At 66.6% G+C, this 56701-nt stretch carries 53 protein-coding genes (2 of these 53 running past the window's edge); 24 read left to right on the top strand and 29 right to left on the bottom strand.

Annotated elements, in window-relative coordinates; genetic code table 11:
• The 6 genes from ACWPWT_RS11985 to ACWPWT_RS11960 all read right to left on the bottom strand — a co-directional run.
• On the bottom strand, positions 1-747 hold the 5' portion of the coding sequence (locus ACWPWT_RS11985) for a nucleotidyltransferase family protein (protein ID WP_454279789.1). The gene continues 9 nt to the left of window position 1, outside the view; 747 of the gene's 756 nt are visible here — the first part of the coding sequence; the start codon lies at positions 745-747; the stop codon falls past the left edge of the window.
• Positions 744-1727, bottom strand: a complete 984-nt coding sequence (locus ACWPWT_RS11980) for an aminoglycoside phosphotransferase family protein (RefSeq protein ID WP_454279929.1) — start codon at positions 1725-1727, stop codon at positions 744-746. Before ACWPWT_RS11980 ends, ACWPWT_RS11985 begins: the two co-directional genes overlap by 4 nt.
• Positions 1724-2170 (bottom strand): tRNA (adenosine(37)-N6)-threonylcarbamoyltransferase complex ATPase subunit type 1 TsaE, encoded by a 447-nt coding sequence (gene tsaE / locus ACWPWT_RS11975; RefSeq protein ID WP_454279788.1) that lies wholly within the window; start codon positions 2168-2170, stop codon positions 1724-1726. Before tsaE ends, ACWPWT_RS11980 begins: the two co-directional genes overlap by 4 nt.
• Complete coding sequence (locus ACWPWT_RS11970; protein WP_261268090.1) at positions 2167-4557, bottom strand: sensor histidine kinase; 2391 nt, start codon at positions 4555-4557, stop codon at positions 2167-2169. The genes tsaE and ACWPWT_RS11970 overlap by 4 nt, the downstream gene beginning before the upstream one ends.
• 162 nt (positions 4558-4719) lie before the next feature.
• A complete protein-coding gene (gene ahcY / locus ACWPWT_RS11965; RefSeq protein ID WP_454279787.1) occupies positions 4720-6138 on the bottom strand; it encodes an adenosylhomocysteinase in 1419 nt (472 codons plus the stop codon).
• A gap of 127 nt (positions 6139-6265) precedes the next feature.
• The gene (locus ACWPWT_RS11960) at positions 6266-6865 is read right to left on the bottom strand and encodes a YqgE/AlgH family protein (protein ID WP_454279786.1); all 600 of its coding nucleotides are present in this window, start codon (positions 6863-6865) and stop codon (positions 6266-6268) included.
• An 86-nt stretch (positions 6866-6951) separates the two neighbouring features.
• Here ACWPWT_RS11960 and ACWPWT_RS11955 point away from each other — a divergent pair, with 86 nt between their 5' ends.
• The 4 genes from ACWPWT_RS11955 to ACWPWT_RS11940 all read left to right on the top strand — a co-directional run bounded on the left by ACWPWT_RS11955 (position 6952) and on the right by ACWPWT_RS11940 (position 9803).
• A complete protein-coding gene (locus ACWPWT_RS11955; RefSeq protein ID WP_454279928.1) occupies positions 6952-7431 on the top strand; it encodes a redoxin family protein in 480 nt (159 codons plus the stop codon).
• Between the two features lie 100 nt (positions 7432-7531).
• The gene (locus ACWPWT_RS11950) at positions 7532-7750 is read left to right on the top strand and encodes a hypothetical protein (protein WP_261268094.1); all 219 of its coding nucleotides are present in this window, start codon (positions 7532-7534) and stop codon (positions 7748-7750) included.
• Between the two features lie 101 nt (positions 7751-7851).
• On the top strand, positions 7852-9288 hold the full coding sequence (locus ACWPWT_RS11945; protein WP_454279785.1) for an AMP nucleosidase: 1437 nt from the start codon (positions 7852-7854) through the stop codon (positions 9286-9288).
• 59 nt (positions 9289-9347) lie between these two features.
• Positions 9348-9803 (top strand): hypothetical protein, encoded by a 456-nt coding sequence (locus ACWPWT_RS11940; RefSeq protein WP_454279784.1) that lies wholly within the window; start codon positions 9348-9350, stop codon positions 9801-9803.
• A gap of 114 nt (positions 9804-9917) precedes the next feature.
• On the opposite strand, the gene ACWPWT_RS11935 is transcribed toward ACWPWT_RS11940, so the two are convergent.
• The 3 genes from ACWPWT_RS11935 to ACWPWT_RS11925 form a co-directional block, all read right to left on the bottom strand.
• On the bottom strand, positions 9918-11756 hold the full coding sequence (locus ACWPWT_RS11935) for a M2 family metallopeptidase (protein WP_454279783.1): 1839 nt from the start codon (positions 11754-11756) through the stop codon (positions 9918-9920).
• A 76-nt stretch (positions 11757-11832) separates the two neighbouring features.
• A complete protein-coding gene (locus ACWPWT_RS11930) occupies positions 11833-12594 on the bottom strand; it encodes an alpha/beta fold hydrolase (protein WP_454279782.1) in 762 nt (253 codons plus the stop codon).
• 252 nt (positions 12595-12846) lie between these two features.
• Positions 12847-13554: a DUF4019 domain-containing protein gene (locus ACWPWT_RS11925; RefSeq protein WP_454279927.1), complete on the bottom strand. Its 708-nt coding sequence runs from the start codon at positions 13552-13554 to the stop codon at positions 12847-12849.
• A 264-nt stretch (positions 13555-13818) separates the two neighbouring features.
• Between ACWPWT_RS11925 and ACWPWT_RS11920 the strand changes: the two genes are divergently transcribed.
• Together ACWPWT_RS11920 and ACWPWT_RS11915 are read left to right on the top strand one after the other, a co-directional pair.
• Entirely contained in the window at positions 13819-14352 is a 534-nt protein-coding gene (locus ACWPWT_RS11920; protein WP_454279781.1) for a hypothetical protein, read from the top strand.
• A 98-nt stretch (positions 14353-14450) separates the two neighbouring features.
• Positions 14451-15095, top strand: coding sequence for a YitT family protein (locus tag ACWPWT_RS11915; RefSeq protein WP_261268101.1), 645 nt, complete (start codon positions 14451-14453; stop codon positions 15093-15095).
• 134 nt (positions 15096-15229) lie between these two features.
• Here the strand turns inward: ACWPWT_RS11915 and ACWPWT_RS11910 are convergent, their stop codons facing one another.
• The 4 genes from ACWPWT_RS11910 to ACWPWT_RS11895 form a co-directional block, all read right to left on the bottom strand.
• A complete protein-coding gene (locus tag ACWPWT_RS11910; protein WP_454279780.1) occupies positions 15230-16255 on the bottom strand; it encodes an aspartate-semialdehyde dehydrogenase in 1026 nt (341 codons plus the stop codon).
• 144 nt (positions 16256-16399) lie between these two features.
• Positions 16400-16684 (bottom strand): GIY-YIG nuclease family protein, encoded by a 285-nt coding sequence (locus ACWPWT_RS11905; RefSeq protein WP_454279779.1) that lies wholly within the window; start codon positions 16682-16684, stop codon positions 16400-16402.
• Positions 16685-16750: 66 nt separating this feature from the next.
• Complete coding sequence (locus ACWPWT_RS11900; RefSeq protein WP_454279778.1) at positions 16751-17467, bottom strand: MgtC/SapB family protein; 717 nt, start codon at positions 17465-17467, stop codon at positions 16751-16753.
• A 140-nt stretch (positions 17468-17607) separates the two neighbouring features.
• Complete coding sequence (locus tag ACWPWT_RS11895) at positions 17608-19863, bottom strand: DPP IV N-terminal domain-containing protein (protein ID WP_454279777.1); 2256 nt, start codon at positions 19861-19863, stop codon at positions 17608-17610.
• A 205-nt stretch (positions 19864-20068) separates the two neighbouring features.
• Between ACWPWT_RS11895 and ACWPWT_RS11890 the strand changes: the two genes are divergently transcribed.
• From ACWPWT_RS11890 to ACWPWT_RS11880, 3 genes are all read left to right on the top strand, one after another.
• Entirely contained in the window at positions 20069-20767 is a 699-nt protein-coding gene (locus tag ACWPWT_RS11890; protein ID WP_454279776.1) for a DUF6975 family protein, read from the top strand.
• A gap of 130 nt (positions 20768-20897) precedes the next feature.
• Entirely contained in the window at positions 20898-21431 is a 534-nt protein-coding gene (locus ACWPWT_RS11885; RefSeq protein ID WP_261268106.1) for a CHAP domain-containing protein, read from the top strand.
• A 62-nt stretch (positions 21432-21493) separates the two neighbouring features.
• Entirely contained in the window at positions 21494-21733 is a 240-nt protein-coding gene (locus ACWPWT_RS11880) for a hypothetical protein (RefSeq protein WP_454279775.1), read from the top strand.
• Positions 21734-21784: 51 nt separating this feature from the next.
• Here ACWPWT_RS11880 and ACWPWT_RS11875 read toward each other — a convergent pair whose 3' ends face one another.
• Positions 21785-22879 carry an anhydro-N-acetylmuramic acid kinase gene (locus ACWPWT_RS11875; protein WP_454279774.1) on the bottom strand — a complete coding sequence of 365 codons (1095 nt, stop codon included), beginning with the start codon at positions 22877-22879 and terminating at the stop codon, positions 21785-21787.
• 133 nt (positions 22880-23012) lie between these two features.
• Between ACWPWT_RS11875 and rimO the strand changes: the two genes are divergently transcribed.
• The 3 genes from rimO (at position 23013) to ACWPWT_RS11860 (ending at position 27337) form a co-directional block, all read left to right on the top strand.
• Positions 23013-24365, top strand: a complete 1353-nt coding sequence (gene rimO / locus ACWPWT_RS11870) for a 30S ribosomal protein S12 methylthiotransferase RimO (RefSeq protein ID WP_454279773.1) — start codon at positions 23013-23015, stop codon at positions 24363-24365.
• A 195-nt stretch (positions 24366-24560) separates the two neighbouring features.
• Complete coding sequence (locus ACWPWT_RS11865) at positions 24561-25961, top strand: serine hydrolase domain-containing protein (RefSeq protein WP_454279772.1); 1401 nt, start codon at positions 24561-24563, stop codon at positions 25959-25961.
• Positions 25958-27337 (top strand): leucyl aminopeptidase family protein, encoded by a 1380-nt coding sequence (locus tag ACWPWT_RS11860; protein WP_454279771.1) that lies wholly within the window; start codon positions 25958-25960, stop codon positions 27335-27337. Before ACWPWT_RS11865 ends, ACWPWT_RS11860 begins: the two co-directional genes overlap by 4 nt.
• A 115-nt stretch (positions 27338-27452) precedes the next feature.
• Here the strand turns inward: ACWPWT_RS11860 and tpiA are convergent, their stop codons facing one another.
• Entirely contained in the window at positions 27453-28199 is a 747-nt protein-coding gene (tpiA, locus tag ACWPWT_RS11855) for a triose-phosphate isomerase (protein WP_454279770.1), read from the bottom strand.
• Between the two features lie 134 nt (positions 28200-28333).
• On the opposite strand from tpiA, the gene ACWPWT_RS11850 reads away from it, so the two are divergent.
• Both ACWPWT_RS11850 and trpE read left to right on the top strand, forming a co-directional pair.
• Entirely contained in the window at positions 28334-30280 is a 1947-nt protein-coding gene (locus tag ACWPWT_RS11850) for a SurA N-terminal domain-containing protein (protein ID WP_454279769.1), read from the top strand.
• Positions 30267-31784, top strand: coding sequence for an anthranilate synthase component I (gene trpE / locus ACWPWT_RS11845; RefSeq protein WP_454279768.1), 1518 nt, complete (start codon positions 30267-30269; stop codon positions 31782-31784). The genes ACWPWT_RS11850 and trpE overlap by 14 nt, the downstream gene beginning before the upstream one ends.
• Positions 31785-31907: 123 nt before the next feature.
• Here the strand turns inward: trpE and ACWPWT_RS11840 are convergent, their stop codons facing one another.
• Positions 31908-32342 carry a hypothetical protein gene (locus ACWPWT_RS11840; protein WP_454279767.1) on the bottom strand — a complete coding sequence of 145 codons (435 nt, stop codon included), beginning with the start codon at positions 32340-32342 and terminating at the stop codon, positions 31908-31910.
• Positions 32343-32524: 182 nt separating this feature from the next.
• Between ACWPWT_RS11840 and ACWPWT_RS11835 the strand changes: the two genes are divergently transcribed.
• From ACWPWT_RS11835 to lexA, 6 genes are read left to right on the top strand one after another with little or no spacing between them, the layout of a single operon-like run.
• Positions 32525-33139 carry an anthranilate synthase component II gene (locus ACWPWT_RS11835; protein WP_261268116.1) on the top strand — a complete coding sequence of 205 codons (615 nt, stop codon included), beginning with the start codon at positions 32525-32527 and terminating at the stop codon, positions 33137-33139.
• The gene (trpD, locus tag ACWPWT_RS11830) at positions 33136-34131 is read left to right on the top strand and encodes an anthranilate phosphoribosyltransferase (RefSeq protein WP_454279766.1); all 996 of its coding nucleotides are present in this window, start codon (positions 33136-33138) and stop codon (positions 34129-34131) included. Before ACWPWT_RS11835 ends, trpD begins: the two co-directional genes overlap by 4 nt.
• On the top strand, positions 34128-34904 hold the full coding sequence (trpC, locus tag ACWPWT_RS11825) for an indole-3-glycerol phosphate synthase TrpC (protein WP_454279765.1): 777 nt from the start codon (positions 34128-34130) through the stop codon (positions 34902-34904). The genes trpD and trpC overlap by 4 nt, the downstream gene beginning before the upstream one ends.
• Positions 34901-35368, top strand: a complete 468-nt coding sequence (moaC, locus tag ACWPWT_RS11820; RefSeq protein WP_454279764.1) for a cyclic pyranopterin monophosphate synthase MoaC — start codon at positions 34901-34903, stop codon at positions 35366-35368. Before trpC ends, moaC begins: the two co-directional genes overlap by 4 nt.
• Positions 35369-35414: 46 nt before the next feature.
• On the top strand, positions 35415-36620 hold the full coding sequence (locus ACWPWT_RS11815) for a molybdopterin molybdotransferase MoeA (protein WP_454279763.1): 1206 nt from the start codon (positions 35415-35417) through the stop codon (positions 36618-36620).
• 55 nt (positions 36621-36675) lie between these two features.
• The gene (lexA, locus tag ACWPWT_RS11810; RefSeq protein ID WP_454279762.1) at positions 36676-37359 is read left to right on the top strand and encodes a transcriptional repressor LexA; all 684 of its coding nucleotides are present in this window, start codon (positions 36676-36678) and stop codon (positions 37357-37359) included.
• On the opposite strand, the gene ACWPWT_RS11805 is transcribed toward lexA, so the two are convergent.
• A complete protein-coding gene (locus tag ACWPWT_RS11805) occupies positions 37350-39497 on the bottom strand; it encodes a ComEC/Rec2 family competence protein (RefSeq protein WP_454279761.1) in 2148 nt (715 codons plus the stop codon). The two genes, lexA and ACWPWT_RS11805, sit on opposite strands and share 10 nt — an antisense overlap.
• 28 nt (positions 39498-39525) lie before the next feature.
• On the opposite strand from ACWPWT_RS11805, the gene gltX reads away from it, so the two are divergent.
• From gltX to ACWPWT_RS11790, 3 genes are read left to right on the top strand one after another with little or no spacing between them, the layout of a single operon-like run.
• Positions 39526-40962: a glutamate--tRNA ligase gene (gene gltX, locus ACWPWT_RS11800; protein WP_454279760.1), complete on the top strand. Its 1437-nt coding sequence runs from the start codon at positions 39526-39528 to the stop codon at positions 40960-40962.
• A 2-nt stretch (positions 40963-40964) separates the two neighbouring features.
• The gene (gene gltA, locus ACWPWT_RS11795) at positions 40965-42248 is read left to right on the top strand and encodes a citrate synthase (protein WP_261268124.1); all 1284 of its coding nucleotides are present in this window, start codon (positions 40965-40967) and stop codon (positions 42246-42248) included.
• Positions 42249-42251: 3 nt separating this feature from the next.
• Positions 42252-42461 carry a hypothetical protein gene (locus tag ACWPWT_RS11790; RefSeq protein ID WP_261268125.1) on the top strand — a complete coding sequence of 70 codons (210 nt, stop codon included), beginning with the start codon at positions 42252-42254 and terminating at the stop codon, positions 42459-42461.
• A 45-nt stretch (positions 42462-42506) separates the two neighbouring features.
• Here ACWPWT_RS11790 and ACWPWT_RS11785 read toward each other — a convergent pair whose 3' ends face one another.
• The 4 genes from ACWPWT_RS11785 to ACWPWT_RS11770 all read right to left on the bottom strand — a co-directional run bounded on the left by ACWPWT_RS11785 (position 42507) and on the right by ACWPWT_RS11770 (position 46520).
• Positions 42507-43871 carry a sensor histidine kinase gene (locus ACWPWT_RS11785; RefSeq protein WP_454279759.1) on the bottom strand — a complete coding sequence of 455 codons (1365 nt, stop codon included), beginning with the start codon at positions 43869-43871 and terminating at the stop codon, positions 42507-42509.
• Entirely contained in the window at positions 43868-44938 is a 1071-nt protein-coding gene (locus ACWPWT_RS11780; protein ID WP_454279758.1) for a hypothetical protein, read from the bottom strand. The genes ACWPWT_RS11785 and ACWPWT_RS11780 overlap by 4 nt, the downstream gene beginning before the upstream one ends.
• Positions 44939-44973: 35 nt before the next feature.
• On the bottom strand, positions 44974-46158 hold the full coding sequence (locus ACWPWT_RS11775) for a hypothetical protein (protein ID WP_454279757.1): 1185 nt from the start codon (positions 46156-46158) through the stop codon (positions 44974-44976).
• A 68-nt stretch (positions 46159-46226) separates the two neighbouring features.
• Entirely contained in the window at positions 46227-46520 is a 294-nt protein-coding gene (locus tag ACWPWT_RS11770; protein ID WP_261268129.1) for an Hpt domain-containing protein, read from the bottom strand.
• A 102-nt stretch (positions 46521-46622) separates the two neighbouring features.
• On the opposite strand from ACWPWT_RS11770, the gene ACWPWT_RS11765 reads away from it, so the two are divergent.
• The gene (locus tag ACWPWT_RS11765) at positions 46623-48926 is read left to right on the top strand and encodes a hypothetical protein (protein ID WP_454279756.1); all 2304 of its coding nucleotides are present in this window, start codon (positions 46623-46625) and stop codon (positions 48924-48926) included.
• A gap of 95 nt (positions 48927-49021) precedes the next feature.
• Here ACWPWT_RS11765 and ACWPWT_RS11760 read toward each other — a convergent pair whose 3' ends face one another.
• From ACWPWT_RS11760 to ACWPWT_RS11725, 8 genes are all read right to left on the bottom strand, one after another.
• Positions 49022-49390 carry a VOC family protein gene (locus tag ACWPWT_RS11760; protein ID WP_454279755.1) on the bottom strand — a complete coding sequence of 123 codons (369 nt, stop codon included), beginning with the start codon at positions 49388-49390 and terminating at the stop codon, positions 49022-49024.
• Between the two features lie 33 nt (positions 49391-49423).
• Positions 49424-50149, bottom strand: a complete 726-nt coding sequence (locus ACWPWT_RS11755; RefSeq protein ID WP_454279754.1) for a helix-turn-helix transcriptional regulator — start codon at positions 50147-50149, stop codon at positions 49424-49426.
• A 4-nt stretch (positions 50150-50153) separates the two neighbouring features.
• Positions 50154-50426, bottom strand: coding sequence for a DUF1467 family protein (locus tag ACWPWT_RS11750; protein ID WP_454279753.1), 273 nt, complete (start codon positions 50424-50426; stop codon positions 50154-50156).
• Positions 50427-50429: 3 nt separating this feature from the next.
• Entirely contained in the window at positions 50430-52064 is a 1635-nt protein-coding gene (locus ACWPWT_RS11745) for a ribonuclease J (RefSeq protein WP_261268134.1), read from the bottom strand.
• 140 nt (positions 52065-52204) lie between these two features.
• The gene (locus ACWPWT_RS11740; protein ID WP_454279752.1) at positions 52205-52984 is read right to left on the bottom strand and encodes a type III pantothenate kinase; all 780 of its coding nucleotides are present in this window, start codon (positions 52982-52984) and stop codon (positions 52205-52207) included.
• A gap of 9 nt (positions 52985-52993) precedes the next feature.
• The gene (locus ACWPWT_RS11735) at positions 52994-53698 is read right to left on the bottom strand and encodes a biotin--[acetyl-CoA-carboxylase] ligase (protein ID WP_454279751.1); all 705 of its coding nucleotides are present in this window, start codon (positions 53696-53698) and stop codon (positions 52994-52996) included.
• A gap of 5 nt (positions 53699-53703) precedes the next feature.
• A complete protein-coding gene (gene nuoN, locus ACWPWT_RS11730) occupies positions 53704-55167 on the bottom strand; it encodes an NADH-quinone oxidoreductase subunit NuoN (RefSeq protein WP_454279750.1) in 1464 nt (487 codons plus the stop codon).
• Positions 55167-56701, bottom strand: partial view of an NADH-quinone oxidoreductase subunit M gene (locus ACWPWT_RS11725; protein ID WP_454279926.1) — the 3' portion only. It continues 16 nt past the right edge of the window; only the last 1535 of its 1551 coding nucleotides appear in the window; the start codon falls outside the window, past its right edge — the gene reads right to left on this strand; the stop codon is at positions 55167-55169. Before ACWPWT_RS11725 ends, nuoN begins: the two co-directional genes overlap by 1 nt.

Raw genomic sequence — 56701 nt, 5'->3', positions numbered from 1 at the left:
CCCGAGGATCAGCTCCGTCTGCGGAATGGCGCGCGGCGTGCCGACATCGAACCACAGGCCCTGATGGACCTGGCCATAGGCGCGCCCCGCCTCGATCGCGCGGTTCCAGAAGATATTGGTGGAAAACGGCCCCTCGGGCGCGTCCGCGATCAAGCGCGGATGCATGATCTGAATGCCCGTATAGGAAAAAGGCGCCACCCGGTTACGCGCCCGCCGCCCGGTGATCCGGCCATCGGGGCCGAGATAGAAATCCCCCTGCCCCTGATGATTATGCGCGCGCGCCAATGGCACCATCAGCAACAGCGCATCCATCCGAGCCTCATCCCAGCGGGAGGCGAGCAGGCGGATGGCATCGACCGGACCGTCGATCCAGAGATTGTCGCTGTTGACGACCAGGATGGGATCGTCCCCCAGCAATGGCCGCGCCTTGACCAGCCCGCCGCCGGTTTCCAGCAGCCGATCGCGCTCGTCGGAGATGATGATCTCGATCTCCGACGAGCGGTCGCGCAGATGCGCTTCCAACTGGTCGGCCAGGTAATGGACATTGACCACCGCCCGCTCGATTCCGGCCGCGATCAGCCGGTCGAAGACGTGATCGATCAGCGGCTTGCCCGCCACCGACACCAGCGGCTTGGGCCGCGTCGCGGTCAGCGGGCGCATCCGTTTGCCGATGCCCGCGGCCATCACCATCGCGGTGCGCGGCACCCGGCCATGCGGCATGGGGCGGATCGAGAGTTGCCGGGTCATGCCACGCTTCCCTGCGTTGCCAGACGCTGCGGATCGCCGCGCAATTCGGGTGGGATATTGTCGTCGAACCAGGCCGCGACCGGCTCGAGCACCGACTGCGACAGATCACGCTCCAGATAGGCCCATACGCGCGGGCAGAGGCCCGCATAACGCGGCTTGCCGTCACGCTTCCACAGGCGCGTGAAAATGCCCAGTATCTTGGCGTTCCGCTGTGCGCCCAGCACATGATAGGCGCGTAGGAACGCATCGCCCTCGCCCGTCGCCGCCAGATAGCGCTCCAGCATCGCCTGTTCGATCGACGGCTCCACGTCGCGCCGCGCATCCTGGAGCAGCGAGACCAGGTCATAGGCGGAATGGCCCGCCAGCGCGTCCTGAAAGTCGAGCAGACCCAGGGTCCGCATCGGCCCGACCAGCATCAGATTCTCGACATGATAGTCGCGCAGCACGGTGACCGGATTGTCGGCGATGGCATGGGCGAAGACGCGGTCCCACGCCGCGCGATACCCCTCGACATCCACGTCCAGTCCGAGTGCGGGGGCATACCATTCGGTGAACAGCCCGGCCTCGCGGTGAAGGACGGCGGCGTCATAGGGGGCCAGCCCCTCGGGCGCGTGGCCGCGCAACCGCGCGAGCAGATCGACCGCGTCACTATAGAGCGACACCGCCGCATCGGGATCATGCTCGATCGCCTCGCGCATCCGGTCGTCGCCGAAATCCTCGATCAGGACCAGCCCGCGCGCCTCGTCCGCACCCAATATGGCGGGCGCGGCGAAACCGCGACCGACCAGCCAGCGCGCGACCGCGATGAACGGGCGCGGGTCCTCATGCGGGGGCGGCGCGTCCATCAGCACCGCGCTTCGCCCCTCGAGGGTCACGCGAAAATAGCGGCGGAACGAGGCATCACCGGCAAGCGGCGCGATGACCGCCCCTCCCCATCCCAGTGTCGTCAGAAAGGCGGCGGCGTCCGCCGGCGGGGTCATATCGGCCATCGCGCTTCCCAGCCCAAGGGCAGCTTCGCTGTCAAGACACGACCGCCCGCCGGATCGATTTCCAGCGTCAGGGCGAGCGCCTGGGGCCACGCATCGGGCCCCGCCCGGTCGGGCCATTCGACGATCAGAGCGGAGTCCCACAAGGCCTCGTCCAGCCCCAGCTCCTCCATCTGCCCCGGCCCGTCGAGACGATAGAGATCGACATGGAGGATCGGGATCGCCGTTTCGGGCGGGGCATAGGGTTGGACGATGGCAAAGCTGGGGCTCGGCGCTTCGCCCGGCAGGCCGAGCGCGGCGAGCAGACCGCGCGCCAGGCTCGTCTTGCCCGCGCCCAGCGTGCCGGTCAGCGTCACCACATCGCCGGGGCGGATATGCGCCGCCAGCCGCCGCCCGAATTCCTCGGTGGCGGCGGCATCGGCCAGCCGGATCGTCATGCCCTGTCCTCTCCCGTCGTTCGATCCTTCTCCGCCACACGTCGGGGCAGTTCGACCGTCACCAACGTTCCCTCGCCCGGCTCGGACAACAGGCTGATCGAACCGCCATGCGCCTCGACGAACTGCTTGGCGAGCGGCAGGCCGAGGCCCAGCGCGCGCTCGCCCGTCGCCTTGATCCCCGGTTCGGCGAAGCGGTCAAAAGCACGGGCGACCGCCTGTTCGTCCATGCCCTGCCCGTCATCCGACACCACGATCCGTGCGCGGGCGGAGTCGCCATCGGCGTGCAACAGGATGCGCCCGCCCTCCGGCGTATGCTCGACCGCATGGCGCAGCAGATGCTCGATCGTCTCCTGCAACCGCCGCCGGTCGCCGGTGATGCGGCCTAGCGAACGTTGGATCTCGACCGCGAAGTCCAGCTTGCGTCGCCCCACCAGCGGCCGGATCGTGTCCGCCGCCGCGCGTGCGACGCGGGCCAGTTCGACATCCTCGCGCGCGATCTCGGCATCCGCATGGGTCCGGGTCAGATCGAGCACATCGTCGACCAGCAGGCCCAACCGTTCGGTCGATTCCAGGATCGCCTCGACATAGGTCGTCGCCGTCTCGGGCAGCGCTCCTGCAAACCCGCCATGCAACATCTCGGCAAAGCCGCTAATCGAGGTCAGCGGGGTGCGGAGCTCATAGCTCATATTGGCGACGAAGGCGGTCTTGACCTTGTCCGCCGCCTCCAACGCGTCAGCGCGGTCGCGCAACGCCTGTTCGGCGCGGCGGCTGTCGGTGATGTCGAGCAGGGTGAACAGCGCATTGCCATCGGGCAGCGGCACACCCGCAAATTCGAAATGCCGGCCATCGGCGAAGGCGACGCGGCCGCCGCGCTGTTGCCGCTCGATCGTCGCGGACCGGACCAGATCGACGATCAGCCCGGACCGGCCCGGCGTCGCCAGCCGCTCGGCCACGCGCTCGGCAAAGGCATCGACGCGCGGATGGCTGGTCAGGAAATCCTCCTCCAGCCCCCAGAGCGCGCGGAAGCGGTTGTTCCACAATTGCAACCGGCCATCGGCGGCGAACACGCCCAGCGCCTCGAACAGATTGTCGAAGGTCGCGGTCCGCACCCGCAGCAGCGTGTCACGCGCGGAGGCGAGTTGCACCTCCTCGGTCCGGTCCTCGAAGATCAGCAGCAACCCGCCATCGGGCAAGGGCTGCGCCACGACGCGCAGATGGGTGCCGCCGGGCAGATGCCATTGCTCCTCGATACCGCCGCTCGCCTGGCGGAACCAGCCGACCCGCTCGGCCTTCCATCCGGGAAAGTCGCGGACCTCGGGGCTGCGATTGGCCTCGCGCATCCGTTCCAGGACGCGGTCGAATTCGGGGTGATCGGCCAGCCATTCCGCCTTCATCGCAAACATGCGGCGAAAGGGCTGGTTGCAAAAGACGAGGCCCCGATCGGGCCCGAAATGCGCCACCGCCGCCGATAGCCGGTCGAGCATCGCGCGCTGCGCCTCGGCGAAGCGCTTGGCCCCGGCACGCGACTGTTCCAGATCCTCGATATCGACCGCGAAACCCGCAATGCCCCCTGTCGGCAATGGGACGTCGAAGATGCGCAGGGCCCGGCGCGCGCCGTCGATGGTGGCGGGCAGCACCTGCTCGTGCGGTCGCCCCTGATCGCGCGCCGCCGCCGCCCCCGCCAGCGGACCACCGCGCCCCGAACCCTCGACCAGTTCCAGCCCGCGCCCGACCACATCGGCGGCATCGCGTCCCTCCACCGCATCGACATAGGCGGTGTTGACCATCGCTAGGCGCAGGTCGGGGCCGCGATACCACATGGGCAGGGGCGCGGCCTCGATCAGCCCGGTCAGCGCCTGGAACGCATCGCCCAGCCGCTTGGCCTCGGCATCCAGACGGACGATCTGGTCCTGCGCCTCGGTCATGTCGAAGACCCAGATGACGACCGCGCCCGCCGCACCCTGATCCCCCGGCGCACGTGCGCCGTCGAACAACAGGGTCCGTTCCGATTGCTGCGGCCGGACGATCCGGCGGAAGCGGCGGCCGGTCTTCTGCGCGGCGTTCAGATCGGCGGCCAGCGACGCGGCATCATCCGCCGACAGTCCGCTATCGTCGGAGGCCAGTTCCTCCAGGAAGCGCGCGACTTCGGCCAGCCCAAGCCAGTCGGCCAACCGCCGGGGCATTTCGATCCGCCCGTCACTGCGGATCAGCATCGCCTGGGCAGGCCCCGCGCGCAGCAGGGCATCGAGCCGATCGCGCTCCAGCCGCACTGCCGACGCCTCGGCCCGTGCGCGAATACCCAGGAACAACAGGATCATGCCGACGACGATCATCGCGCACGCCCCCGCGCCCAACAGCGCTGCCTCGACGCTACCGATCGTGATCATCCGAAAAGGGCCGGGCCTGAACGCTGCATCGATCCATCTAGCCCGATCGGCACACGATACGCCATATCGAACAACGGCCCGGCAGGACGGCACATGAAAAAGGGGCCGCCCTTTCGGACGACCCCCTTTGCCTTTCCGTCGGATCGAAACCCGATGGTCGGATCAATAGCGATAATGATCCGGCTTGAACGGGCCCTCGACCGGCACGCCGATATAGGCGGCCTGCTTCTCCGACAGCTTCGACAGCTGGACGCCCAGCTTTTCGAGGTGGAGCGCGGCGACCTTCTCGTCGAGGTGCTTGGGCAGGACATAGACTTCGTTCTTGTAGTCCTCGCCCTTGGTCCACAGCTCGATCTGGGCGAGCGTCTGGTTGGTGAACGAGGCCGACATCACGAAGGACGGGTGGCCGGTCGCGCAGCCCAGGTTCACCAGGCGGCCCTTGGCCAGCACGATGATCTGCTTGCCGTCCGGGAACTCGACCAGGTCGGTGCCGGGCTTCACTTCGGTCCACTTATAGTTCGACAGCGCCGCGATCTGGATTTCGCTGTCGAAGTGGCCGATGTTGCAGACGATCGACATGGGCTTCATCGCCTTCATGTGATCGGCGGTGATGACGTCGGCGTTGCCGGTCGCGGTGACGAAGATGTCGGCGCGCTTCACGGCCTCATCCATGGTCACGACCTCGAAGCCCTCCATCGCCGCCTGCAGCGCGCAGATCGGGTCGATTTCGGTCACGAGCACGCGCGCGCCGCCATTGCGGAGCGACTGGGCCGAGCCCTTGCCCACGTCGCCGAAACCGGCGACCGCGGCGACCTTGCCCGCCAGCATGACGTCGGTGGCGCGACGGATCGCGTCGACCAGCGATTCCTTGCAGCCGTAGAGGTTGTCGAACTTCGACTTGGTGACCGAGTCGTTGACGTTGATCGCGGGGAAAGGCAGCTCGCCCTTCTTCGCGATCTCGTACAGGCGGTGAACGCCCGTCGTGGTCTCTTCCGACACGCCCTTCAGGTTCTTGACGGTCTGGGTCAGATAGCCCGGCTTCTTGGCGATGAACGCCTTGACCGAACGCTGGAACTCGACCTCTTCCTCATTCTCCGGCTCGCCGAAGGTCTGGCCGGCTTCCAGCTTGGCGCCCCACAGCGCGAACATGGTCGCGTCGCCGCCGTCGTCCAGGATGATGTTGGCGGTGGTGCCGTCACCATTCTTGTCCCAGTCGAAGATGTCGCCGACATAGTCCCAATATTCGGCCAGCGTCTCGCCCTTCACGGCGAAGACGGGGATGCCCGCAGCGGCGATCGCGGCGGCGGCATGGTCCTGGGTCGAGAAGATGTTGCAGGTCGCCCAGCGCACATCGGCGCCCAGCGCGGTCAGCGTCTCGATCAGCACGGCGGTCTGGATCGTCATGTGCAGCGAGCCGGTGATGCGCGCGCCCTTGAGCGGCTGAGCAGCGCCGAATTCGTCGCGCAGGGCCATCAGGCCGGGCATCTCGGTCTCGGCGATCTTGATCTCGGCGCGACCGAAATCAGCCAGGCTGATGTCCTTGATGACATAATCGTTCTTGGTGGCGGCAGTCGTGGACACGACGAAACTCCGTGCAAAATGGGGCCGACCAAGACGTGGCGCGCACGCCGATCGGCACGGCGCCCGCCTTAGCGGCCTTCGCCCTACGGATCAAATATAAAGATATCTTTATATGCTTGCGCGTCGATCAGGCGGTGCCGCCGCCGGTGACCAGCAGGCGCGGGTCGATCCCCGCCGAACCGAACGCCGCCTGCCACCGATCCGGGGCGGTTGCATCGTATAGGATCTTCGGATCGCCGGCGACGCTGAACCAGCAACCGGGCTCGCGCAGTTCCTCTTCCAGTTGCCCCGCATCCCATCCCGCATAGCCGAGCGCCACCACCCATTGCGCCGGACCCCGCCCTTCGGCGATAGCACGCAACACGTCGACCGTGCTCGACAGGATCCAGCGACCGCCGACATCGACGCTGTCCTGCCCCTCCCAGTCCTGCGAGTGGAGTACGAAGCCGCGCCGGGGCTCGACCGGCCCGCCGAAATGGACCGGCGCGTCGGGCGCGTCGCCATGCGGTATCTCGAACTGGTCGAGCAGCGCGTGGAAGCCGATACCCTCGATCGTCGCGCCCAGGCCGATGCCCAGCGCCCCGCCCTCGTCATGCGCACACATGGCGATGACGGCATGGTCGAAACGACGATCGGCCATGCCTGGAAGGGCGAGCAGGAATTGGCCGGATAGAAAGGTCAGTTGATGCACACCCTGACTATAGGGATCACCGCTCCGCCTCGCCATGCTTGAAATCAGCGGCGCTTCGGTCGCATGAGGGCCGGGCCGATGCCCGGCACGGTGCCGGGCCGCTTGCCTTTAGGATCTGGATGATGACGATCAAGGTCGGAGACCGCCTCCCCACCACCACGCTGGTCAAGGTGACGACCGAGGGACCCGAGCAGGTCACGACGACCGAATTCTTCGCGGGCAGGCGCGTCGTGCTGTTCGCGGTGCCGGGTGCCTTCACTCCCACCTGTTCGGCCCAGCATCTGCCCGGCTTCGTCTCGCACGCCGATGCCGTGAAGGCCAAGGGCGTGGACGAGATCGCCTGCACCGCCGTCAACGACGTGTTCGTGATGAAAGCGTGGGGCCAAGTCCATTCGTCTGGTGCGATCACCATGCTGGCGGACGGCAATGCCGACTTCGCCAAGGCGATCGGCCTGACGCTGGACGGCACGAAGTTCGGCATGGGTGTGCGCAGCCAGCGCTACACGATGCTGGTCGATGACGGCGTGGTCGAACAGCTGTTCGTCGAGGCGCCGGGCGAGTTCAAGGTGAGCTCCGCCGAGCATCTATTGTCCGCAATCTGATCCGGCGAACTGCGCGGCGAACCGGATCGCTGGCGGAACAGTCCCGACGCTCGACGCGTTTTCCCATGCATAGACCAGCTTGAAGAGAGGAACCTCGGTCATGACCACCTATGTCCCCCCCGAAAAGCAGGACGCGGCCAAAAGCTTTGCCGAAAAGGCGCAGGGCGCGGCCAAGGCGGCCGGTGAGACGGTGAAGGGTCACCCCTATGCTGCGGCGGGAATCGCCGCCGGTGTCGCCGCGGCGGTCGCCGGTGCCGCGTTCGGTGCGGCCAAGCTGCGCGGCACCTCGGACGACGAGAACTCCGCACAGGGCGCCTGATCGCCCTCGACCGGCGGCGTGGACGAACCGGACTCGTCCACGCCGTCAGGTCCCTTCAACCCCGGCTTGCCAGAGCCCGAAACACGGCTTAGCTCTGGACGATGACTCAAGCCGCCAAGATCGTCGAAGAACTCGACCGCCTCTACACCGCCTCTGTCACCCGGCTGAAGGAGGCCCTCACCCTTTATCTGCGGGATGGCACCGCGCCGACGCTGGAAGCGCGCGCGCAAGGCTGTTTCGCCTATCCCGAAATCCGACTTATCTATCGCGGTGCCGGTGGGCGTCCGACGCCGATGCGGTCCTTCGGGCGGCTGGTGTCGACGGGCGACTATCGGATCAGCGTGACCAAGCCCGCGCTGTTCAAGGACTATCTGGTCGAGCAGCTAAGCCTGCTGATGGAGGATTACGACGTCACGGTCGAGGCCGTACCGGGGCGGCAGGAAATCCCCTTTCCCTATGTCCTCGACCCTGGCCACGCTCTGAGCCTGGACACGGTGTCGGCGGCGGAGCTGGCGCGCTTCTTCCCCGCGACCGAACTGGCCCATATCGGCGACGAGATCGCCGACGGACTGTGGATGACCGCCGACGGCAATCGCCCGCTGGCGTTGTTCGACGGGTTGCGGACCGACTTCTCGCTCGCCCGGCTGCGCCATTATACCGGCACCCCGCCCGAGCATTGCCAGCGCTATGTGCTGTTCACCAATTACCACCGCTATGTCGACGAGTTCGTCCGCTGGGGCGCGTCGCAGCTTGGCGAGGGTTCGCGCTTCACCGCCCTGTCGGGTGCGGGCGGGATCGTGATCGAGCGGCCGGAGGATGTCGACAAGATCGTCACCGACAGCGCATGGCGGCGGCACCAGATGCCCGCCTATCACCTGGTCGCCAAAGACGGCACCGGCATCACGCTGGTCAATATCGGTGTCGGTCCGTCGAACGCCAAGACGATCTGCGATCACCTGGCGGTGATGCGGCCCGAGGCGTGGCTGATGATCGGCCATTGCGGCGGGCTTCGCCCCAGCCAGCGGATCGGCGACTATGTGCTGGCGCATGCCTATCTGCGTGACGACCATGTGCTCGACGATGTACTGCCCCCCGAGATTCCGGTGCCCGCCATCGCCGAAGTCCAGGTCGCGCTCGCCAAGGCCGCCGAGATCGTCTCCGGCCAGTCGGGTGATGAATTGCGGCGTCGCCTGCGCACAGGCACGATCGTCACCACCGACGACCGCAATTGGGAGTTGCGCTACTCCGCCTCGGCGCTGCGCTTTTCGCTCAGCCGCGCGGTCGGGATCGACATGGAGTCCGCCACCATCGCGGCGCAGGGCTATCGCTTCCGCGTGCCGTATGGAACGCTGCTCTGCGTGTCGGACAAGCCGCTGCACGGCGAGTTGAAGCTGCCCGGCCAGGCCAATCGCTTCTATGAACGGGCGATCAGCGAGCATATGCGCATCGGCATCGAGACCTGCGAGCAGCTACGCCGCGAGGGCGACAAGCTGCACAGCCGCAAGCTGCGCGCGTTCAACGAGCCGCCCTTCCGCTGATCGGCAACCGGCGGGGGCCGAGAGCGTTACGGACACGGACCGAAACAGGGGGAATGTCGATGGCCGATACACCGGACACCAAGAAGCCGCGCCCGCCCCGTCGCCGCGCCACGCCCAAGACGGCCGGCACCGCCGCGCCGCGCAAGCGTCCGGTGCCCAAGCCGGTCGAACCGCTGGAGGAAAAGCCGGTCGAGGCGACCGATGCCGCCCCGGTGGAGGATGCGGCGGTCGAGCCCCCCAAGCCCGCGCTGAAGCCCAAGGCACCACCCAAGCCGCGATCGACCAAGCGCACCACCCCGCGCAAATCACCACCGCGCAAGCCCACCGCGATCACGCCCGCGCCTGCGCCAGTGCTGGGCAAGCATGGGCTCGACCGGGTGGGCGGCAAATGGGGTGTGGCGTCGATCTTGGGGAGCTTGGCGGCCGCCGCCGGGCTGACGGCGGCGCTGCTGTCGCTGCGGGGGAGTACGCCGAAGCGGGACGAGAGCAAAGCCGAGGACAGCAAGAAGGACTGATGCCCGACCTCCGTTCAGCCTGAACGGACGTTGCTTACAATGCCCCTCCACCACTGGCGAAACCGAGTGGTGGAGGGGCTGGCAATGCCAGCCGCCCCACGCCCTCTGCGACCATCACCAACCCTGCGGCTTGCCCTTGTTCTGCTGATCCAGCCAAGTCTTGAGCGGCGCGAAATATTCGACCAACGCCTTGCCTGACATCTCGCGGCTACCAGTGAAGACCTGAAGCGCATCCGGCCAGGGCTTGGACTGGCCCATCGCCAGCATCGCGTTCAACTTCTCGCCGACCGCCTTGTTGCCGTAGAAGGAGCATTGGTGAAGCGGCCCCTTCCAACCGGCCTGCTGGCAAGCCGCCTTGTAGAACTGGAACTGGAGCACCCGCGCCAGGAAATAGCGCGCATAGGGCACACCTGCCGGAATATGATATTTGGCGCCGGGATCGAATTTGGTCTCGTCCCGCGCCACTGGCGGCACCACGCCCTGATATTTGAGACGCAGGGCATCCCATCCCGCCTGATACTGGCTCGCCGGAATCTGGCCGGAGAACACGCCCCAACGCCACTTGTCGATCAGCAAACCGAAGGGCAGGAACGCGACCTTGTCCATCGCCTGACGCAGCAACAGACCGATGTCCTTGTCGGCACTCGGCACCCTGGCGGGGTCGAGCAGACCGATCTTCACCAGATAATCGGGCGTGATCGACAGCGCGACGGTGTCGCCGATCGCCTCGTGGAACCCGTCATTCGCGCCGTTCTTGTAGAGGAAAGGCTGATCCTTATAGGCGCGTTGGTAGTAATTATGGCCCAGTTCGTGATGGATGGTCACGAAGTCGTCGGCATTGACCTTGGTGCACATCTTGATGCGGATGTCGTCCAGATTGTCGACATCCCAGGCCGATGCGTGGCAGATCACCTCACGGTCGGCGGGCTTGGTAATCTGCGACCGCTGCCAGAAGGTCTGCGGCAGGGGCGCGAAGCCCAGCGAGGAGTAGAAGCCCTCGCCTGCCTTCACCATCTTGATCGGGTCGTACCCCTTGGCCTTCAGCAGATCGCCCGTATCATATCCGACATCGCCCGCCCCCTTGGGCGCGACCAGGTCATAGATATTGCCCCATTCCTGCGCCCACATATTGCCGAGCAGGTCGGCACGGATCGGGCCGGTCCTGGCCTGCACCGCGTCGCCATATTTCTCGTTCAGCTTCCACCGGACATAGGTGTGCAGCGCCTTGTAGAGCGGCTCCAGTTCGCCCCAGATCCGGTCGGTCAGTTGTGCGAATTGCTCGGGGCTCATGTCATAGCCGGAGCGCCACAGCGACCCCGCATCGACATAGCCCAGTTCCTTGGCCCCCTGGTTGGCGAGCGCGGTCATCTGCGCATAGTCGGCGCGCATCGGGGCGCCGACATTGTCGTGCCAACTGACCCACATCTCCTTCAAACGGGCGGGATCGCGCTCGCTGCCCATCGCGGCCTCGATGTCCGAGCCGTTGATCGGCTGGCCGTTCCGCAGCCCCTTGCCCTTGCCGTAAGAGGAGGACATGCGCGTCGTCAGCATCGAAAGCTGCGCCGCCGCACCGGGCGTGGTGGGCGCAGGCAGCGTGATCCCGCCGCGCAGCAGGTCCAGCTTGCGCTTGGTGTCATAGGACAGGCCGGGCAGTGCCTGATAGCGCGCCGCGCCCAGACCATAGCGGACCGCCAAATCAGTCATCTCCGCGCCCGAAGCGGCTGCCAGCGCATCGGTGTCGTCGGTGATATAGGTCGCGTTGACCCACGCAATCTGCTGAGCCCCCAAGGATTTCTCGGCCAGCGTCTTCTCCGCCTCTGCGACGAAGGCATCGGCCCCTGCGACGGTCGCGGGTGCTTGCGCGGCTGGCGGCGTCGAAGCCGTGGCCTGCGCCTGGGCAGTGCCGGCCAGCAGGAACGCCAGCACGGTGCCGGAAACGGCGGAACGGATCATGCTATCCCCCTCAAAATCTGATGGGCCCTCGAAACGGGGCGAATGGCGCGCAGTTGCGCGGCTTTGCCCGCCGCCGTCAAGCCGTGAGGAACTGCGCGATCGCTTCGCCAAGCTCGGATTTCGTCACCGAACTCATATGGTTGCCCGGAATTTCGGCATAGCGCCCGCGCGGCAGGGCTTCGGCCAGATCGACCGCAGCGCCATTGTCGAAATCGTCCACGCCCGCGACGACCAGCGCGGGCAGGTCGAACCCCTCGATCGCCGACAGCGGGGTATCGGCAAAGGTCTGAAGGATATGGAGCAGCGCCACCGGATCGCCGCCGGTGGTCTTCAGGAACGCCTCGGCCATCCATTCCGGGCTGCCGCGCGGATGCTCGCCCAGCCGCGTCAGGATATTGGTGAAATGCGCGACCCGGCGATCGGTATGGAGCAGTCCCTCCAGCCCCATGCCCGCGAAGATCGCCTTGCCCGGCTCCGCCCCGGTCGCAAGCATCCGGCTTACCGTCCGCGCGCCCAGCGAATAGCCGCCCAGGTCATAGTCGCTCAGCCCCAGATGCTCGACCAGCGCATGGCCATCACGGGTCAGCGCATCCTTCGGATAAGCGGCGGGGTCATGCGGCTTGCCGCTCTCTCCATGCGCGCGCAGGTCAGGCATGATGACCCGGTAGCCCTTCGCCGCGATCGCGGCGGCATGGCCGTAGCGGATCCAGTTGGTATAGGCGTCGGAAAAATAGCCGTGGATCAGCACCACGGGCCGCCCCTCCCCCATTTCACGCCACGCGATCGGGGTGCCGTCGAAGCTATCGAAGAAGCGGGTTTCGGGGGCGGTGTCGGCCAAGGGTCGGGTCTCCGGCGGTTGGGTTGTAAGCGAACCTCCTAATCGGCTCGACCAAAATGTGCACGCGATCATCCCAACGACCGCTTGCACTGAGCGAAGTCGAACTGCGCTTTCCCTCGCAGGACCATCGCGTGGCCTTCGACTTCGCTCAGGCTGAACGGTTGATGGGGCGTTCATGGTCAGAAGGAAGGGCTGCCGATGGACTGACAACCTCGCCCTTCGGACGCGCCAAAGGACAATAGTGTCGGGCAGCTAGCCCACATAAATCCCGGCAACCCGCCACTCGCCATTCTCTCGCTCCAACGTGACGGTTTCGACGACATTCGCCGAACTGTCGAAGCGCGTATTGAACCGCACCATCCGATAACCGGCGGGCGGTGCGGGGACATCGTCCTGGCTGAGCAAGGTCCGCGATACCGTCTTGCCCAGCGGCGTCCGCACCTTCTCCGAGGTGGCGGCCCAGACCTGCTCGGTATTGAGCGCGCGAAAGCTGTTCGTGGTTAGGCGATAACTGTCGGCCCAGCGACCCTGGTCGATCAATTGCAGGAAATGCTGGGCGGTTTCGACCACCGCCGGATCGGTGGCTGTTGTCGTAGCCGTCGGAGGTGGCGTGGACGCCATATGGGTCAGGCCGCCAAGGGCGAGCAGGCTGAGGGCGAGGGTCATGAGTATCGCTCCGATGATGATTCGGGGACGGCGGATGCCAGCCTCCACGCCGATGATCGGCGCCGGGCTTTCATCCGTGATCGGCTCGGGCCGGTCCTCCCCGATCTTCCTGTCCCCCACAGATTCGGGGGGCGACAGCGATGTATCGCCCTCCACCTCCAGCAGCATCCGCGCCGCCTCTCGACTGCTCGACACAGCCATCTTGCGGCGAGCGTCGCGCAGCCGTTCGTTGATGGTGTGGACCGACAGGTTCAATTCACGCGCAATCGACTTGGCGTCATGCCCCCGGACGATCAGACGCAGCGTCTACTTTTCCCGGTCAGTCAGCGCGCCGATACCCGCTTTGGCCTGCATGGTCATGATCCCAAATATGCCGGAGCGAGGCCTGCCCACCACCCTCAAAAAATTGTACCTTGACCGTGTTGGCGCAGGCCAAAGTAGCGCCCTGAGTCCCATTCTCACCAGTCCGCGACAAAATGGCGGGAATCCGCGCTTTTTTGTAGTTCGGAGCGAGTCGCACGCATGGACAAAAGGGGTACAAGCGGTTAGCCGCCGCCCATGGCAGCATCCCTATTTCTTCTTCTGGCGGTGATCCTGGCCTTCGCCGGTGGAGGAGGCCCGTGGATGCTGATCGCCACGGTCGCGGCGGCGACGGCAGCGGGGACGCGGCTGCCCGATCTCGACACGCCGCTTCAACTCCCGCATCGCAGCGCGCTGGTGCACAGCGTCCTGCCCTTCTATGTCGCCACGCTCGACCTGCGGACCTGGCCGGTCGCGGCGGGGTTGGGATTCGGCGTGGGCTTTCATCTCGCGGCGGATCTGTTTCCCGGCACGATGCGCGGCTTTGCCACGATCAAGATCCCGCTGATCGGATCGATCGGGGCCTTCCCTTCCTATATCTGGATCGCGGTCAACGCGGCGGCGAACATGGTCGGCGCGTTCGTCATCCTGCAATGGATCGCCGCCGACCGGGTGGCGGCCTGCGCGCTGGCGGCGACCGGGGTGCTGGGCGCCAGCTATCTGCTACGCGCGCAGGGCGGGCTCTACGCGCTGGGGGTGATCGCCGGAATAGGCTGGCTTATCATCCGCTAGTGCGATTGGCCTTGCCGGGGATTTGCGATAATAGCCTGTTTCTGCCGCCAGAAGCAGGATAATCGGGAGCGGATGCCGGCCCCATAACCGGACCGTCGATGACCGCAGCCACCGCTTCCCCTGCCGAAACCCTGCCGCCCAGCCCGATCGGGCGTCCGCACAGCCTGTTGGAGGACGCCTATGCGATCTTCATCGGCTGCACGCTGTTGATCGTGGGCCTGGTCTTTCTGAAAGCAGCGGGGCTGGTGACGGGCGGGATCGCGGGCGTCGCGCTGCTGCTATCCTATCTGGTCCCGCTGCCTGCGGGCGTGCTGTTCACGCTGGTCAACATTCCGTTCTTCCTGTTCGCGCACAAGGTGATGGGCGCGCGCTTCGCGGTGAAGACGGTGCTGGTCAATGTCGGGATCGGCGTGGCTTCCGCGATCACCCGCGTGTCGGTCCATGTCGATACGGTCCATCCGGCCTTTGCCGCACTGGTCGGAGGCACGGTGATCGGCATGGGCATATTGTCGCTCGCCCGGCACCAGGCCGGGGTCGGCGGCACCGGGGTCATCACCATCTGGCTCTATCGCAAGCGTGGATGGAATATGGGAATGACGCAGGTCGCGCTCGACGTCGTGATCCTGTCGATGGCGATCCCCGTCGTCACCGTCTCGCAACTCGCCTGGTCGGCGGTCAGCGCGGCGGCGATCAGCCTGATCCTGTTCGCCTGGCACCGGCCGGGGCTGTATATGGGGCGGTAAGCCCTGCGCCTCCCCTGCAAGGGGAGGGGAACCAGCGAAACTGGTGGAGGGGTGTCAGCCTATCGAGGACGGGACACCCCTCCGTCGGGCCTGACGGCCCGCCACCTCCCCTTTGAGGGGAGGAATTTTTTGGCTCAGCCCTTCTTCAGATGGCGACGGCCGAGCAGTTCGGCGATCTGCACCGCGTTCAGCGCGGCGCCCTTGCGGAGATTGTCCGACACGCACCACAGCGACAGGCCGTTATCCACCGTCGAGTCCTCGCGCACGCGGCTGATGAAGGTCGCATAATCGCCGACGCATTCGATCGGCGTGACGTATCCGCCGTCCTCGCGCTTGTCGATCAGCATGACGCCGGGCGCCTCGCGCAGGATGTCCTGGGCTTCGGTCGCGGAGATTTCCTCCTCGAACTCGATGTTCAGCGCCTCGGAGTGGCCGACGAAGACCGGCACGCGGACGCAGGTCGCCGTCACCTTGACCTTGGGGTCCAGGATCTTCTTGGTTTCGGCGACCATCTTCCACTCTTCCTTCGTAGAGCCGTCCTCCAGGAAGCTGTCGATGTGCGGGATCACGTTGAAGGCGATCTGCTTGGTGAACTTCTTGGGCTCGGCGGGGTCGCCGACGAAGATGTTGCGGCTCTGCTCGAACAGTTCGTCCATACCCGCCTTGCCCGCGCCCGACACCGACTGATAGGTCGCGACGACGACGCGCTTGATCTTCGCCTTGTCGTGCAGCGGCTTGAGCGCCACGACCATCTGCGCGGTCGAGCAGTTCGGGTTGGCGATGATATTCTTGGCGGTATAGCCGTCGATCGCGTCCGGGTTCACTTCCGGCACGATCAGCGGCACGTCCGGGTCCATGCGATAGAGCGACGAATTGTCGATCACGATGCAGCCCGCGGCGGCAAATTTGGGGGCATAGACTTTCGTCGCGTCCGATCCGATCGCGAACAGCGCCATGTCCCAGCCGGTCGGATCGAAATGCTCGATATTCTTGATGGTGAGCATCTTGCCGGTCTCACCATATTCGATCTGGTCGCCCTGGCTGCGCGACGAGGCGACGACCGCCAGCTCGTCGATCGGGAATTCCCGCTCCGCCAGAATGTTGATCATTTCCCGGCCGACATTGCCCGTCGCCCCGGCGACCACCACGCGATAACCCATTAAACCCTCCACTCGGAAGCGTGAGCCGGTAGCGTCATTGCGCGGATACGTCCACCAACTTTGCGAATAGTGCGCATTGGGGAAGGGCAAGCGGGGGTTTAGGCGCTGACACGTCGCCCCAGCGAAGGCTGGGGCCTTTCGCCTTCACGCCAGCCGGTCAAAAAGGTCGTCCCAAGCGGGATTGATGCTCTGGATCAGCCCTATCTTCCATTCCGGCTTCCAGGCCTTCATCGCCTTCTCACGCGCGATGGCATCCTCGATCCTGCCATGCTCCTCGGCATAGACCAAACGGTGCAGCCCGTAGCGACGACAAAATTCCGCGCCCTTGTCGGTGCGATGCTGATGGATGCGCGCGGCGAGATATGCGGTGACGCCGATATACAGGACGCCTTCCGGCTGGTTGGTCATGATATAGACCCAGCCCGGCATCGGTCAGCCTATTCGGCGGGAGGCCCCAGCCTGTGCTGGGGCGACGGCCGTTGAATGGGCGGCGTATCAATCATGCGTACTCGCCGCCCAGGTCGCGTGGGCGATGCCGTGGACGCTCTGGAAATGATCGGTGATCCGGTCGAGTTCGCCCGCCTCGACGATCGTGCTGGTCAGGATCGCGGTGACGGTCACCTGATCCTCGCCCCGCTCCTCGCTATCCAGTTCGCCGACCGGCAGGCCAGCGCCCTCCAGATGTTCGACCAGCAGGTCGCCGACCGGCCCGGCCTGCGCGGCGGTCGTGGTCAGGCTGACCGAGTAGGTCGCCTCCACATGCCGCCCCTCCACCGGGATACGGTTGATCGCATCGACCAGCGGGCGCAGCGCGGTGTTGGCGAGCAGGACGATGCCGGTCAGCAGCACCGCCTCCGCCACCATGTCGCTGCCCGCGATCGAGCCGACCGCTGCCGAGCACCACAGGGTCGCCGCGGTGTTCAACCCGCGAACATTCATCCCCTCCTTCATGATGACGCCCGCGCCGAGAAAGCCGATACCGGAGACGACATAGGCGATGATGCGGATCGACTCGATATTGCCGCCCAGCCGCTGACCCAAATCGACGAACGCCGCCGCGCCGATCGCGACCAGCGCATTGGTGCGCAGGCCGGCGGTGCGCTGGCGATACTGCCGCTCCGCCCCGATCACCGTGCCCAGGACGAAGGCGGTCAGATAGCTGACCAACGTGTCGAGGAAGGGCCAGAGATGGAAGGTCTTTAGAAATGCCATGGTCGCCACCCTAACTCCTCCCCTGTAAGGGGAGGGGGACCGCCGCGAAGCGGTGGTGGAGGGGTGCCACCATCAGCGTGAACACCCCTCCGTCAGTCCTGCGGACTGCCACCTCCCCTTACAGGGGAGGAATGACGGCTTTATTTCTCCGCCGGCTTATCCTTCACCGTCCGGTCGAGGAAGTTCAGGATCGTATGCCACAGATGCTGCGAGATGACCGGTCCACCGACGCGGTGGGTCTGACCGGGATAGAGCATCATTTCGAACGGCGTATCCGTCTTCTGCATTTCGGCGGCAAAGGCGGTCGCATTGTCGAGGAAGACATTGTCGTCGGCCATGCCGTGGATCAGCAGCAGCGGATCGCGAATCTTGGCGGCATCGGTGATCGCCTGCGACGTTTCGTAGCTCTTCGGATCGGTGCGCGGATCGCCCAGATAGCGTTCGGTATAATGGGTATCGTAAAGCTGCCAGTCGGTGACCGGCGCGCCCGATACGGCGGCGGCATAGACGCCCGGCGTCTTCTCCAGCATCTTGATCGACATATAGCCGCCATAGGACCAGCCATAGGTGGCGATCCGCGCCGGATCGACGAAAGGCAGACTCTTCAAATAGTTCGCGCCCGCAAGCTGATCGGCGACCTCGACCGTGCCCATGGCGTGGTAGATCGCATCCTCGAACGCCTTGCCGCGATTATACGAGCCGCGATTGTCGATCTGGAAGAAGATCCAGCCTTGGTCGACCAGATATTGCGGCAATGCGCCCTGCCAGCCGCGCGTGACCTGCTGACCGGTGCCGGGGCCACCATAATGCTGGAAGAAGACGGGGTAGCGCTTGCCCGGCTCCAGCTTCGGTGTGATCATTTCCCAATAGAGCGTCGTGCCGTCATCGGCCTTAATCGTACCGAACTTCGTTTCGCGGTGGCTGGCGAGATAGGGGGCGTAGGGATGGCCCGCGACAATCGCATTCTCGTTGATCCAGTTCAGCCGCTTGCCCGTCGTGTCGGCCAGATAGACCTGGGTCGGTTGGCTGGGTCCGGAGCGCGAGACGATGAGGCGGCTGGCAGCCGAGTCCATCGTCGCGCTGTTCGTATAGCCGCGCTCGGTCAGGCGGGTGATGACATCCGGATGCGCGATGTCGACGGCATAGACATGCTGTTCGAGTACATCGTCCTTCAGGCCCGTGAAATAGAGCCAACCCTTATTTTCATCGACGCCGACCAGCCCGGTCACGACCCAAGGCCCCTTGGTCAGTTGCGCCCATTTGCCGTTCGCGAAACGGTAGAGATGGCCATAACCGTCCCGCTCCGACCGCCAGATCAGACTGCCATCCTTCATCGGGCGATAGGCGTCCGACAGGTTCAGCCAGCTTCGCTCCCCCGAACGTTCGGTGAAGACCACCGTCGATTTGCCGGTCGCCGGATCGACGCGCAGCATGTCGAGCCGCTTCTGGTCCCGACTCTCGCGCTGGACCAGCATCGCCGAGCCGTCCGGGGTCCAATCGACCCGCGCCAGATAGATGTCGGGATCACTGCCGAGATCGACCTTGACCCGGCCCGAACCATCCGCCTTCATCACATAAAGGTCGACCAGCGCGTTGGGCGTGCCCGCCGCCGGGTAGCGCTGTTCGTAGATCTTGGTGCCCGACGCCCCGATCGCCGCGCGGACCGCCACCTTGACCGGGGCTTCGTCGAACCGCTCGACGGCGATGTAACGCTCGTCGGGGCTCCACCAATAGCCGGTGAAGCGGTGCATTTCCTCCTGCGCGACAAACTCCGCCTCACCGAAATGGACGGTGCCACCGCCTTCCTTGGTCAAGGCCCGCGCCTCGCCCCCAGTCAGCGGCATGGCCCACAAATTCTGATCCCGCACGAAGCTGACGAAACCGCCCTTGGGGCTGACGATCGGGTTCAACTCGCCACCCGGCGTATTGGTCAGGCGGCGGACCTGCCCGTCCAGGCCGGCAAGGTACAGGTCGCCGTCGAGCGGCACCAGGATCGACTTGCCGTCAGGCGCCCAGTCATAGGCGACGATCCCCTTCGACCCGCCGATGCGCGCGCGTTCGCGCTGCATCTTTTCGGCTTCGGACAGTTCGGCACCAGAGCCGACCTTCTTGGAGTCGACCAGCATCCGCTCCTCGCCGGTGCGCGTATCGCGCGCCCAGAGGTCCAGCCGTTCCTTCTCGTCGGCCCGTGGGCGCAGCGAGGTGAGCAGCGTACCGTCCGGCGACAGCCGAAGCCCGCGCGGCTGCGATCCCGACAGGTCGGGGCTGCCAAAGACGCGTGCCAGCGTCAGATCACCCTGTTTCTCCGGTTCAGCGGCCATGACCGGTGCTCCCATCGCCATCGTGATCGACGCCCCGACCGAAGCCAGCGCCAGACCCAGCACCCATTTGCGCATTCATACCACTCCAGACCCTAGTCCGTCGGATAACCCCCGACGCGTTGGGCGGCGTTATCGCGACGGCATGACGATCCGGCAAGCGCGATCCGAACGGCTGATCGCCAAGCCGCGCGATACCCACTCCCCTCGTAACCTTTCCGCAGCGCCAATCTTCGTAAACTCCGCGTTAACGAAATTTGGGTAAAGCTTTCATGCGGGTGCGATGACGAACTGGAATCGTCGCCGTGCCGCGCCCAACATCGGAACGGACATGGCGGCGACCATCGCATTCGATATTCAGAACGATCGACGGGGTGACATCCGGGCGATCCTGGCGCGGTCGGGGAGCGCGGTGCACCCGCATGTCCAGTCGCTGCTGTTGCCGCAGGCCTTGCTGCATGACCTGACCGATGCGGTTCATGCGGTGTGCGCGGTCCATGGCAATCACCCGTGCATGATCGATTATGCCATGGCGCGCGGCATCCAGATCGAGACCCTGCCCTGGCTGATCCAGTCGTCGACCGCTTTCGGCTATGAACGCGCCTTTCTCGCCAATCTGACCTCGGCCGCGGGTCCGCTGCCTTCGACGCCGGGACAGGCGCAGACCGATGCCGCGCTGACCCAGTTGCGCCAGACGCTGGAGATGCTGGCCAATTCGGACCGGCGGGGATGTGCGACCGGTGCGGTCTCGGCCTTGATCCTCGACTGGCGCACGATCCGCCAGCTTCTGGTACAGGCCGCGCGACGCTTCGGCCTGTCCGCCCCGCCCAATCCGATGCCCGAGCCGCTGCTCGACTTCGAGACCGACGAAAACAGCCTGGGCCTTCCCCGTGCGCTGGGGTTCGGCGCGACTCAGTTGCTGGTCCAGCATAACGGCCTGTGGAACCTGCTGGAGGCGCGGGCCAGCGCGCGACGCGGCTAGCCACGGCAAAGGCGCGCCCGCTCATCCGGCCGCGCGAAACCCACGGCCCGACTGGCTACCGCAATGTTAACCATTCCGAACAGTTCACGATTAATCCACGCGGGTTAGCGTGACGATCATGAAAGCTCTGGTGTCCAAAGCAGTCATATCGCTCTGCGCACTCACGGTCGCTGTCCCGGCCCAAGCGCGATCGCTCCTCGACTATGTCGGGCAATGCGTTCCTTTCGCGCGTCAGGCATCGGGCATTTCCATCTATGGCGACGCATGGACCTGGTGGAGCCAGGCCGAGGGCAAATATCCGCGTGGCCACACCCCCCGGGTCGGCGCGGTCGTGGTGTTCGAGAAGACCGGCCGCCTGCCGCTGGGCCATGTCGCGGTGGTCAGCCGGGTGGTCGAGGACCGGGTGCTGATGCTGACCCATGCCAATTGGTCGATCCAGAATGGCGAGCGCGGCCATGCCGAACAGGACGTGACCCTGTTCGACGTCTCGCCCGGCAATGACTGGAGCCAGGTCAAGGTCTGGTTCCGCGACTCGGACGGCCTGGGCAGTTCGACCTATCCGATATATGGCTTCATCTATGGCAAGGGGCGCGCCGCCCCCGAGCTGACCAGCGACAAGCCCGATTATGTCGGTGCGCTGATCGACGCCTATGTCGCGCGCTGATTGCCAGACGGGGTCGCCGGGCATAGACTGATGCTCCCCATGCTCGGGAGGATATGTCGATGATGATCCTGTTCGCCGCCGCCGCATTGATGGCGCAGCCCGAAATCAACCAGCCGACCATCGGTCCGTCGCCAGATCACTGCGTCCCCGAGGACAAGCGCGTCAGCCAGACCGAAGTCGCCGCCGGCCCCCGCAAGCTCAGCGAAATGCCGCCTGCCGAACCGCATTATGCGGTGGTGCGCAACTTCGGGGGCTGCCCCATCCCGGTCACGTTGCGGAAGCAGGGCACGAAGCGACGCTGATCCCTCTCCTCTAAGGCGATCCGCCGCGAACCTCGGCCTTTCCGATCTCCGTCAGCCTGCCGCAGGCCGGTGGATCACCCCGCCGGTCATCGCCTCCGGCACGCCCGTGGTTCCCGGAAAGCTGATCGGCCGTTCGTTCAGCCGGCGCACCGCCATATAGGCGAACCCCTCCGCCTCCAGCGCGTCGCCATTCCAGCCGAGCGGATCGGTCGGCTCGGGGGTAAGACCCGTCGCCTCCGCGATCATGCTCAGCATCGTCGCATTGTGCCGCCCGCCCCCGGCGACCAGCAGCCGCCTGGGCCGCTCGGGCAAATGGTCGAGCGCGCGCGCGACCGTCTGTGCGGTAAAGGCCGTCAGCGTCGCCGCCCCGTCCGCCGCCGACAACCCGCGCGCCGGTTGAATGGTGAAGTCGTTGCGGTCCAGCGACTTGGGTGGTGCGAGGTCGAACCAGCCATTGTCCATCATCGTGTCAAGCACGGTCGGCTCCACCCGACCCGATGCCGCCAGCGCACCGTCCGCATCGAAACGCTGCCCGCTCTCGGCCTCCATCCAGCTGTCAATCAGGCCGTTGGCGGGTCCGGTGTCGAACGCGACGAGCGCCCCGTCGCGACCGATCCAGGTGATGTTGGCGACCCCGCCCAGGTTCAGCACGGCCAGCGGCTTGTCGAGCCCGGTAGCCAGCGCGGCGTGATAGACGGGCATCAATGGCGCCCCCTGCCCGCCCACCGCGACATCGGCGGAGCGGAAGTCCGAGACGGTGACGATCCCGGTGGCGTCCGCCAGGGCCTGTCCATCCCCGATCTGCCAGGTCCAGCCGCGATCGGGGCGATGTGCGACCGTCTGGCCGTGGAAGCCGATCACCTCCACCGCATCGGCGCCGATCCCGGCATCGCGCAACAATTTCTGCACGACCATCGCATGGGTCCGCACGATCAACTCGCCCGCCGCGACGATCGGCGGGCTGGCGCGCGGCCGGTCGAAGGTTAGCGCGAGCGCGGTGGCCTCGGCCAGTTCGGCGCGCGCGGCATCCGAATAGGCCTCCGAACGAAAGGCGACGGGACGGACCTGGGCCTCGCCGTCCGTCTCGACCAAGGCGGCGTCCACGCCGTCGAGCGAGGTTCCCGACATCAATCCGATCGCCAGCATCGCCTTCCAACCTTTAACTACGTTAGTTTCCCTCATGCCGGGATCGGCCGGACCTGTCGACCATCCACATTAATCGCGACGATCCACGCATCTGGAAAAGCGATCCGATTTGGACTATGTGCGCGCGTATCCCATGGCAACCAAACTCCCTACTCCGCCGCGCGTCGGCATGGTCTCGCTCGGCTGTCCCAAGAATCTGGTCGACAGCGAACGCATCCTGACCCAGCTTCGCGCCGATGGCTATCAGATGTCGCCCGACTATGCCGGGGCCGATGTCGTGCTGGTGAACACCTGCGGCTTTCTCGACTCCGCCAAGGAGGAAAGCCTGGAGGCGATCGGCGAGGCGATCAAGGAAAATGGCCGCGTCATCGTGACCGGCTGCATGGGCAAGGAAGCCGAGGCGATCCGCACCCGCTTCCCGGACGTGCTCGCGATCACCGGCGCGCATGAATATGAGCAGGTGGTCGAGGCGGTCCACGCCGCCGCGCCCGCCAACCTGTCGCCCTATATCGACCTGATCCCGGACGCCGGGCTGAAGCTGACCCCGCGCCATTACAGCTATCTGAAGATTTCCGAGGGCTGCAACCACCGGTGCAGCTTCTGTATCATCCCGTCGCTTCGCGGCGACCTGGTCAGCCGCCGCCCCGACGCCATCCTGCGCGAGGCGGAGAAGCTGGTCGCGGCGGGCACGCGCGAGTTGCTGGTCATCAGTCAGGACACCTCGGCTTATGGCATCGATATCCGCCGCGAACCGCGGATGTGGAAGGGGCAGGAGGTCGTGCCGCACATGACCGACCTGGCCCGCGAACTGGGCAAGATCGCGGCCCCAGTGAACGGTTGGGTGCGGCTGCACTATGTCTATCCCTATCCGCATGTGGATCAGGTGATCCCGCTGATGGCGGAAGGGCTGGTGCTGCCCTATCTGGACATTCCCTTCCAGCATGCTGCGCCGTCGGTGCTCCGCCGCATGAAGCGGCCCGGCAACGATGCCAAGGTGCTCCAGCGCATCCACCAGTGGCGCGACATCTGCCCCGATATCGCCATCCGCTCGACCTTCGTCGTCGGCTTCCCCGGCGAGACGGAGGAGGATTTCGAATATCTGCTCGACTGGCTCGACGAGGCGCAGCTCGACCGGGTCGGTGCCTTCCGCTTCGAGCCCGTCGAGGGTGCCGCCGCCAACGCCCTGCCCGATCACGTCCCCGAGGAGGTGAAGGAAGAGCGTTACGCGCGGATCATGGAAAAGACCGCCGCCATCTCCGCCGCCAAGCTGGCCGCCAAGGTCGGCCGCACCCTGCCCGTCATCATCGACGCGGTGGACGAGGAAGGCGGCGCGACCGGCCGGTCCCAGGCCGATGCACCCGAAATCGACGGCGAGGTCTTCCTGCGCGATGCCGCCCATCTCTCGGTCGGCGATATTGTGTCCGTCGAGATCGAGGATGCCGACGAGCACGATCTCTATGGCGTGCCTGTCATGGGGAACGGATAGGCTTTACGACAACCCGGGCGGGGCCGGGTGGTACAGATCCCGAACCACTCGCCCCCCAACCGTTCGCATCGCGCGACGTCGGGATGCCGTCCCGTGGCCTTCGACTTCGCTCGGGCTGAGCGAAGTCGAAGGCCACGCCCCCACCCTCCAACGCGCCCGTTGCACCGCCCCCGCAAACCTGCTTCCTTGGGGCGCATGAGATACCCCCATTTGCTGGCGGCGATCGCGTTCATCGCCCCCGCCCCGCTGCTCGCCCAGGCGCTGACCCCGGCGGAAACCCAGAAGATCGATACGCTGGTGACCAGGACGCTGGCCGATACCGGTGTCCCGTCCGCCTCGATCGCGGTGGTGCGCGGCGGCAGGATCGTGCTTGCCAAGGCCTATGGCAAGCAGTTCGAGGGACAGACCGGACCTGCCGACCCGAAACTCCCCTATCAGATCGCCTCGGTGTCGAAGCAGTTCACCGCCACGGCCGTCCAGTTGCTCACCGATGACGGCAAGTTGTCGCTTGACGACAAGGTCGGCCAATATATCCCCGGCATTACCGGTGGCGACACGATCACCATCCGCCAGTTGCTCAGCCACACCTCGGGCCTGCGGGACTATTGGCCGCAGGATTACAGCTTCAAGGCGATGGCGACCCCCACCACGCCGCAGGGGATCGTCGACCGCTGGGCTAAGGCGCCGCTCGACTTCGTGCCCGGCGCGCAGTGGCAGTATTCCAATACCGGCTATGTCGTCGCGGGCATGATCGTCGAGAAGGTGTCGGGCCAGCCGCTGTTGGACTTCCTCCAGGCACGGGTGTTCCGTCCGCTCGGCATTCGTGCGGTCGATCAGGACAAGGCGGTCGGCCCCGGCTTTCCGCAAGGGTATCTGCGACACGCGCTCGGCCCCGTCCGCGTCGAGACGCCCGCCGCGTCCGGCTGGCTCTACGCGGCGGGAGAATTGTCGATGTCGCCGCAGGATCTGGCCAAATGGGACGTGGCCCGGATGAACCGCACGCTGCTTCCGGCCAAGCTGTGGGACGAGCAGGAGAATCCGGTCAAGCTGACCGACGGGTCCAACACCAATTACGGTCTGGGTGTCGGGGTCGGCTCCGACAATGGCCGCCGCTTCGTCGAGCATAGCGGCGAGGCGGTCGGCTTCCTGACCGAGAATATCGTCTACCCGGATGACAAGGCTGCCGTGGTGGTTGCGGTCAACGCCTGGTTCGCTGATGCGCAGGGACGGATCGCCAAAGGCATTTCGGAAATCGTCCTGCCCGCGCCCCAGGCCAGTGCCGAGGACGCCGCCGCGCTCGACCGCGCCAAGCGCGTCTATACGCAGCTTCGGACGGGCAGTCTCGACCGCACGCTGCTGACCGAGGATGCGGCCTATTATTTCACGCCCGCGACCATCGCCGACTATAAGGCCAGCCTGTCTCCGCTGGGCGCGCCGACCAAGGTCGAGCAGGTCGGGCGCACGCGCCTGCGCGGCGGTTTCGTCAACCGCTCCTACCGGGTCACCTATCCGACGCGGTCCTTGCGGATCAGCACCTATGCCGAACCCGGTGCCGGCGGAAAGATCGAGCAATTTCTGGTGAGCCCTGTCGAATGATGGACTTTTCTTCGCTGCTGCAACCCGATCGCGGCCAGCCCGCCCGGTCGGTCACGCTCCTGGCGCCCGGAGGCTTCGACGCCTGGCTGACCCGCCAGCCCGCCACGGTCCGCGCACTGGCATCGGCGCAGGCATTCACCGCCAGGCCCAATAGCGTCCTGCTATTTCCGGACGGCGATGACATTGGGGTCGTCGCGGGCGTGACCGACCCCGCCTCCCCTTGGGCGCTCGCCAAGCTGGCCGAAACCCTGCCGGAAGGCAGCTATCGCCTCGACAGCGCGGACGTCGGCGCGAACGCGCTGGGCTGGCTTCTGGGGCAGTATCGCTTCACCCGCTATCGCAAGGCGGAGAATGCGGGCGCGCGGGTGCTGCTGACCCGCGATGTCGGCCACCGGGAGGAGGTGATCCGCATCGCTGCCGCCACCGCGCAGGTCCGCGATCTGGTCAATACCGGCGCGGGCGATCTGGGCCCCGCCGAACTCGAAGCCGAAGCCACCGCGCTGGCGCGTGCGCATCAGGCCGAGCTACGCGTGACGGCGGGCGACATGCTGGCGCGCGATTATCCCATGGTCCATGCGGTCGGGCAAGCGGCGACGCGGGAGCGGTCGCCCCGCTTGATCGAACTCCATTGGGGCAACCCCGCCCATCCCCGCATCGCGATCGTCGGGAAGGGCGTGAGCTTCGACACCGGGGGCCTCGACATCAAGCCGTCCGCCGGAATGCGGCTGATGAAGAAGGATATGGGCGGCGCGGCGCATGCGCTGGCGCTGGCCGGTCTGGTGATGGCGGCGAAGCTGCCGGTGCGACTCCACCTGCTGATCCCGGCGGTGGAGAATGCGGTGTCGGCCGCGTCCTTCCGCCCCGGAGACGTGCTGAAGACACGAAAAGGCCTGACGGTCGAGAACACCAACACGGATGCCGAGGGTCGCCTGATCCTGGGCGACGCTCTTACTCGTGCGGGCGAGGAGAAGCCCGAATTGATCCTCGACTTCGCCACACTGACCGGCGCGGCACGGGTCGCGCTGGGCCCCGATCTGCCGCCTTTATTCACCGATGACGAGGCATTGGCAGCGGAACTGCTGGCGGCGGGTGTGGCGGAGGAAGACCCGGTCTGGCGGCTGCCGCTCTGGGATGGCTATGACGAGATGTTGAAGTCCGACATCGCCGACATGGTCAATGCCCCCGATGGCGGCTTTGCGGGTGCGATCACCGCCGCGCTGTTTCTGCGGCGCTTCGTGCCCAAGGATACGGCCTGGGCGCATCTCGACGTGTTCGCCTGGCGGCCTTCGGCCAAACCGGGGCGGCCCAAGGGGGGCGATGCCTACGCGCTGCGGGCAGCCTATCGGATGTTGAAGGGGCGCTATTCAGGGACTTGAGGCGAGGTTCGGGGCGTGCGCTTCGACTTCGCTCAGCGTGTACGGCGGTTGGAATAATCCCTCGCTCCGTCCAGCCTGAGCGCCGTCGAGGGCCACGCCCGACCGCACCGCAAAATCACAGCCCCGCCGCCGCCTCGATGATCGGTACGAACTTGGCCGCCGTCAGACTGGCGCCGCCCACCAGCGCGCCGTCAACATTCTCGACCGCCAGCAAGGTTGCGGCATTGTCGCCAGTTACCGAGCCGCCATAAAGGATACGGACTTCGTCGGCCGCATCGCCGATCAGCATCCGCAGCTTGGCGCGCGCGATCGCATGGATGCTCGCGACTTCGTCCACGGTCGGCGTCCGCCCCGTGCCGATCGCCCAGCGCGGCTCATAGGCGAGCGTGAACCAGCTGCCGTCCGCATTATCGGGCACCGACTTCTCGATCTGCGCCTGCACCACGCGCTCGGCACGACCGGCATTGCGCTCCGCTTCCGTCTCACCACAGCACAGGATGACGTTCAGTCCGTTGCGATGCGCCGCCGCCGCCTTGGCCCAGGCGTCCTGGCTGGTCTCCCCCTGATCCGCGCGCCGTTCCGAATGGCCCACGATCGTGAAGCGCGCGCCCGCCTCCTTGACCATTCCCGCCGAGACGCAACCGGTATGCGCCCCCGAATCACGGTCGTGCACATCCTCCGCGCCGATCGCCAGGCCCGGCTCCCGCTCGGCGGCGGGGGCGATCAGCGTGAAGGGCACCGCCATCGCCACATCGACACCGGGAGCCGCTTCCGCCGCGCGGGCGATAGCGTCCAGTTCGATCAGAGCAGCGCGCGAGCCGTTCATCTTCCAATTGCCCGCCACCAATTTGCGCCGTGCCATATTCAGGCTCCCATTGAGTCGTGTGTTTTACGTGTTCAACATCGATAGCGTATCGTGGCGTCCGCACAAGCTTGATGCGGGCGCGACTGCCCCCTAAAGCGGGCACGTTTTTATTCCTTGCCGATCGGTCGTCCATGCTCAGCTTCTTCCGCCGGATCATCAATTCGAAGGCCGGCGTCATCGTGACCTTCATCGTGCTCGGCATCATCGCCATCGCCTTTGCGGCGGGCGACGTGTCGAACATCGCCGGAATGGCGGGCGGGCTGACCGGGTCGGACGTCGCCAAGGTCGGCGATGCGAAGGTCACCGCCAACGACCTGCGCACCGCCGCGCAGAACGAGGTCGCGGCCTATCGCCAGGAACAGCCCACGCTCGACATGGCGCAGTTCGTGGCGGCCGGCGGCTTCGAAGGGGTGCTCCAGCGCGAGATCACGGGCCTGTCGCTCGAACAATTCGGCAGGGAGCAGGGCATGGTCGTGTCGCGGCGTCTGGTCGATGGCCAGATCGCCTCGATCCCCGCCTTTCGCGGCCCCAATGGCCAGTTCGATCCGGCGCTGTATCAACAGCTTCTGGCGCAGCGCAAGATGACCGACGCGCAGGTCCGCACCGACATCGAGCGGACGACCTTTGCCCAGCAGCTGACCGTCCCCACCATCGGCGCGACCCAGTTCGCGATGCAGATGGCGCTGCCCTATGCTTCGCTGCTTCTGGAAAAGCGCACGGGCGAGGTCGGCTATATCCCGACCCGTCTGGTGCCCGCAGGCCCTGCCCCGACCGATGCCGATCTGCAGACCTTCTATCAGCGTAATGTCCAGCGCTATACGCTGCCAGAGCGCCGCACCGTCCGCTACGCGCTGGTGACCCCCGCCGCCGTCGCGGCGAGCGCCACGCCGAGCGAGGCGGAGATTGCGCGCTATTATCAGACCAACCAGACGCGCTACGCCGCGACCCAGAAGCGCGACGTGACCCAGGTGATCGTCGCCGATCAGGCCGGTGCCAATGCCCTGGCCGCCAAGGCGAAGTCGGGCACCTCGCTCGCCGATGCGGCGCGTGCCGCCGGGCTGGAGGCCTCGACGCAAAAGGGAGTCGAGAAGGCCGCCTATGCCGCGCAAAGCTCGGCCGCCGTGGCCGATGCGGTGTTCGGCGCGGGCCAGGGCGCGGTGGTCGGCCCGGTTCGCGGCACGCTGGGCTTCGTCGTGGCGAAGGTCGACGCGATCACTCAGGTGCCGGGCAAGACGCTGGCGCAGGCGCGTCCCGAGATCGTCGCCGAGCTGACCAAGCAGAAGCAGGCCGCCGCCCTTGGCGAAATGCGCAATACGATCGAGGATGCGCTGTCGGGCAACGCGACCTTTGACGAGGTAGTGGCCGACCGCAAGCTCCAGGCGCAGACGACGCCCGCCGTCACCGCGCAAGGCGCCGCACCCGACGCGCCCAGCTTCCAGCCGACGGCGGAACAGCGCGCGATGATCACCGCCGCGTTCACCGCAGACGAAGGCGATGCGCCGCAGATCGTGCCGATCGGCCAGGATGGCGGCTTCGCGGTCGTCGGCGTCGGTCAGGTGCAGCGCTCCGCCCCGCGTCCGCTGGCGCAGGTGCGCCAGCAGGTGCTGGCCGACCTGAATGCCGACCGTGCCCGCGCCGCCGCGCGCAAGCTGGCCAATGCCGTGCTGGCCAAGGTGAACAAGGGCATGCCGATGGCGCAGGCGTTGAAGGAAACCGGGCTCGCGACTCCGCCGGTCCGTCCGATCGCGGCGTCGCGTCGTGACCTGGCCGCCGCGCAGAACACCCCTGCCGCGGCGCCGCTCGCGCTGCTCTTCTCGATGCCGCTAAACAAGGCGCGCACGCTGGAGGCGCCGCAGAATGAGGGTTGGTACATCCTGCGCGTGACGAACATTGAGGCGGGGAACGCGGCCGGCAACGATGCCGCGATCCGCGCCGCGCGCGCCGATATCGGCCGCCTGATCGGCCGCGAATATGTCTCGCAATTCGCCCGTGCGGTTCGCGACGTGGTGGGTGTGAAGACCGATCCCAAGGCGGTGGCCAAGGTTCGTGCGGAACTGTTGAATAATGGCGGCAATTGAGGCGAACGCCGCCCGCGGCGCGGTAGAACGGTTGAAGGCCGGGCAGCCGCTGCTGATCTGGCGGCGGCAGATCGCCGACACCGAAACGCCGGTGGCGGCGGCGCTCAAGCTGATCGAGCCGGGGCGCGGCGACTATCTGCTCGAATCGGTCGAGGGCGGCGCGACGCGCGGACGGTATAGCCTGATCGGCCTCGCCCCCGATCTGGTATTCCGGGCGCATGGCCATGACGCCGCGATCAACCGCCATTGGGCGACCGACCGCGACGCGTTCGAGCCGTGCGCGCAACCGACGCTGACCGCCCTGCGCAATCTGGTCGCCGAATGTCGCGCGGATGTGCCTGATGGACTTCCCTCCGCACTCGCCTGCCTGGTCGGCTATTTCGGCTATGAGACGGTCGGACTGGTCGAGGACCTGCCTCAGCCGGAGGCCGATCCGCTAGGCCTGCCCGATATGATCTTCGTACGGCCAACCGTGATCCTGGTCTTCGACCGGCTGGCCGACGCACTCTATCTGGTCGCGCCGGTCTGGCCCGATGCGGCACGCGATGCCGAACGGATGATCGCCGAAGCGGAGGACCGGCTGGACGCGACCGCCGCACGGCTGGCGACGACCACGCTTCCACTCGCCTTACGCGCGGACCTGCCCGAGCCGGCTTATGAGCCCGCCCTGCCGCCGGGCCGCTATGCCGAGATGGTGGCGCGCGCGAAGGACTATATCGTCGCGGGCGACATATTTCAGGTGGTGCTGGCGCAACGCTTTTCCGCGCCCTTCGCACTGCCGCCGTTCGAACTCTATCGCAGCCTGCGGCGGATCAACCCTTCGCCCTTCCTCTATCATCTCGACCTGCCCGGCTTTTCGCTGATCGGGTCGAGCCCGGAAATCCTCGTCCGCGTCCGCGACGGCGAAGTCACCATCCGGCCGATCGCGGGGACCCGTCCGCGTGGGCGTACCGGGGCCGAGGATGCGGCCAACCGCGACAGCCTGCTCGCGGATCCCAAGGAGCGTGCCGAGCACCTGATGCTGCTCGACCTAGGCCGGAACGATGTCGGTCGCGCAGCATCGGCGGGCAGCGTTCGGGTGACCGATAGCTATACGGTCGAATTTTATAGCCATGTCATGCACATCGTCTCCAACGTCGTCGGTCGCTTGGCCGAGGACAAGGATGCGCTGGACGCTCTGTTCGCGGGCTTCCCGGCGGGCACGGTCAGCGGCGCGCCCAAGGTCCGAGCCTGCCAGATCATCGCCGAACTGGAGCCTGAGCGGCGCGGCGCTTATGCGGGCGGCGTCGGCTATTTCTCGCCCGATGGGTCGATGGATTCGTGCATCGTGCTCCGGACCGCCGTGGTGAAGGACGGGACCATCCACGTCCAGGCGGGCGCGGGGATCGTCGCCGATAGCGATCCGGCTTATGAGCAGCGCGAATGCGAAGCCAAGGCGGGCGCGATGCTCGCCGCCGCCCGGGATGCGGTCGCGCGGGCAGGCGAAGGGGGTTTCGGACAGTAAGTCTCTTACCTTCGTCCTTCCTACCCGCTCGTCACGCCTATCCTCCCTCTCGATGAGAGAGGGAGGAAAGCACGAAGCGCCGGATGGGAGACGAGGCTCGGTCTATCGCCGCCCGCGATCTCCTCAATCCCCGTCGGCGGGAGGCGGCGTCTGCTCCGCGCGGCGGGCGCGACGTTCGTCGGCGAACTGGCGGTTCCAGGTCATGCTGCATCCGCTCTGGCCGCCCGTACCGACCGGCGAGCATGTGTCGGGGATGCCGCCCGCCACGCGTCCGACCTGATCCATCGTCGCGGCGCGGTTGACCCAGCTCTGGTTCTGCGCGGGGATCGGCTTGTCGTCGCGCAGGCCCTTGGGGATGCGATAGGGCTCGTCGTCCCGGCCGCAGACCACGACTTCCTCGGCCGTGCTTTCGGGACATTTCTGATCGCCGGTCAGCGTCACCTGCCGCACCCGCTTGGGCGGCTGGCCGGTCGCGGCTTGCTGATCCTGGGTGGCCTGCTGGGCGAACGCCGTGGCCGGGGTCAGCAACAGGGCAGCAATCAGGGCGGCTCGAACCATGGCAACGGGACTCCTTTGAGACTTTAACGTCGGACGTGGCGCATGGCTCCACGCTGAACGGTTCGCCCAGACGACGCCATTCGGGCGAAATTACGGCCATGTGTCGCAGACGCGAGGGGGCCGACCTTCCCCATGCGTCACGCAGACGTTGCACCGCCCGCGCGATCGGCTATGGCGGTTCCATGATCCTGGTCGTCGACAATTACGACAGCTTCACCTGGAACCTCGTCCATTATCTTCAGGAATTGGGCAGCGAGGTGGAGGTGGTCCGCAACGACGCGATCTCGGCGGGCCAAGCGCTCTCGTCGGGGGCGCAAGCCTTTCTCATCTCTCCCGGCCCCTGCACGCCGACCGAAGCGGGCGTCAGCCTGGACCTGGTTGAGGCGGCGGCCGATGCGGGCCGTCCGCTGCTGGGCGTATGCCTGGGCCATCAGGCGATCGGGCAGCATTTCGGCGGGCTGGTGGAACGCGGGGGGCTGATGCACGGCAAGACCTCGCCGGTCCATCATGACGGGACGGGGCTGTTCCGCGGCCTGCCCTCGCCCTTCACCGCCACGCGCTATCACTCGTTGATCGTCAACGACGTGCCGGACAGCCTGGTGGTCAACGCCCGCGCGGAGGATGGCACGGTCATGGGCTTCCGCCACCGGACCCTGCCCATTCATGGCGTCCAGTTCCACCCGGAAAGCATCGCCACCGAATATGGCCATGCCATGCTCGCCAATTTCCTGCGCGAGGCGGGAATCGCGCACGACCTTCCCGAGCGGCTGCGTCCGCCCGCCGAGACGGCGGCGTGACCACCATCGCGCTCCTCCCCGATCCCGTCAGCCCCTTGTCACGCGAGACGGCGCATGCTGCCTTTGCCGACATTCTCGACGGGCGCGCGGATGAAGAGGCGGTCGCCGATTTCCTGACCCGGCTGGCCGAGCGCGGCGAGACCTCGATCGAGATTGCGGAAGCGGCACGCGCCATGCGCGAAAGGCTGATCCCGATCGAGGCGCCATCGGGCACTATCGATGTGTGCGGCACCGGTGGTGACGGGCATCATACGCTCAACGTCTCGACCGCCGTCTCGCTGGTCGTCGCGGCACTGGGCGTGCCGGTCGCCAAGCATGGCAACCGCGCGGCCTCGTCCAAGGCGGGCGCGGCGGACACGCTGGAGGTGCTGGGCCTCGACATGGAGCGTGCCGGACAGGTGGCGCAGGCGAGCCTGGGCGACATCGGCATCGCCTTCCTCTTCGCCGCCAACCACCATCCCGCCATGGCGCGCATCACCCCGATCCGGCGGCGGATCGGGCGACGGACGATCTTCAACCTGATGGGCCCGCTCGCCAACCCCGCGCATGTCGGGCGACAGTTGATCGGCATCGCCCGTCCCGACTATGCCACCGTCTATGCCGAGGCGCTGGAGCAGCTCGGTGCGGAGGCGGCTCTGGTCGTCTCGGGCGAGGAAGGGCTGGACGAGCTGTCCGGCGCAGGTTCCAGCATCGCGGTGTCGGTCGGCGCCATCGAAGCGCCCGCCACGATCACGCCAGAGGATGCCGGGCTGCCCCGTCACCCGATCACCGCCATTCGCGGCGGCGACGCCCGGCACAATGCCGAAGCGCTTCGCCGCCTCCTCGCCGGAGAGCCGGGCGCGTATCGCGACGCCGTTCTCCTCAATGCCGCCGCCGCCCTGATGGTCGCCGGGCACAGCGCCGATCTGGCCCAGGGGGCCGTGGCCGCTGCCCGCGCGATCGATACCGGGGATGCTGCGGCGCTCCTCGACCGATGGATAGCCTACCGATGACGATGCTCGACCGCATCCTGGAAACCAAGCGCGCCGATGTCGCCGCGCGCAAGGCGACGATGTCGCTCGCCGATCTGGATGCCAAGATCGAAACCGTTTCCGCCCCACGCGGCTTTCGCGCCGCCCTGGACGCCAAGACCGGCCACGCGCTGATTGCGGAGGTCAAGAAGGCGAGCCCGTCCAAGGGCCTGATCCGCGAGGATTTCGATCCCCCCGCCCATGCCCGCGCCTATGAGGCCGGGGGTGCGGCCTGCCTGTCGGTACTGACCGACGAGCGTTGGTTCCAGGGAGCGGACATATTCCTGGAACAGGCGCGCGCCGCGGTGTCGATCCCGGTGCTGCGCAAGGATTTCATGGTCGATCCTTGGCAAGTGCATGAGGCACGCGCGCTGGGTGCCGATGCGATCCTGATCATCGTCGCTGCACTGGACGATGGTCAGATGCAGGAGATCGAGGCCGCCGCGATCGAATGCGGAATGGATGCGTTGGTCGAGGTACACGACGCCGCCGAAATGGAGCGCGCCGCCCGGTTGAAGTCGCGGCTGATCGGGGTGAACAATCGCGACCTGCGCGACTTCTCCGTCGATTTCCAGAGGACCTATGAACTGGTCGGCCGCGCGCCGGAAGGTTGCACCTTCGTCGCCGAAAGCGGTCTGGCGACACGCGCCGACCTCGACGCGATGGCCGAGCATGGCATCCACTGCTTCCTGATCGGCGAGGCTCTGATGCGTCAGCATGATGTCGAGGCTGCCACGCGTGCACTGATCGGATGACCGGCCTCACCCACCTGGACGATAGCGGATCGGCTCGCATGGTCGATGTCGGAGCGAAATCGGTGACGGCGCGGCAGGCCGTGGCGAAGGGCCGCATTACCATGGCACCCGAAGCCGCCGCCGCCATTGCGGCGGGCAGCGTCCAGAAGGGCGATGTGCTGGCCGTCGCACGCATCGCGGGGATCATGGCCGCCAAGAAGACCAGCGACCTCATCCCGCTCTGCCATCCCTTGCCGCTCAGCAAGGTCGAGATCGATCTCGTGCTGGAGGCGGATGGCGTCACCGCCACCGCCACCGCCGCGACGGCGGGGCAGACGGGGGTGGAGATGGAGGCGCTGGCGGCTGTGTCGGTCACGCTGCTGACCGTTTATGACATGGCAAAGGCGCTGGATAAGTGCATGGCGATCGGCGATATTCGCCTGGTGTCGAAGACCGGCGGCAAGTCGGGCGACTGGCACGCCTGACGCCGGGAACGACGATCGGCCGCGAAACGTCCTTGGGCCAACAGGAGTGACCGTCATTCTTCTACCCGTCGCCGAAGCCCAGCAGCGTCTGATCGCGCTCGCCACCGATCGCCCGATCGTCGACCTCCCCTTGCGACAGGCCGCGGGCCGTTGGGCAGCACGTGACGTGCTGGCGGCGCGAACCCAGCCCGCCAGCGACCTGTCGGCGATGGACGGCTATGCGATCCGCTTCGCCGACATGCCTGGGCCTTGGACGGTGATCGGCGAAAGTGCCGCTGGACGTCCCTTCCCCGACAGCATCGGGCCGGGCCAGGCGACCCGCATTTTCACCGGCGCGGCCATGCCGCCCGGCGCCGATGCCGTGCTGATCCAGGAGGAAGCCGGCCGCGACGGCACGATGCTGATCCTGACCGGCGAAGGTCCCGCGCATCCGGGCCGCAATGTCCGCCGCCGGGGTCTCGATTTCTCGTCGGGGGACCGGCTGATCGCCGCGGGCCAGCGACTGACCCCCGCGCGGATCGCCGTCGCAGCGACCGGCGGCCATGGCACCCTGCCCGTCCGTCCGCCGGTCCGCGTCGCCATCGCTGCGACGGGAGACGAACTCGTCCCGCCGGGAATGGGCGACCCTGCCGCGCTCCCCGAATCGAACGGCGTCATGCTCGGGGCGATGCTGGCCGACCTGCCGGTGGAGATCATCGACCTCGGCATATTGCCCGACAATTTGGAGCACCTGCGCGACGCCTTTGCGGGGGTGCGCGCCGATCTGCTTGTCACCACCGGCGGCGCGTCGGTGGGCGATCACGACCTGGTCCAGCCCGCGCTGAAGGCGGCGGGGGGAAGCATCGATTTCTGGCGGATCGCGCTACGCCCTGGCAAGCCGATGATGGCAGGGCGGCTAGGCGAGACGGTGGTGCTCAGCCTGCCGGGTAATCCGGTATCCGCCTTCGTCACCGCGACCCTGTTCGTCCGCCCGCTGATCGCACATATGGCGGGCCCCCCCCCGCCCTCCCCCCCCCCCCCCCCCCCCCCCCCCCGCGCCGATCCCCGCGATCCTGGGCGAGGATCTGCCCGCAATGGACCCAGGATCGACTATCTTCGCGCCGCGATGATCGACGGGCGCGTCCATGCCGCGGCGATCCAGGACAGTTCGATGCTGCTGACTTTGGCACGGTCGACCTGCCTGGTGATCCGTCCGCCTCATGCTCCGGCGGCGCGCCAGGGCGACTCGGCGGAAATCCTGATGCTCGCTTGACGCAAGCCCAAACGTTCCATATAAGTTCCACGTCTGTTCTGGACGGAGGATCGCGATGCTCACCGCAAAGCAGCATGAGCTTGTCTGCTTCATCAATGACCGTTTGAAGGAAACCGGCGTGTCGCCGTCCTTCGAGGAGATGAAGGAGGCGCTGGACCTCAAGTCCAAATCGGGCGTCCACCGCCTGATCTCCGCGCTGGAGGAACGCCATTTCATTCGTCGCCTGCCCAACCGCGCCCGCGCGCTGGAGGTGTTGCGGATGCCCGATCGGCCCGAAAAGCCGGTAACGGCTTCGGCTCCCGCTTCGGACAATGTCCGCAGTCCCTCGGTCCGTCCGCTGGCCGAGCCCGCCAATGACGTGGTCGAAATCCCGCTTCACGGCCGGATCGCCGCCGGTCTTCCTATCGAGGCGTTCGAGGGCAGTTCCACTCTGGCCGTGCCCGCTGCGCTGTTGGGTTCGGGCGAGCATTATGCGCTGGAAGTCTCGGGTGATTCGATGGTCGAGGCGGGCATTCTGGACGGCGACTATGCGCTGATCCGCCGGACCGATGTGGCGCGCGATGGACAGATCGTCGTCGCCTTGATCGATGATTCGGAGGCGACGCTCAAATATTTCCGGCGAGAGGGCTCGATGGTCCGCCTCGACCCGGCCAACCGTGCTTATGATCCTCAGCGTTATGCGCCCGCGCAGGTGCGGGTGCAGGGCAAGCTGTCGGGCATCCTGCGCCGCTACGATTGAGGGCGGCTCGCCGGATCGGCAGCGGCCTCCACCCAGGGGTGACGGTCGCCCGGCTGGCGGACCATATCGACTCGCGGTGGGTCGAGCCGGATCGCCAGCCCGCCCGTCCCTCGTAATGCGGGGGCGTCCAGTTTCAGCCAATGTGGGTGACACGCGGCGGGCAGACGGCGATCCGCGATGACGATGTCCATGTGGGAGCATAACGCGATCAGGTCGTCCCATGGCACGGCATAACCGCTACGGGTCGCGGCGACCTGCCAGAGACGTCTGCCCCTTGCGATCCGGGTCACGCACATGTCCTGCCCGCACCGCGCGCCCGGCTGATCGGCGAGAGCCTGTGGCTCCGCATCGGAGCCGCCCATTTCCGAAAGGGTCGAGCGCATATAATCGCCCGCACGATCGCGCAAAAGGGCAACGCCCTTGCCGGTGGACACCGCGACATGGCGGCCATCACCCGTGACGATCAGGTCCGGCGCCGGTGCCGCCAACATCGCGGCAAAACCCATGGCTAGAATCGGCATTCCCGACCAACGCCAGCCGGTACGCCATAGCGCCACCCATAGTCCGCCCCCGAGCGCCGCCGCAAAGGCCCAGACGGGCGCGACTGGCAAAGCCACCACGGCGCCGGGCATGGCCGCGACATGATGGGCGAGCGCCAGCAGCAAGCTAAGCGATCTCTCCAACATCCACCAGAAGGGCGCGCCCAGGCCCAGCGGCTCCAGAAGCAGCGCCATCATTTCCAGCGGCATCGCGACGAACGTCGTCCAGGGAATGGCGACGATATTCGCCATCGCACCGTAAAGCCCGGCCTTGTGAAAGTGGAAGATCGCGATGGGCATCAACGCCGCCTCGACCACCAGCCCCGTCACCAGCAACGCCCCCAGATGGCGCAGCATCGACCATCGCCAGTCCGGATGCGGGCCGAACCAACGTCGCATCGCTGCATGATCGTGAAGCGCGACGATGGCCGTGATCGCGGCGAAGGATAGCTGGAAGCTCGCCCCCACCAACGCCTCGGGCCGGAAGACCAGCACGATCAACGCCCCGGCCGCGACGAGGCGCAACGTCATCGCCTCCCGCCCCAGCGCCAGTGCGGCGAGCACCAGCATCGCCGCAACGCAGGACCGAATCGTCGGCACCTCGGCGCCGGTGAGCCAGGTATAGCCGATCGCCGCCAAAGCCCCCGCCGCCGCGCCCACCAAGGGCAAACGCACCCGAAGCGCCAGCCAGGGCCATAGCGCCAGCAGCCGCACCGTCAGCACCATCACGATGCCGACGACCGCCGTGATGTGCAGCCCGCTGACCGACAGCAGATGCGCCAACCCCGCGCGGCGCATCGCCTCAGCATCACCGCCATCGATCGCCCCGACATCGCCCGTGGCGAGCGCAGCCGCGATCCCGCCCGCGCTGCCCGCGATCCGGGACGTGATACGCGCCGACAATTGTTGACGAAGTCCCATGGTGTCGGGGGCGGGTTGCATTACTCTCACCGGCGCAAAGCCGCGCCCGGTCGCGCCGATCCCCTGAAACCAAGCCGCCCGTGCAAAGTCATGGCCACCGGGGGCGACAGGCCCGGCCGGCGGCATCAGACGGGCGCGAAGGCGTATGCGGGCCCCTGCCCCCAGTCCGGCGACCGCATCCTCCTCGGGCAAGGATACGCGAATGCGGGGCGGCAGGACGATGGCGCGGTCCCGACCATCGCGTGCCTCCAGCGGATGCAGCATCAACCGCACGATCTGCCTGGCGGCCAGCCAATCCATCCCCTCCACCTCGGCCACCATGGTCGCGATGGCGGGACGCTGGAGTACCGCCGCGCGCACCGACTCGGCCCGCGCCCAGGCAAGCAACACCCCCGCGCTCATCAGAAAGGCGGCCATCGCCACCATGCGCGACACCCGTCCGCCATCGGCCAGCGTCACCGCCGCCAGCCCTATTCCGGCCAGCCCCAAGACCATGCCGATCCACGCGTGTGGATCGGGCAGCACGAACCAGCAAGCGATACCGGCCCCAAGCATGACCGGCACCCACAGGGGTAACTGATTCCGCTCCGCCTCGGCCCAATGCTCGGCCCAGGCGAGGCGCGGCATTTGGCGGCGCGGACGCTTGATGCTAGGGGCTGCGGCGGCTGAATGGGCCATCGGATTTCATGATTGGGAGTATGCGCGGTTGAGCGCAACAGATGATATCGCCACCGGGTCGGCCGCCAACGGGGTCGTGACCCGCTTCGCGCCCTCGCCGACCGGCTTCCTCCATATCGGCGGCGCACGCACCGCGCTGTTCAATTGGCTGTTCGCCAAGGCCAATGGCGGCAAGTTCCTGCTGCGGATCGAGGATACCGACCGCGTCCGCTCGACCCAGCCCGCGATCGACGCGATCCTGGACGGCATGCGCTGGCTGGGCCTGGATTGGGACGGCGACGCGGTGTTCCAGTTCGCCCGCGCCGATCGCCATGCGGAGGTCGCCCGCGAGATGATGGAACGCGGCCATGCCTATCGCTGCTACATGACCCAGGACGAAATCGCCGCCCAGCGAGAGGCCGCGCAGGCCGCCAAGCAGCCGCTGCGCATCCGCTCGCCCTGGCGCGATGCCGACCCCGCCACCGCCCCGGCGGACCAGCCCTTCGTCGTCCGCCTGCGCGCACCGCGCGAAGGTGCCGTCACGATCGAGGACCGGGTGCAGGGCAGCGTGACCGTGCAGAATGCCGAACTGGACGATCTGGTCCTGCTTCGCTCGGACGGCACGCCCACCTATATGCTGGCGGTGGTGGTCGACGATCACGACATGGGCGTGACCCATGTGATCCGCGGCGACGATCACCTCAACAATGCCTTCCGCCAGTTGCCGATCTACAAGGCGATGGGCTGGGCCGAGCCGATCTATGCCCATATCCCCCTGATCCACGGTTCGGACGGCGCCAAGCTGTCCAAGCGTCATGGCGCAGTCGGGATCGAGGCGTATCGCGACGAGATGGGCATCCTGCCCGAAGCGCTCGACAATTATCTGCTCCGTCTGGGCTGGGGCCATGGCGATGCCGAGATCATTTCGCGCAACGAGGCGGTGAAGTGGTTCGACTTGGCCGCGGTGGGCAAGGCGCCGTCGCGCTTCGACCTCAAGAAGCTCGAAAATCTCAACGGCCACTACATCCGTGAGGCCGATGATTCGCGGCTGGCCGATCTGGTGGCCCAGCGTATGGGCGTCGAGGACGGGGCGCTGCTGACCGCCGCCATGCCGTCACTGAAGCCGCGCGCGGCGAATTTGAACGAATTGGCCGACGGCGCGCGCTTCCTTTTCGCGACCCGTCCGTTGAGCCTGGACGACGCCGCCACCGGCCTGCTCGATGAAAAGGCACGGGGCATTCTCTTTTCCGTTCACACCGCGCTTGACGCGGTGCACAACTGGGATACGGAGCTTTTGGAAGACGCGGTACGCAAGGTGGCCGAAGCCGAGGGCGTGAAGCTCGGTCAGGTCGCCCAGCCACTCCGCGCCGCCTTGACCGGACGCAAGACGTCTCCGGGAATCTTCGACGTGCTCGCGTTGCTGGGCCGTGAAGAAAGCCTGGGGCGGATCGCGGACCAGATGACCGCAGATAGGAAGGATCATTGAGTATGAGCGACACCGCGAAATTCGGCATCGGCGGCAAAGAATTCGACTATCCGGTCATGTCCGGCTCGATCGGCCCGGACGTGGTCGACATCCGCAAGCTTTATGGCCAGACCGGGGCCTTCACCTACGATCCCGGCTTCACCTCGACCGCCTCGTGCCGGTCGAAGCTGACCTATATCGACGGTGACGAAGGCGTTCTGCTGCACCGTGGCTATGCGATTGGCGATCTGGCCGAAAATTCCAGCTTCATGGAAGTGGCCTATCTCCTCCTGAACGGCGAACTGCCGAACCAGGGCGAATTGTCGGAGTTCACCACCACCATCACGCGCCACACCATGGTGCATGAGCAGCTGGCGGCGTTCTTCCGCGGCTTCCGTCGCGATGCGCACCCCATGGCCATCATGTGCGGCGTGGTCGGCGCGCTGTCCGCCTTCTATCACGACTCGACCGACATTCACGATCCGGTGCAGCGGACGATTGCGTCGCACCGCCTGATCGCCAAGATTCCGACGATCGCGGCGATGGCGTACAAGTACAGCGTGGGTCAGCCCTTCCTGTACCCGGACAACTCGCTGTCCTACACCGGCAACTTCCTGCGCATGACCTTCGGCGTTCCGGCCGAGGCCTATGAGGTGAATCCGGCCGTCGAAAAGGCGATGGACCGCATTTTCATCCTGCACGCCGATCACGAACAGAACGCGTCGACCTCGACCGTGCGTCTGGCCGGTTCGTCGGGTGCCAATCCGTTCGCCTGCATCGCGGCGGGCATCGCGTGTCTGTGGGGCCCGGCGCATGGCGGCGCGAACGAAGCCGCGCTCAACATGCTGCGCGAGATCGGCACGCCCGAGCGCATTCCGGAGTTCATTGCCCGCGCCAAGGACAAGAACGATCCGTTCCGCCTGATGGGCTTCGGTCACCGCGTCTACAAGAACTACGATCCGCGTGCGACCGTGATGCAGAAGACCGTGCGCGAGGTGTTCGACGCGCTGAAGGTCAACGACCCGCTGTTCGAGACGGCGCTCCGCCTTGAAGAAATCGCGCTGAACGACGAATATTTCGTCGAGAAGAAGCTGTTCCCGAACGTCGACTTCTATTCGGGCGTCATCCTGTCGGCGATCGGCTTCCCGACCGAGATGTTCACCGTGCTGTTCGCGCTCGCCCGCACCGTCGGCTGGGTCGCGCAGTGGAACGAGATGATCACCGATCCCGACCAGAAGATCGGCCGTCCGCGTCAGCTCTACACCGGCCCGACGCAGCGTCCTTACGTTCCGGTCGAGCAGCGCTAAGCCATGAACCGGGCCCGGCCGATCCTGATCGCCATCGGCGTCCTTCTGGCGCTGACGGGGCTTTTGTGGATCGGTCAGGGCCTGGGCTATATCCGCTGGCCGCAGGAGAGCTTCATGCTCGGTCAGGGCGAATGGGCCGATCGCGGCGCCTTCGTCGCGATCGCGGGATTGGCGCTGATCCTGATCGCGCGGCGCTTGCCCAAGCGGCGCTGATCGATCTGCCAGAAAAGGAAAAGGGCTCCTGCGGGAGCCCTTTTTTTATCGCGCGCGAAGGCGGAAAGTGAAGGTCGCGCCCTGCCCCGGCTCGCTTTCGACCGACAGGTCGCCGCCCATGGCGCGCGCCAGCCGCCGCGCGATATATAGGCCCAGGCCGTTGCCACCCGGTTCGGACGGATCGACCCGTTCGAACTTCTCGAAAATGCGCGGCTGGTCCTTCAGGGCGATGCCCTTGCCCCGATCGGTGACGCGAACCAGCGCCCAATCGTCTTCGCGCTCCACGCTGACCACCACCTCTCCCCCATGGGGCGAATAGCGCAGCGCGTTGCCGATAAGGTTGATGAGAATTTGCAGCGAACGGCCGAAATCGCCGATCGCGCCCATCCCTTCGGCGATGGCCGGGCGGCGGATCGTCACTCCGGCGGAATCCGCCCGCACGCCGAGCAGACCCGCGGCGCGGCGCGCGACGTCGGCGAGATCGATCGGCGTGGCGGCCAGGCGGAAATCGGGCTGTTCGATCGCCTGCAGCTCGACCAGATTGTCGACCAACCCGATCAGATGACGTCCCGCGTGGGCGATGTCACCGGCATATTCGGCATAATCGGCCGCGATCGGTCCATCGGCCCGCGCCGCGATACTGTCGGCATTGGCCACGATCCGCGCCAGCGGCGTGCGCAGCGCCCGGTCCAGACCGGCGGTGAAGCTCTCGGTCAAGGGTGGCTGCGCGGCGAGCGCCCGTGCCGCGTCGTCATCCTCGCCCGGCTGATCGATCAGGAAAGTCGCGCCGGTCAGCCCGGCGATCCCGCCCATCCCGTCATGCCGGATCGCCGCCGACAGCCGGACCGGCATATCGCTCGACCGCAATCGCGCACAGCGCCCGTCGAGTGGAGCGGCCTCGCTCATCAGCACACCCCCATCCCCCGTGGACGGATCGAAGGCGAACAGCGCGTTGAGCGGCCGCCCCAGCATCGCGTCGGGGTCGAAACCATGCCGTGCCCCTGCTTCGCGCGACAGAAAGGTCAGGCGCAGCGCCGCATCGGTTTCCCAGCGGAAATCAGCACCCATCGCGGCATAATCGGGCGGCGTGGCGACGGGTTTCCAGGCGGCCCGGTCACGCCAGCCGCTGACGCTCAGCCGGATCTGCCCCGTCTCGGGCCGGGCCTGCACCCACAGGTCGAGATCGCCTTCGTCATCGGCCACCCGAACCTGACGCGATACGGCAATGCCGAGCCGACGGGCCAGTCGCGCGATCCGGGCGACGGGCGCGACCGCCATGGGATCATCCGCCCCGCCGCCCGCGCGCATATGGAGCAATTCGATCGGAGGATCGGCCGACAACAGGTGATCGGTCGAATCCAATATGGCGCGCGCCACCATCGATTCGCCCGGGCTGTTGATGGAGGTCATCGCCAGGCGCCTTGGTCCAGCCGCGCGATCGCGCTCCGAAAGGCGCGGGGAAGGCTCAGCGAGGCAATCGCCCTCCGCGCCGCTTCCGCGGGAATCGCCATGATCGCATCCAGCGCGTCCGCAAAGGCATCGACATCGCGCCGCCCATCCGCCTCCGCCAAAGCCAGACCGATCCGCGCGACCGTCGGCCGCCCCAGGTCGAGCGACCGCAGCACCAGCCACAGCCGATCGCCCTCCGGCTCGAGCACGACGTCGCGCAGTTCGTCATGGTCGATGCCACATGCATGAGCGAGCAGCGCGATAAATAGCCCCGGCTGTCGATCGGACAGGCTTTCGAGCAGCAGATCGGGCAGTTCGGCGGGCCGCGCGTCGATCGCCTCGGCCAGTCGCGACACCGCCGCGCCGGGGCTGTCCGCCTCGCCATGGGCCGCCAGGACCCGCTCCGCCGCCAGGGCAAGCGCCTGGTCCAGGCCAGCATCATCCCCCTGGCGCAACGCGGCGGCGACCAGCCAGACCAGATGACGGCGAAGCGCGATCGGCAGCGCAATCGCCTCGCCATCCGCCTCCACCATGCGGGCCCGCCCCTCGGCGGCGAGGACCGCGCGCGCCGAGGATGCGACGATCCGGTCGGGCGCTTCGGTCAGGCGCACCAGCAGGCTGGGCGCATCGCCCACCATCGTCTCGATCGGCAGCGCCCGAGCCAATAGCTGCAACCGAAGCTGCGCCACCAGTTCGGCGACCAACTCCGAATCGAAGAACAGCCCCGCCCGGCGGAGCCGCCGGATCGCCTCGGCCGGACCGGGGGGATCGGCCGTTTCGCCCCCATCCGCGCGCAGACGCTCGGCCTGATGCAGAAGATCGGACGCGGTCGTCTCAACAAGCGCCTGCAGCCGCGCCCCGACTTCGAACCGGATTTGATCGGTCAACCGCGCGTCGTCATCCAGCCGCAGGTCCGCCACCGCCCCCTGGCACCGTGCCGCCGCCCGCGCACGCGCCGCTGCAACGCGCTCGGATAGCCGAGCGTGCTGCCAATCGGGGGCATCAAATGGGTCCTGTGCGACCGCCATCCAGCATCGCTAATGCCTTTGATGTTAATGCGACACTAAACTTGCGCGCGCAATGTCTCGATTGCGGACGCCAAAGTGACGATCGCATAGACGCTCGCCAGTGCGAGTCCACCCAGCGTCACACCCAGCATGGTCGCCGGCAGGACGACCAGGAGATAGGCCGGCGGGCTGGCCCACCAGCGCCGCCGAAAACGATACAGCGCCGCGCGTTCGGCCAATATGGCAAGGACGATCAGCATGATCGCGAACATCGGCGCGAGATCGTCGGCGAAGAGCCGGTAATGCTGCCACCCCAATGTCGCGATGGCGAGCGCGGCGAGACCGGCGATAGCCGCCGAATGCGCGCGTACCGCCTCCTGCTCGTCCCGAAGCCCCGCCAGCGTCTCCCCCAGCCCCAACCCCAATGTCCCGGCAATCGTCACCAACAACCCGAACGCGGGCAGACCGAACCCGATCAGCATCAGCCCCAACAGGCCCAGTCCCGCTCCGACCCCGCCTGCGACCTGCGCGGACACGCCCCGCTCGACCAGGCGCGGCAGGCTCAGCCGCGCGATCGGCGCGAGGATATAGCGATCGAACCAGCTCCGCCGCCCGGATACCAGCCGGGCGACCACGGCGCGTCCCTGTGCATCCAGCGCCTCGGCGCGGTGGACGATGCCATGCCCCGCCTTTTGCGCATCGCCGGGCAGCAGGATGTGCGTCGCATGCGCCTGCGCGGCCAGCCGCAGCAGCGTCGACTGAAGATCATAATCGCGGGGCAGCGCGGCGACCTCGGCCACGCGGCGCGGGTCCACCCGTGCCACGCCCGCCCATGCCATCTGCCCGCCGACCCGCTCCAATCCCGCCTCGGCCCCCGCCTCCGGCACGACGACCAGCGCGTCGTGGCCGGTATCGCGCAACACCAGTGCAATCATGTCCTCGGTGGTGATCAGGCCATCGGCAAGCACGACCAGCCGCGACAGGGGATGGAGCTTTTCGGCGGCCTCGACCGCGCTGCGCACGGTATCGACCACCACGCCGCGCTGCGCGATCCGCGCGATCGCGCCCAGCAATTCGGGGGTCAGCCGCGCCACCACGATGATGATCTGCGCCGCCCCCGCCGCGATCAGCAGCCGGGCCTGATATTCGATCAGCGTGACGCCGGCGAACGGCAAAGTGGCCGTCAACCGCCCGGGGCGGTCGTCAGCGTCGTCAATCGCAAAAAGAAGACCGGACAGCATCGCCCGCTGTTAGGCGCTTGGAGCGGTCCTTGCCAGCCCCGACCGTGCGGGATCCGCTCCTAAGCCCTTCAGAGGCGGGCGACCTGCTGGCCGATCTGGTCGAGCAATGCGGCGTCCCGGCCATCGCGCTCCGCCGCCTGCGCCGCCAGGGTCATCAGCGGCAGGGCGTTGACGCTGGCCGCCAGCCCCTTCAGCCGCAAGGCCGCTTCGCGCCACTCCTGACCATTTCCCGCCGCGTGCATGACCTCCAGCGCACGGGTCACGCCCTCGACAAAGGCGCGCCGAAGATCCTGGATGACGGCGGGCTCGTCACCGGCAACGGCCGCCAGAGCGGAGTCGATCGTTCCATGTTCATAGGTCATTGCCCCCTCATAAACCGGATGGTCCTTGCCACGGAATAGCGCAAATCGCTTCCTGCGGCGGGCAAACGTGATAAACCGACCCATTGTGACACGGGGGCTTGGATGATCGTGGATTTGCGCGCGGAGCGTCAGGACAGGTCGGACGGGCTGGAAACGGCGTCGGATATGGCCGACGATATCGCGCCGCCCATGGCCGCTTTCACCGGCAGCCCCTGGCTGGACGAGAGCGCCGCGCCAGACCCCGTGGCGGAGGAACCCGCCCCCCGCTGGCCGATGATGCTGGCGCTGGCATGCGCGATCGGCTGGGCCGGGGCGGTGGCGGCCTGGGGCATGTCGCGGTCGGCCGAACTGTCGCTGTCGACCCTGCCCCCGCTGGTGACGCTGGGGCTGGCAGGCCCCATGGCGATCGCGGTCCTGTGGCTGGTCGTGCAGCGCAACAGCCGGGCCGAGCAGCGGCGTTTCGCGCTCACCGCGCATGAAATGCGGGCGGAGGCGGTGGCGCTCGAACGTGCGGTCGCCGCGATTGGGCGCGCGCTGGAGGGGAATCGGGCCGAACTGTCCGCACAGGCCCAGAGCCTGTCCGACCTGATGGAATTGGCGCAAAATCATTTCTCCACCATCTCCCGCGATCTGTCGGACGACATCCAGATGGTTGAGGCGCATGGCCGCACGCTGGCCGATGTTGCGGCAACCAGCCAGGCGGGGCTGACCCAATTGCTGGGCGCGCTTCCCCACGCGGCGGAGGATGTCAGCGAGGCGAGCGACCGGATGGCCGACATCGTCCGCGCGGCCGAGACGCATGTCGCGGCGCTCGACGCGCAACTGGTGGCGCTCGGGCGGCGCGGACAGGATGCCGACACCATCGCCACCGGCGCGGCGATGCGGCTGGCGACCCATATCGAGCAGATGGAAGCGACCAGCCGCAACGCCAGCCAGCATCTCGAAAAGGTCAGCGCCAGCGTCGCGACGACCGTCGACGCGCTGCTCGACCGAACCGCCGAGGCGATCGACCAGTCGCGTCAGGGGCTGGCCGCGCAGGGCGAGGCGATGCTGGCCATGGTCGGGGCCAATCAGGCTGCGCTGGACAGCGCTGCGCGCGACAGCGCCGATGCGCTGGCCGAACGGATCGTCACCGTCGATGCCGCCGTCGCCCGCCTGACCGGCGAACTAGAGGCGCAGCGTGTCGCGGGCGAGGCGGTGGTCCGCTCGCTCGACGAGGAACTGGAACGGGTCGAGACGCGGATCGCGGTGCTCCATGCGCAGGGGACCGAGAAGTCGCAGATGCTTGCCGCGTCGATCAGCGCGCTGGGCGGATCGGCGGATGCGATGACCGGCGCACTGGAGGCCGGTGAGCAGGTGGCGCATCGCGTCATCGGAACCACCGAATCGCTGTTGATCGCGCTCGATGCTGCGGCGCGCGAAATCGACGAGACGCTGCCCGAAGCACTTGGTCGGCTCGACCAGCGAATGCACGCCAGCCATGAGGTGGTGGTCGAAACCAAGCCCGAATTGCTCGCCCTCGTCGCCGCAGCCGAAAGCACGCATGAGGCGATCGAAGCGATTGCCGATGTCATCGCCGAACAGCGCCAGACGCTGGAGACCTTGTCCGGTTCGCTGATCGAGACGCTGTCGAGCGGACGGGCCAAGGCGGATGCGCTGGGCATGATGGTGGACGAGACCATCGACCGCTCGCACCGTTTCGCCGACGAGGCGGCGCCGAAGCTGGTCGATGCGCTGCTCCGCGTCCGCGAAACTGCCGTGAGCGCGGCCGAAAGCGCGCGCGAGACACTGGCGGAAGTCATTCCTCAGGCGGCAAGCGCGCTGGAACATGCCAGTGCCGAGGCCATGCGCCGCGCGACGGGCGACACCGTCGAGCGACAGGTTCATGCGATCGTCGACGCGACCCAGAGTGCGGTCGAAGCCGCGACCCGCGCGACCGAAAGACTGGCGCGACAGGCCGATCTGATCGCCGAGAAAACTGCGATCGTGGAAACCCGGCTGGACGAAGCCCGCACCGAACGCGAGGAAGCCGATCGCGACAATTTCGCGCGCCGCGCCTCGCTTCTGGTCGAATCGCTCAACTCCGCGTCGATCGACATCGCCAAAATCTATGCGCCGGAGGTCACCGACAGCGCATGGGCCGCTTACCTGAAGGGGGATCGCGGTGTCTTCACCCGGCGCGCGGTCCGCATCCTGGATTCGCACCAGGCCCGCGATATTGCCGATCTATACGACGACGATACGAAGTTCCGCGATCATGTGAACCGCTACATCCACGATTTCGAGGCGATGCTGCGCGGCGTGCTCGCCCAGCGCGATGGGTCCCCGTTGGGAGTGACCTTGCTGTCGTCGGACATGGGCAAGCTTTATGTCGCGCTTGCCCAGGCAATCGAACGGTTGCGATAGGCCCCTTCAACCTGCCCCCCCCCGCAGCGCATGACGCCATGCGACGCCCCCTGTCCCGTTCCGCCTGAGCGACGGCAAGGGGCCACCCCAGACGCTCACCCGTTCAGGGCATAGACCCGCAACCGATGTCCATCGGGATCAAGCGCGACGAAACTGCGCCCGAAAGGCCGGTCGGTCGGCGGCATCAGAATTTCGATACCCTGCGCCACCCAATCGGCATGACAGGCATCGACCCCGTCCAGGCTTCGCTTGAAGCCGATCTCGATGCTTCCGGTCACCCCGGTCGCCGACGGATCGATCACGTCGCGACGCCATAAGCCCAGGGCATTTCCAGGCGATAGGGCAAACAGCACGAAGGCTTCGCTGGCGTCCACCGGCTCGCTACCCAATATGCGGCGATAGAAAGCGGCGCTGGCGGCCGGATCGGCAACGTGCAACAAAATGGTGGTTTCGGGACAGCTCATGTCAAAGGCTCCTTGGTAACTGAGGAGCCTTGCCTAACCGTCTGCGGCGTCAGTTTCTGTCAGCAGGAAACGGTCCGGTGGAATGTCGTTTGCCTCGCGCCATTCGCGGAGAAGCGCCGCGCGACGACGCGGACAGCGCTCGGGCAAGACGCGCGCGGTGACGATGCGATCGATGCGGAACGTCCGGTAGTCACCCCGCAATTCGCACCAGCCCAGCAGCACATCCGCCCGGTCGAACAAGGCAATGGCAAAGGGCCAGATGATCCGCTCCGACGCCAATCCCTCTGCATCGCGATAGACCAGCGACAAACGCCGTTCCGCCCGGATCGCTGCGCGAAGCGGTGCGGGGTCGATCTCCGCACCATAGGCCTCGGAGCGTATTCCTATATAAAGCGCGGTCGAGCGCATCGCCTCGGCCTGTTCAGGGGTCATGGCCCGCATGATCCGGGCGGCGGCACTGCGCGCGGCCTGCCCCATCGCGGGGTCCGCACGCTCGGCCACCCAGCGTGCGCCGAGGACCAGCGCCTCGACCTCCTCAATCGGGAAGCTCATCGACGGAAGCATGAACCCGGGCCGCAGGCGATAGCCCAGCCCCGCCTCTCCTTCGATGTCCGCGCCCATCGCCTGAAGCGTCGCGATGTCGCGGTACAAGGTGCGCAGCGAAATGCCGAGTTGCTCGGCCAGATGCCGTCCGCTGACCGCCCGGCTTTGGCGGTGGAGCAGATGAAGCAGATCGAACAGACGGGAAGCGCGAGCCATAGCGCTAGGCCTTGGTCACCCCGCTCCAGTCGAGCATGTCGGCGGTGATCCAGCCATTGACGTAGTTGAGATAAAAGGTCGCGAACATCAGCGTCGCGACGATCGTCGTGCGCCAGACGAAACGGCCGGGCTGAAAGACATGGGGCGCGCTTTCGGCAGTGCCGGGAACATGCGTCGCCCCAGCCTCATGGCTGGTCCTCACCCCGAAGGGCAGGACCAGGAACACGGCGAGGAACCAGAACAGGACGTAGATCGCAAGGGCCGACGTCCAGTGCATGGCTTACCCCTCGATCAACAGGACGTCGACGATCGGCTTCTTGCCGGTCCAGCGCGTCGCCACCTTGCGCACCGACAGACGAATATCCTCGCGCAGCTTGTCCGTGGCGCGGCGCGGGCCGTCCACCGCCTTGGCCGCGGCGGCGACCGCCTCCGCAATGAACGCGTCGCGCTCATCCTCGACCGGCACACCCTGAACGCGGATTTGCGGGCTGCCGACCAGCCGGCCTTTCGCGACCGCGACGCCGACCGAAATCTGGCCATTGATCGCCAGCTTGCGCCGCTCGTTCATCGTCGATCCGTCCGAGGGCAGGATCACATCGCCATCGAGCACCAGCCGGCCGACCGGCACATTGCCGATCTTGGTCGCATTGCCCGGCAGCAGTCGGACCATATCGCCGTCCGACTGGACCAGGGTCGCGGGAACGCCCTGCGTGGTGGCGAAGCGGGCATGCTCCATCATGTGCCGCATCTCGCCATGCACCGGCATCAAGGTGCGGGGACGCAGCCACTTGTACATCTGCGCCAGTTCGGGCTGGCCGGGATGGCCCGAGACATGGACATGCGCCTGACGCTCGGTGACCATGCGGACGCCCTTGCCCGCCAGGATGTTCTGGATGCGGCCGACCGCCGTCTCGTTACCCGGAATCTGCCGCGCCGAGAAGATCACCGTATCGCCGGTGTCGAGCCGGATCGTGTGGCTGCCCTCGGCGATGCGCGACAGCGCGGCGCGCGGCTCGCCCTGCCCGCCGGTCGCGACGATCAGGACGCGGTCCTTCGGCAGGCGCATCGCGGTTTCGGGATCAACCGTCTCCGGGAAGCCCTTGAAGTAACCGCAAGCCTTGCCGACCTTCAAAATTCGGTCGAGCGAACGCCCGGTGACACACAGCTTGCGACCCGTCTCCTTGGCCACCTCCCCCAGTGTCACCAGACGCGCGGCGTTGGAGGCAAAGGTGGTGACGACCACCCGGCCCTTGGCCTTGGCGACCGTCTCGGCGATGCCGGGACGCACGCTGGCTTCCGAACCAGAGGCTTCCGTGTTGAAGGCGTTGGTCGAATCGCAGACCAGAATGTCCACGCCCCGGTCACCGATCGACGACAATTGCGCGGGGCTGGCGGGCTTGCCGATCACCGGCGTCTGGTCGAGCTTCCAGTCGCCAGTGTGAAAGACGCGGCCCACCGCCGTCTCGATCAGCAGTGCATTCGCCTCGGGAATCGAGTGCGACAGCGGCACGAAGGTGAAGTCGAACGGGCCGACCTCGAACGCCTTGCCCGTCTCCATGACGCGCAACTTGACGCGATTGGCGCTGCCTTCTTCCTCCAGCTTGCCGCGGACAAGCCCGGCGGTGAAAGCCGTGGCATAGATCGGCACGCCCAGATCCTCGGCCAGATAAGGCAGCGCGCCGATATGGTCTTCGTGACCATGGGTCAGCACGATGCCGACCAGATCGTCCAGCCGATCCTCGATGAAGCTCAGATCGGGCAGGATCACGTCAATGCCGGGATAGGCCGGATCGGCGAAGGTGATGCCGCAATCGACCATCACCCACTTACCTTCGGTGCCGTACAGGTTCACGTTCATGCCGATTTCGCCCGATCCACCGAGCGCGCAGAACAGCAATTCTTTCTTGGGAGTCATTCACTTCCTGACAATGGACGCCCACCCCGCTGAAAGCGGGTCCGGGGCGATAGGGGTGCGCCGGTCAGGGCGCGGTCATCTGTTTTTGCGGATCGGGACGCCCTGCGGCCGTTCGCGGGCTGTCCGTCACCGAAACTCGTTCATTGAATATGGGACCGTTCCCACAGGATCGCCAGCCCCTGAATGGTCAGATCGGGCTCGATGTGATCGAATACTTCCGTATGCGGGCTGAGCAGTGCCGCCAAACCGCCGGTCGCCAGCACCTTGACCGGGCGACCGACCTGCGCCTTCAGCCGTGCGACGAGCCCTTCGATCATGGCGATATAGCCCCAGAAGATGCCGATATGCATCTGGTCAACCGTGTTGCGGCCGACGACGTTGCGGCTTTGCGGCGCCTCTATCGCGATGCGGGGCAGCTTCGCGGCGGCGGTGACCAGCGCGTCGAGCGACAGGTTGATGCCGGGTGCGATGATCCCGCCCTTGTACGCGCCTTGATAATCGCTGACATCGAAGGTCGTCGCGGTGCCGAAATCGATGGTGATCAGGTCGCCGGGATAAAGAGCATGCGCGGCGATCGTATTCACCGCCCTGTCCGCCCCCAACGAGGCCGGTTCATTGACGTCGATCGCGATACCCCATTCGGCGGCGCCACGCCCCGCGATCAGGGGATCGACCTTGAAATATTTCTGTGCCAACACTTCCAGATTATGGAGCGCGCGTGGCACCACGGTCGCGATGATGACGCCGGTCACATCCTCGCGCGCATAGCCTTCCAGTGCCAGCAACTGGCTGATCCATACGGCATATTCGTCACCCGTACGGCGCGGGTCGGTCGCGATCCGCCAGCGGCCCTTGATCGTCCGCCCTTCGAGCAGCGCGAAGACCACGTTCGTGTTCCCGGCATCGATCGCAAGCAGCATGGGGATCCTTCAGAGCAGGAAAATATCACCGGCATGGATGACATGGGTGGTGCCATCCGCCAAGCCGAGCCGGAGCGCGCCATCGCCCGCCAGCCCCTCGAACACGCCGTTCAGCACCTGACCATCGGGCAGTCGAGCGGTCAACGCGGCACCTCGGGGATGCGCCCTTTCCTCCCAACGCGCGATGACAGCGGATAAGCCGGACGCGCGCCAGATCGCGACCCAACGCGTCATCGCCTCGGCGAGCAGCGCCTGCATCGTCGCGGGCGCGACATCGACGCCATGATCGCGGAGCGCGGCCGTGGCGCGATCGGGTAGGTCCGGGGCCGACGCCAGGTTGATCCCCATGCCGATGACGACCGCATCGCCGCTACGCTCCAGAAGTATGCCCGACAGCTTGGCGCCGTCGATCAGCAGGTCATTGGGCCATTTCAGGCAGAGCCGCCCCCCCATTTCGAGCAGGCAGGCGCGGACCGCCTCCTCGATCGCCACGGCGGCGACCAGCGCCAGCGTGGCGGGCATCGGATCGCCCGGATGCAAACGCACCAGGGTCGATCCGTAAAAATTGCCGGAGGGCGAGGACCATTCCCGCCCCTGGCGCCCCCGCCCCGCCGTCTGGCGGTCGGCACGGAGCCAGAGACCGTCTTCGCCGCCCGCATCCGCGAGCTGGCGAAGATCGGCATTGGTCGATCCCGTTTCCGGGACGTGCAGCAATCGGCTCAGAACAGCGCCCGAGCGGCCGCCAGCGACCAGGCACCCAGAAGCGGGATCGCCAGATAGCCGACCGGCGAGACGAACAGCGCCGACAGCGCGATCAGGCCGTTCTCGACCGGCTGCGCATCGCTATTGTCCCAAGCCCCGACGGCCTCGTCGAAGAACATCGTCTTGACGATGCGGAGATAATAATAGGCACCGATCACCGAAGCGACGACACCGATCACCGCCAGCGGGAAAAGCCCCGCCGCGACCGCCGCGTTGAACACCGCGAACTTGGCATAGAAGCCAAGCAGCGGCGGGATGCCCGCGACCGAGAACATGAAAAAGGCCATCGCCCAGGCGAGCGCCGGACGCGTGCGGGACAGGCCCGACAGGCTGGCGATCGACTCCATCGGATTGCCCTGCTCGTCACGCATGCGGATGACGATGAGGAACGCACCCAGCGTCATAATGACGTAGATGGTCAGATAGGTCAGCACCGCCGCGACGCCCTGCGCCGTGCCGGCCGCCAGACCGATCAGCGCGAAGCCGACATTGTTGATCGACGAATAGGCGAGCAGCCGCTTGATGTTGGTCTGCCCGATCGCCGCCACGGCGCCGAGGATGATCGAAGCCAGCGCGGCGAAGGTCACGATCTGCTGCCACTGCTGCACCGCTGAGCCCATGGCCTCGACCGCGACGCGGATCGCCAGCGCCATCGCCGCGACCTTGGGGGCCGAGGCGAAGAAGGCGGTCACCGGGGTCGGCGCGCCCTCATAGACGTCCGGGGTCCACATGTGGAACGGCACCGCCGACATCTTGAACGCGAGCCCTGCGAACACGAACACCAGGCCGAACATCAGGCCCAGCGAGCGCGTGCCCATCGCCGCGTCACGGCCATAGGCACCCGCGATCTGGGCGAAGTCGGTCGAGCCGGTGAAACCATAGACCAGCGAGATGCCGTAGAGCAGGATGCCCGACGCCAGCGCGCCCAGCACGAAATATTTCAGACCCGCTTCGGCCGAGCGGCCATCGCGACGCATGAAGCTCGCCAGCACATAGGCCGACAGGCTCTGCAGCTCGAGACCGACATAGAGGGTCAACAGATCGCCCGCCGACACCATCATGCCCATGCCGACCGAGGAGAGCAGCATCAGGATCGGATATTCGGGACGCAGATCCTCACCCGGCGAGCGGGCGAAGAAGCGCGGCGCCATGATGATCGCAACTGCGGTCGCCAGATAGATCAGGACCTTGGCGAAACCGGCAAAGGCATCCGCCCGGTACAGGCCGCCAAAGGCCAGCCCGCCCGTGGTCGCCGGACCGGCGAGCGCGACCATCGCCCCCGCCAGCACGAACACCGCCGCAATGGAGATTCCGCGCGTCGAGGCGGTTCCGCCCCAGGCGGCGACGAGCATCAGCGCGATTGCGCCGAGGGTCAGCACCAGCTCGGGCAGGACCATCAAGAGGTTCAACGAATAGCTCATCAGTGCGCCTCCCCGTGCGCAGCTTGGTGCTCAGGGGCATGGGTGGTGGCCAGTGCCGGGTTACCGGCAGTGGGGCGGCTGTCCGAACCGGGGTTCGCGCGGTCGATCCGCTGGAGCAGGATCGTCACGTCCTTGCGCATCGGCGCCAGGAAGCTTTCCGGATAGACACCCATCCACAAAGTCACCGCCGCGATCGGGGCCAGCAGCCAGAGCTCGCGTGCCGACATGTCGGGCATCGCCGCAACCTCGTCCGACTTGACCTCGCCATAAGCGATCCGCCGGTAGAGATAGAGCATATACGCCGCACCCAGGATGATGCCGGTGGTGCAGAGCAGCGCCGTCCAGGTCGACACCTGATAGGTGCCCATCAGCGACAGGAACTCGGCGACGAAGCCGCTGGTGCCCGGCAGGCCGATCGACGCCATGGTGAAGAACAGGAAGAACACGGCGTATTTCGGCATGTTGATCGACAGCCCGCCATAGCGCGCGATCTCACGGGTGTGCAGCCGGTCATAGATGACACCAACGCATAGGAACAGCGCGCCCGATACCAGACCGTGGCTGAGCATCATGATCATCGCGCCTTCGATGCCCTGCTGGTTGAAGGCATAAAGGCCGATGGTCACGATCGCCATGTGCGCGACCGACGAATAGGCGATCAGCTTCTTCATGTCGGACTGCACCAGCGCGACCAGCGAGGCATAGATCACCGCCACCGCCGACAGCGCGAAGATCAGCCAGGTCAGCTGTCCGCTCGCTTCCGGGAACATCGGCAGCAGGAAGCGCAGGAAGCCATAGCCGCCCAGCTTCAGTAGGACGCCCGCCAAGATGACCGAGCCCGCCGTCGGCGCCTGGACGTGCGCGTCGGGAAGCCAGGTGTGGACCGGCCACATCGGCATCTTGACCGCGAACGAGGCGAAGAAGGCGACCCACAGCCAGGTCTGCACCGAGGTCGGGAAGTCATAGGCCAGCAGCGCCGGGATCGAGGTCGTGCCCGCCGTGCGCGCCATATAAAGCATCGCGACGAACATCAGCAGCGAGCCGAGCAGCGTGTACAGGAAGAATTTGTACGACGCGTAGATGCGGTTCGCCCCGCCCCAGATGCCGATGATCAGATACATCGGGATCAGGCCGGCTTCGAAGAAGACGTAGAAGAGGAACAGGTCCTGTGCCGCGAAGGTGCCGATCATCAGCACCTCGGTGAACAGGAACAGCCCCATATATTCGGGAACGCGCTTGTCGATCGCGCGCCAGCTGGCGCCGATGCAGATCGGCATCAGGAACACGCTGAGCATGATCAGTAGCAGCGCGAAGCCGTCGATGCCGAGCGACCAGCCGAACGGGCCGAAAATGCCGGGGGCATGTTCGACGAACTGCCACTGCGCGCCGCCCACGTCGAACTGCGTCCAGAGCATGATACCCAGGACGAAGTCGACCAGCGTGGCGGCCAGCGCCAGCATGCGCGCGCCTTGCGCGTTGAGGAAAAGGCAGGCGATCGCGGCAACAGCCGGGACCGCCAGCATGACGGAGAGGA

This window comes from Sphingomonas sp. Marseille-Q8236, from assembly GCF_965112005.1.
Note: the sequence above shows the minus strand (reverse complement) of the source record. Positions and strands in the feature narration are given on the sequence as shown.

Bases quoted from the DNA above. Each gene is read 5' to 3' on its own strand.
- ACWPWT_RS11980 (WP_454279929.1), bottom strand. From the start codon at position 1,727: ATGACCCCGCCGGCGGACGCCGCCGCCTTTCTGACGACACTGGGATGG.
- tsaE (WP_454279788.1), bottom strand. From the start codon at position 2,170: ATGACGATCCGGCTGGCCGATGCCGCCGCCACCGAGGAATTCGGGCGG.
- ACWPWT_RS11970 (WP_261268090.1), bottom strand. From the start codon at position 4,557: ATGATCACGATCGGTAGCGTCGAGGCAGCGCTGTTGGGCGCGGGGGCG.
- ACWPWT_RS11960 (WP_454279786.1), bottom strand. From the start codon at position 6,865: ATGGCGAGGCGGAGCGGTGATCCCTATAGTCAGGGTGTGCATCAACTG.
- ACWPWT_RS11955 (WP_454279928.1), top strand. From the start codon at position 6,952: ATGACGATCAAGGTCGGAGACCGCCTCCCCACCACCACGCTGGTCAAG.
- ACWPWT_RS11950 (WP_261268094.1), top strand. From the start codon at position 7,532: ATGACCACCTATGTCCCCCCCGAAAAGCAGGACGCGGCCAAAAGCTTT.
- ACWPWT_RS11945 (WP_454279785.1), top strand. From the start codon at position 7,852: ATGACTCAAGCCGCCAAGATCGTCGAAGAACTCGACCGCCTCTACACC.
- ACWPWT_RS11940 (WP_454279784.1), top strand. From the start codon at position 9,348: ATGGCCGATACACCGGACACCAAGAAGCCGCGCCCGCCCCGTCGCCGC.
- ACWPWT_RS11935 (WP_454279783.1), bottom strand. From the start codon at position 11,756: ATGATCCGTTCCGCCGTTTCCGGCACCGTGCTGGCGTTCCTGCTGGCC.
- ACWPWT_RS11920 (WP_454279781.1), top strand. From the start codon at position 13,819: ATGGCAGCATCCCTATTTCTTCTTCTGGCGGTGATCCTGGCCTTCGCC.
- ACWPWT_RS11915 (WP_261268101.1), top strand. From the start codon at position 14,451: ATGACCGCAGCCACCGCTTCCCCTGCCGAAACCCTGCCGCCCAGCCCG.
- ACWPWT_RS11910 (WP_454279780.1), bottom strand. From the start codon at position 16,255: ATGGGTTATCGCGTGGTGGTCGCCGGGGCGACGGGCAATGTCGGCCGG.
- ACWPWT_RS11905 (WP_454279779.1), bottom strand. From the start codon at position 16,684: ATGCCGGGCTGGGTCTATATCATGACCAACCAGCCGGAAGGCGTCCTG.
- ACWPWT_RS11900 (WP_454279778.1), bottom strand. From the start codon at position 17,467: ATGGCATTTCTAAAGACCTTCCATCTCTGGCCCTTCCTCGACACGTTG.
- ACWPWT_RS11895 (WP_454279777.1), bottom strand. From the start codon at position 19,863: ATGCGCAAATGGGTGCTGGGTCTGGCGCTGGCTTCGGTCGGGGCGTCG.
- ACWPWT_RS11890 (WP_454279776.1), top strand. From the start codon at position 20,069: ATGACGAACTGGAATCGTCGCCGTGCCGCGCCCAACATCGGAACGGAC.
- ACWPWT_RS11880 (WP_454279775.1), top strand. From the start codon at position 21,494: ATGATCCTGTTCGCCGCCGCCGCATTGATGGCGCAGCCCGAAATCAAC.
- ACWPWT_RS11875 (WP_454279774.1), bottom strand. From the start codon at position 22,879: ATGCTGGCGATCGGATTGATGTCGGGAACCTCGCTCGACGGCGTGGAC.
- rimO (WP_454279773.1), top strand. From the start codon at position 23,013: ATGGCAACCAAACTCCCTACTCCGCCGCGCGTCGGCATGGTCTCGCTC.
- ACWPWT_RS11865 (WP_454279772.1), top strand. From the start codon at position 24,561: ATGAGATACCCCCATTTGCTGGCGGCGATCGCGTTCATCGCCCCCGCC.
- ACWPWT_RS11860 (WP_454279771.1), top strand. From the start codon at position 25,958: ATGATGGACTTTTCTTCGCTGCTGCAACCCGATCGCGGCCAGCCCGCC.
- tpiA (WP_454279770.1), bottom strand. From the start codon at position 28,199: ATGGCACGGCGCAAATTGGTGGCGGGCAATTGGAAGATGAACGGCTCG.
- ACWPWT_RS11850 (WP_454279769.1), top strand. From the start codon at position 28,334: ATGCTCAGCTTCTTCCGCCGGATCATCAATTCGAAGGCCGGCGTCATC.
- trpE (WP_454279768.1), top strand. From the start codon at position 30,267: ATGGCGGCAATTGAGGCGAACGCCGCCCGCGGCGCGGTAGAACGGTTG.
- ACWPWT_RS11840 (WP_454279767.1), bottom strand. From the start codon at position 32,342: ATGGTTCGAGCCGCCCTGATTGCTGCCCTGTTGCTGACCCCGGCCACG.
- ACWPWT_RS11835 (WP_261268116.1), top strand. From the start codon at position 32,525: ATGATCCTGGTCGTCGACAATTACGACAGCTTCACCTGGAACCTCGTC.
- trpC (WP_454279765.1), top strand. From the start codon at position 34,128: ATGACGATGCTCGACCGCATCCTGGAAACCAAGCGCGCCGATGTCGCC.
- moaC (WP_454279764.1), top strand. From the start codon at position 34,901: ATGACCGGCCTCACCCACCTGGACGATAGCGGATCGGCTCGCATGGTC.
- lexA (WP_454279762.1), top strand. From the start codon at position 36,676: ATGCTCACCGCAAAGCAGCATGAGCTTGTCTGCTTCATCAATGACCGT.
- ACWPWT_RS11805 (WP_454279761.1), bottom strand. From the start codon at position 39,497: ATGGCCCATTCAGCCGCCGCAGCCCCTAGCATCAAGCGTCCGCGCCGC.
- gltA (WP_261268124.1), top strand. From the start codon at position 40,965: ATGAGCGACACCGCGAAATTCGGCATCGGCGGCAAAGAATTCGACTAT.
- ACWPWT_RS11790 (WP_261268125.1), top strand. From the start codon at position 42,252: ATGAACCGGGCCCGGCCGATCCTGATCGCCATCGGCGTCCTTCTGGCG.
- ACWPWT_RS11785 (WP_454279759.1), bottom strand. From the start codon at position 43,871: ATGACCTCCATCAACAGCCCGGGCGAATCGATGGTGGCGCGCGCCATA.
- ACWPWT_RS11780 (WP_454279758.1), bottom strand. From the start codon at position 44,938: ATGGCGGTCGCACAGGACCCATTTGATGCCCCCGATTGGCAGCACGCT.
- ACWPWT_RS11775 (WP_454279757.1), bottom strand. From the start codon at position 46,158: ATGCTGTCCGGTCTTCTTTTTGCGATTGACGACGCTGACGACCGCCCC.
- ACWPWT_RS11770 (WP_261268129.1), bottom strand. From the start codon at position 46,520: ATGACCTATGAACATGGAACGATCGACTCCGCTCTGGCGGCCGTTGCC.
- ACWPWT_RS11765 (WP_454279756.1), top strand. From the start codon at position 46,623: ATGATCGTGGATTTGCGCGCGGAGCGTCAGGACAGGTCGGACGGGCTG.
- ACWPWT_RS11760 (WP_454279755.1), bottom strand. From the start codon at position 49,390: ATGAGCTGTCCCGAAACCACCATTTTGTTGCACGTTGCCGATCCGGCC.
- ACWPWT_RS11755 (WP_454279754.1), bottom strand. From the start codon at position 50,149: ATGGCTCGCGCTTCCCGTCTGTTCGATCTGCTTCATCTGCTCCACCGC.
- ACWPWT_RS11750 (WP_454279753.1), bottom strand. From the start codon at position 50,426: ATGCACTGGACGTCGGCCCTTGCGATCTACGTCCTGTTCTGGTTCCTC.
- ACWPWT_RS11745 (WP_261268134.1), bottom strand. From the start codon at position 52,064: ATGACTCCCAAGAAAGAATTGCTGTTCTGCGCGCTCGGTGGATCGGGC.
- ACWPWT_RS11740 (WP_454279752.1), bottom strand. From the start codon at position 52,984: ATGCTGCTTGCGATCGATGCCGGGAACACGAACGTGGTCTTCGCGCTG.
- nuoN (WP_454279750.1), bottom strand. From the start codon at position 55,167: ATGAGCTATTCGTTGAACCTCTTGATGGTCCTGCCCGAGCTGGTGCTG.